The sequence below is a fragment of the Alloalcanivorax marinus genome, assembly GCF_016906305.1.
GTDB lineage: Bacteria > Pseudomonadota > Gammaproteobacteria > Pseudomonadales > Alcanivoracaceae > Alloalcanivorax > Alloalcanivorax marinus.
The window spans coordinates 57135-112987 of the sequence record NZ_JADDOL010000005.1; the positions used below are offsets into that span (position 1 = coordinate 57135).

54 protein-coding genes and 1 other RNA gene (2 of these 55 cut by a window edge) are annotated in these 55853 nt (G+C 67.2%); 24 read left to right on the forward strand and 31 right to left on the reverse strand.

The features are described from left to right. The 7 genes from carB to hrcA form a co-directional block, all read right to left on the reverse strand. Window positions 1-1280, reverse strand: partial view of a carbamoyl-phosphate synthase large subunit gene (gene carB, locus IM760_RS05990; protein ID WP_204427625.1) — the 5' end (the start) only. The gene continues 1939 nt to the left of window position 1, outside the view; the window shows 1280 of its 3219 coding nt (coding positions 1-1280); the start codon lies at window positions 1278-1280; its stop codon lies beyond the left edge, outside the window. Window positions 1281-1311: 31 nt separating this feature from the next. Next, window positions 1312-2448 carry a glutamine-hydrolyzing carbamoyl-phosphate synthase small subunit gene (gene carA / locus IM760_RS05995; protein ID WP_204427626.1) on the reverse strand — a complete coding sequence of 379 codons (1137 nt, stop codon included), beginning with the start codon at window positions 2446-2448 and terminating at the stop codon, window positions 1312-1314. Window positions 2449-2734: 286 nt separating this feature from the next. Next, window positions 2735-3559, reverse strand: a complete 825-nt coding sequence (gene dapB / locus IM760_RS06000) for a 4-hydroxy-tetrahydrodipicolinate reductase (protein ID WP_204427627.1) — start codon at window positions 3557-3559, stop codon at window positions 2735-2737. A gap of 9 nt (window positions 3560-3568) precedes the next feature. Continuing rightward, window positions 3569-4696 (reverse strand): molecular chaperone DnaJ, encoded by a 1128-nt coding sequence (gene dnaJ / locus IM760_RS06005; protein WP_204427628.1) that lies wholly within the window; start codon window positions 4694-4696, stop codon window positions 3569-3571. Between the two features lie 119 nt (window positions 4697-4815). Further along, entirely contained in the window at window positions 4816-6741 is a 1926-nt protein-coding gene (dnaK, locus tag IM760_RS06010) for a molecular chaperone DnaK (RefSeq protein WP_204427629.1), read from the reverse strand. Between the two features lie 157 nt (window positions 6742-6898). Next, window positions 6899-7474: a nucleotide exchange factor GrpE gene (gene grpE, locus IM760_RS06015; RefSeq protein ID WP_204427630.1), complete on the reverse strand. Its 576-nt coding sequence runs from the start codon at window positions 7472-7474 to the stop codon at window positions 6899-6901. Between the two features lie 100 nt (window positions 7475-7574). Further along, window positions 7575-8624: a heat-inducible transcriptional repressor HrcA gene (hrcA, locus tag IM760_RS06020; RefSeq protein WP_204427631.1), complete on the reverse strand. Its 1050-nt coding sequence runs from the start codon at window positions 8622-8624 to the stop codon at window positions 7575-7577. A 160-nt stretch (window positions 8625-8784) separates the two neighbouring features. Here hrcA and recN point away from each other — a divergent pair, with 160 nt between their 5' ends. Further along, window positions 8785-10455 carry a DNA repair protein RecN gene (recN, locus tag IM760_RS06025; RefSeq protein ID WP_204427632.1) on the forward strand — a complete coding sequence of 557 codons (1671 nt, stop codon included), beginning with the start codon at window positions 8785-8787 and terminating at the stop codon, window positions 10453-10455. Window positions 10456-10567: 112 nt separating this feature from the next. On the opposite strand, the gene fur is transcribed toward recN, so the two are convergent. Then, complete coding sequence (fur, locus tag IM760_RS06030) at window positions 10568-10978, reverse strand: ferric iron uptake transcriptional regulator (RefSeq protein WP_204427633.1); 411 nt, start codon at window positions 10976-10978, stop codon at window positions 10568-10570. Between the two features lie 109 nt (window positions 10979-11087). Here fur and IM760_RS06035 point away from each other — a divergent pair, with 109 nt between their 5' ends. Continuing rightward, window positions 11088-11585 (forward strand): outer membrane protein assembly factor BamE, encoded by a 498-nt coding sequence (locus tag IM760_RS06035; RefSeq protein ID WP_204427634.1) that lies wholly within the window; start codon window positions 11088-11090, stop codon window positions 11583-11585. Between the two features lie 34 nt (window positions 11586-11619). On the opposite strand, the gene IM760_RS06040 is transcribed toward IM760_RS06035, so the two are convergent. Next, entirely contained in the window at window positions 11620-11919 is a 300-nt protein-coding gene (locus tag IM760_RS06040; RefSeq protein WP_204427635.1) for an RnfH family protein, read from the reverse strand. Further along, on the reverse strand, window positions 11912-13312 hold the full coding sequence (locus IM760_RS06045) for a sodium-dependent transporter (protein ID WP_204427636.1): 1401 nt from the start codon (window positions 13310-13312) through the stop codon (window positions 11912-11914). Before IM760_RS06045 ends, IM760_RS06040 begins: the two co-directional genes overlap by 8 nt. A gap of 178 nt (window positions 13313-13490) precedes the next feature. On the opposite strand from IM760_RS06045, the gene smpB reads away from it, so the two are divergent. After that, a complete protein-coding gene (gene smpB, locus IM760_RS06050; protein ID WP_204427637.1) occupies window positions 13491-13967 on the forward strand; it encodes an SsrA-binding protein SmpB in 477 nt (158 codons plus the stop codon). 96 nt (window positions 13968-14063) lie between these two features. Here smpB and IM760_RS06055 read toward each other — a convergent pair whose 3' ends face one another. After that, on the reverse strand, window positions 14064-14357 hold the full coding sequence (locus IM760_RS06055) for a hypothetical protein (RefSeq protein WP_239549648.1): 294 nt from the start codon (window positions 14355-14357) through the stop codon (window positions 14064-14066). Window positions 14358-14593: 236 nt separating this feature from the next. Here IM760_RS06055 and ssrA point away from each other — a divergent pair. The 9 genes from ssrA to IM760_RS06100 all read left to right on the forward strand — a co-directional run bounded on the left by ssrA (window position 14594) and on the right by IM760_RS06100 (window position 23269). Continuing rightward, window positions 14594-14951: a transfer-messenger RNA gene (ssrA, locus tag IM760_RS06060) on the forward strand. Between the two features lie 510 nt (window positions 14952-15461). Further along, complete coding sequence (locus IM760_RS06065; RefSeq protein ID WP_204427638.1) at window positions 15462-16295, forward strand: sulfite exporter TauE/SafE family protein; 834 nt, start codon at window positions 15462-15464, stop codon at window positions 16293-16295. Window positions 16296-16304: 9 nt separating this feature from the next. Beyond that, window positions 16305-17897, forward strand: a complete 1593-nt coding sequence (locus IM760_RS06070; protein ID WP_204427639.1) for a gamma-glutamyltransferase family protein — start codon at window positions 16305-16307, stop codon at window positions 17895-17897. Between the two features lie 244 nt (window positions 17898-18141). Beyond that, window positions 18142-19140 (forward strand): TRAP transporter substrate-binding protein, encoded by a 999-nt coding sequence (locus IM760_RS06075; protein WP_204427640.1) that lies wholly within the window; start codon window positions 18142-18144, stop codon window positions 19138-19140. 22 nt (window positions 19141-19162) lie between these two features. Beyond that, complete coding sequence (locus IM760_RS06080) at window positions 19163-19669, forward strand: TRAP transporter small permease (protein ID WP_204427641.1); 507 nt, start codon at window positions 19163-19165, stop codon at window positions 19667-19669. Between the two features lie 4 nt (window positions 19670-19673). Beyond that, window positions 19674-20957, forward strand: coding sequence for a TRAP transporter large permease (locus IM760_RS06085; protein WP_204427642.1), 1284 nt, complete (start codon window positions 19674-19676; stop codon window positions 20955-20957). Between the two features lie 31 nt (window positions 20958-20988). Continuing rightward, window positions 20989-22152, forward strand: coding sequence for an amidase (locus IM760_RS06090; RefSeq protein WP_204427643.1), 1164 nt, complete (start codon window positions 20989-20991; stop codon window positions 22150-22152). Further along, entirely contained in the window at window positions 22149-22535 is a 387-nt protein-coding gene (hpxZ, locus tag IM760_RS06095) for an oxalurate catabolism protein HpxZ (RefSeq protein ID WP_204427644.1), read from the forward strand. The genes IM760_RS06090 and hpxZ overlap by 4 nt, the downstream gene beginning before the upstream one ends. Before the next feature lie 5 nt (window positions 22536-22540). Next, a complete protein-coding gene (locus IM760_RS06100) occupies window positions 22541-23269 on the forward strand; it encodes a GntR family transcriptional regulator (protein WP_204427645.1) in 729 nt (242 codons plus the stop codon). Here the strand turns inward: IM760_RS06100 and IM760_RS06105 are convergent. From IM760_RS06105 to wrbA, 18 genes are all read right to left on the reverse strand, one after another. Continuing rightward, window positions 23248-24237, reverse strand: a complete 990-nt coding sequence (locus IM760_RS06105) for an ABC transporter substrate-binding protein (RefSeq protein ID WP_204427646.1) — start codon at window positions 24235-24237, stop codon at window positions 23248-23250. The genes IM760_RS06100 and IM760_RS06105 overlap by 22 nt on opposite strands. 25 nt (window positions 24238-24262) lie before the next feature. Beyond that, a complete protein-coding gene (locus IM760_RS06110; RefSeq protein WP_204427647.1) occupies window positions 24263-25075 on the reverse strand; it encodes a creatininase family protein in 813 nt (270 codons plus the stop codon). After that, window positions 25072-26424 carry an FAD-binding oxidoreductase gene (locus tag IM760_RS06115; protein ID WP_204427648.1) on the reverse strand — a complete coding sequence of 451 codons (1353 nt, stop codon included), beginning with the start codon at window positions 26422-26424 and terminating at the stop codon, window positions 25072-25074. Before IM760_RS06115 ends, IM760_RS06110 begins: the two co-directional genes overlap by 4 nt. 27 nt (window positions 26425-26451) lie before the next feature. After that, window positions 26452-27255 (reverse strand): ABC transporter permease, encoded by an 804-nt coding sequence (locus IM760_RS06120; RefSeq protein WP_204427649.1) that lies wholly within the window; start codon window positions 27253-27255, stop codon window positions 26452-26454. Further along, complete coding sequence (locus IM760_RS06125; RefSeq protein ID WP_204427650.1) at window positions 27252-28127, reverse strand: ABC transporter ATP-binding protein; 876 nt, start codon at window positions 28125-28127, stop codon at window positions 27252-27254. The genes IM760_RS06120 and IM760_RS06125 overlap by 4 nt, the downstream gene beginning before the upstream one ends. Next, window positions 28124-29755, reverse strand: coding sequence for a CocE/NonD family hydrolase (locus IM760_RS06130; RefSeq protein ID WP_204427651.1), 1632 nt, complete (start codon window positions 29753-29755; stop codon window positions 28124-28126). The genes IM760_RS06125 and IM760_RS06130 overlap by 4 nt, the downstream gene beginning before the upstream one ends. Continuing rightward, a complete protein-coding gene (locus IM760_RS06135; RefSeq protein ID WP_204427652.1) occupies window positions 29752-30177 on the reverse strand; it encodes a cupin domain-containing protein in 426 nt (141 codons plus the stop codon). The genes IM760_RS06130 and IM760_RS06135 overlap by 4 nt, the downstream gene beginning before the upstream one ends. Next, window positions 30177-30974, reverse strand: a complete 798-nt coding sequence (locus IM760_RS06140) for a cysteine hydrolase family protein (RefSeq protein ID WP_204427653.1) — start codon at window positions 30972-30974, stop codon at window positions 30177-30179. Before IM760_RS06140 ends, IM760_RS06135 begins: the two co-directional genes overlap by 1 nt. An 83-nt stretch (window positions 30975-31057) precedes the next feature. Then, window positions 31058-32092, reverse strand: a complete 1035-nt coding sequence (locus IM760_RS06145) for a porin (RefSeq protein WP_275579262.1) — start codon at window positions 32090-32092, stop codon at window positions 31058-31060. Window positions 32093-32721: 629 nt separating this feature from the next. After that, window positions 32722-33708: an aromatic ring-hydroxylating oxygenase subunit alpha gene (locus IM760_RS06150; protein ID WP_204427655.1), complete on the reverse strand. Its 987-nt coding sequence runs from the start codon at window positions 33706-33708 to the stop codon at window positions 32722-32724. Continuing rightward, window positions 33705-34925 carry an MFS transporter gene (locus tag IM760_RS06155; RefSeq protein ID WP_204427656.1) on the reverse strand — a complete coding sequence of 407 codons (1221 nt, stop codon included), beginning with the start codon at window positions 34923-34925 and terminating at the stop codon, window positions 33705-33707. Before IM760_RS06155 ends, IM760_RS06150 begins: the two co-directional genes overlap by 4 nt. Continuing rightward, complete coding sequence (locus IM760_RS06160; protein WP_204427657.1) at window positions 34925-35914, reverse strand: isopenicillin N synthase family dioxygenase; 990 nt, start codon at window positions 35912-35914, stop codon at window positions 34925-34927. Before IM760_RS06160 ends, IM760_RS06155 begins: the two co-directional genes overlap by 1 nt. A 32-nt stretch (window positions 35915-35946) precedes the next feature. Continuing rightward, window positions 35947-37308, reverse strand: coding sequence for an amidohydrolase family protein (locus IM760_RS06165; protein ID WP_204427658.1), 1362 nt, complete (start codon window positions 37306-37308; stop codon window positions 35947-35949). Next, window positions 37305-38354, reverse strand: coding sequence for an aromatic ring-hydroxylating dioxygenase subunit alpha (locus IM760_RS06170; RefSeq protein ID WP_204427659.1), 1050 nt, complete (start codon window positions 38352-38354; stop codon window positions 37305-37307). Before IM760_RS06170 ends, IM760_RS06165 begins: the two co-directional genes overlap by 4 nt. Window positions 38355-38484: 130 nt before the next feature. Beyond that, window positions 38485-39423, reverse strand: a complete 939-nt coding sequence (locus IM760_RS06175; protein ID WP_204427660.1) for an isopenicillin N synthase family dioxygenase — start codon at window positions 39421-39423, stop codon at window positions 38485-38487. Then, window positions 39420-40442 carry an ABC transporter substrate-binding protein gene (locus IM760_RS06180; protein ID WP_204427661.1) on the reverse strand — a complete coding sequence of 341 codons (1023 nt, stop codon included), beginning with the start codon at window positions 40440-40442 and terminating at the stop codon, window positions 39420-39422. The genes IM760_RS06175 and IM760_RS06180 overlap by 4 nt, the downstream gene beginning before the upstream one ends. Window positions 40443-40668: 226 nt before the next feature. Then, window positions 40669-41667, reverse strand: coding sequence for an ABC transporter substrate-binding protein (locus IM760_RS06185; RefSeq protein ID WP_204427662.1), 999 nt, complete (start codon window positions 41665-41667; stop codon window positions 40669-40671). A gap of 261 nt (window positions 41668-41928) precedes the next feature. Further along, window positions 41929-42600 carry an NAD(P)H:quinone oxidoreductase gene (wrbA, locus tag IM760_RS06190; protein ID WP_204427663.1) on the reverse strand — a complete coding sequence of 224 codons (672 nt, stop codon included), beginning with the start codon at window positions 42598-42600 and terminating at the stop codon, window positions 41929-41931. 235 nt (window positions 42601-42835) lie between these two features. Between wrbA and IM760_RS06195 the strand changes: the two genes are divergently transcribed. Continuing rightward, window positions 42836-44113, forward strand: coding sequence for an amidohydrolase family protein (locus IM760_RS06195; RefSeq protein WP_204427664.1), 1278 nt, complete (start codon window positions 42836-42838; stop codon window positions 44111-44113). 6 nt (window positions 44114-44119) lie between these two features. On the opposite strand, the gene uraD is transcribed toward IM760_RS06195, so the two are convergent. Both uraD and puuE read right to left on the reverse strand, forming a co-directional pair. Continuing rightward, a complete protein-coding gene (uraD, locus tag IM760_RS06200; protein WP_204427665.1) occupies window positions 44120-44650 on the reverse strand; it encodes a 2-oxo-4-hydroxy-4-carboxy-5-ureidoimidazoline decarboxylase in 531 nt (176 codons plus the stop codon). Beyond that, a complete protein-coding gene (puuE, locus tag IM760_RS06205) occupies window positions 44643-45560 on the reverse strand; it encodes an allantoinase PuuE (protein ID WP_204427666.1) in 918 nt (305 codons plus the stop codon). Before puuE ends, uraD begins: the two co-directional genes overlap by 8 nt. Window positions 45561-45672: 112 nt before the next feature. On the opposite strand from puuE, the gene uraH reads away from it, so the two are divergent. From uraH to IM760_RS06260, 11 genes are all read left to right on the forward strand, one after another. Next, window positions 45673-46032, forward strand: a complete 360-nt coding sequence (gene uraH / locus IM760_RS06210) for a hydroxyisourate hydrolase (RefSeq protein ID WP_204427667.1) — start codon at window positions 45673-45675, stop codon at window positions 46030-46032. A gap of 2 nt (window positions 46033-46034) precedes the next feature. Beyond that, window positions 46035-47225 carry a urate hydroxylase PuuD gene (locus tag IM760_RS06215; protein ID WP_204427668.1) on the forward strand — a complete coding sequence of 397 codons (1191 nt, stop codon included), beginning with the start codon at window positions 46035-46037 and terminating at the stop codon, window positions 47223-47225. A 93-nt stretch (window positions 47226-47318) separates the two neighbouring features. Then, the gene (locus IM760_RS06220; protein ID WP_204427669.1) at window positions 47319-48059 is read left to right on the forward strand and encodes a GntR family transcriptional regulator; all 741 of its coding nucleotides are present in this window, start codon (window positions 47319-47321) and stop codon (window positions 48057-48059) included. 79 nt (window positions 48060-48138) lie between these two features. Beyond that, window positions 48139-49503 (forward strand): 8-oxoguanine deaminase, encoded by a 1365-nt coding sequence (locus IM760_RS06225; protein ID WP_204427670.1) that lies wholly within the window; start codon window positions 48139-48141, stop codon window positions 49501-49503. 29 nt (window positions 49504-49532) lie between these two features. Then, on the forward strand, window positions 49533-50513 hold the full coding sequence (locus IM760_RS06230) for an isopenicillin N synthase family dioxygenase (RefSeq protein ID WP_204427671.1): 981 nt from the start codon (window positions 49533-49535) through the stop codon (window positions 50511-50513). Between the two features lie 10 nt (window positions 50514-50523). Beyond that, the gene (locus IM760_RS06235) at window positions 50524-51297 is read left to right on the forward strand and encodes an alpha/beta fold hydrolase (protein ID WP_204427672.1); all 774 of its coding nucleotides are present in this window, start codon (window positions 50524-50526) and stop codon (window positions 51295-51297) included. Between the two features lie 65 nt (window positions 51298-51362). Beyond that, complete coding sequence (locus IM760_RS06240) at window positions 51363-52355, forward strand: ABC transporter substrate-binding protein (protein WP_204427673.1); 993 nt, start codon at window positions 51363-51365, stop codon at window positions 52353-52355. A 4-nt stretch (window positions 52356-52359) separates the two neighbouring features. Then, window positions 52360-53163: an ABC transporter ATP-binding protein gene (locus tag IM760_RS06245; RefSeq protein WP_204427674.1), complete on the forward strand. Its 804-nt coding sequence runs from the start codon at window positions 52360-52362 to the stop codon at window positions 53161-53163. Between the two features lies 1 nt (window position 53164). Next, window positions 53165-53941, forward strand: coding sequence for an ABC transporter permease (locus IM760_RS06250; protein ID WP_204427675.1), 777 nt, complete (start codon window positions 53165-53167; stop codon window positions 53939-53941). Between the two features lies 1 nt (window position 53942). Beyond that, a complete protein-coding gene (locus tag IM760_RS06255; protein ID WP_204427676.1) occupies window positions 53943-54422 on the forward strand; it encodes a nucleoside deaminase in 480 nt (159 codons plus the stop codon). 150 nt (window positions 54423-54572) lie between these two features. Then, window positions 54573-55853 carry the 5' portion of a SulP family inorganic anion transporter gene (locus IM760_RS06260; RefSeq protein WP_204427677.1) on the forward strand. It continues 411 nt past the right edge of the window, so only the first 1281 of its 1692 coding nucleotides appear in the window; its start codon is at window positions 54573-54575; its stop codon lies beyond the right edge, outside the window.

Genomic DNA, 55853 nt, shown 5'->3' on the forward strand with positions numbered 1-55853 from the left:
AGTTGGGCAATGCGCTCGGCGGCGTCCGGCGCGTCCAGATCGATGTGCGGGTCGAAACCGACGGAATCGGTTTCCAGGCCGCGCAGGGCCTTGTGCAGGGATTCCTGGAAGTTGCGGCCGATGGACATCACCTCGCCCACGGACTTCATCTGGGTGGTGAGCACCGGATCGGCGGCGGCGAACTTCTCGAAGTTGAAGCGCGGAATCTTGGTGACCACGTAATCGATGGACGGCTCGAAGGACGCCGGGGTGGCACCACCGGTGATCTCGTTCTGCAGCTCGTCCAGGGTGTAGCCCACCGCCAGCTTGGCGGCCACCTTGGCGATCGGGAAGCCGGTGGCCTTGGAGGCCAGCGCCGAGGACCGCGATACCCGCGGGTTCATCTCGATCACCACCATGCGGCCGGTGTCCGGGCACATGCCGAACTGCACGTTGGAGCCGCCGGTTTCCACGCCGATTTCGCGCAGCACCGCCAGGGAAGCATCGCGCATCACCTGGTATTCCTTGTCGGTGAGCGTTTGCGCCGGGGCCACGGTAATGGAGTCACCGGTGTGCACGCCCATCGGGTCGAAGTTCTCGATGGCGCAGACGATGATGCAGTTGTCGTTCTTGTCGCGAACGACCTCCATCTCGTATTCCTTCCAGCCCAGCAGCGATTCGTCGATCAGCAGCTCATGGGTCGGCGAGAGATCGAAACCGCGGGTGCAGATTTCCTCGAACTCTTCCTTGTTGTACGCCACACCGCCGCCGGAGCCGCCCATGGTGAACGACGGCCGGATGATCGAGGGAAAGCCCAGCTCGGCCTGGATTTCCCAGGCCTCGTCCATGGTGCGGGCCACCTTGGCGCGCGGGCACTCCAGGCCGATGTTGCGCATCGCCTTGTCGAAGCGGTCGCGGTTCTCGGCCTTGTCGATGGTGTCCGCGTTGGCGCCGATCATCTCGACGCCGAATTTTTCGAGCACGCCATGGCGTTCCAGATCCAGGGCGCAGTTGAGCGCGGTCTGGCCGCCCATGGTGGGCAGCAGCGCGTCCGGGCGCTCCTTCTCGATGATCTTGGCCACCGTCTCCCAGGTGATGGGCTCGATGTAGGTGGCGTCCGCCATGGCCGGGTCGGTCATGATGGTGGCCGGGTTGGAGTTCACCAGGATCACCCGGAAACCTTCCTCGCGCAGCGCCTTGCAGGCCTGGGCGCCGGAATAATCGAACTCGCAGGCCTGACCGATAACGATCGGGCCGGCGCCGATGATGAGGATGCTCTGTATGTCGGTTCTCTTGGGCATAGGTGCTAACCGTCAGGCGTGAATTCGGTGTTCAGCGATCGGCCCCGTGGGCCTCCATCAGCTCGATGAAATGATCGAACAGCGGCGCGCAGTCGTGCGGGCCCGGGCTCGCTTCCGGGTGACCCTGGAAGCTGAAGGCCGGCTGGTCGGTGCGGTGAATCCCCTGCAGGGTGCCGTCGAACAGGGACACATGGGTCACCTTGACGTTGTCCGGCAGGGTGTCGGCGTCCACCGCGAAACCGTGGTTCTGGCTGGTGATCATCACGGTGCCGTCGTCCAGGTTCTTGACCGGGTGGTTGGCGCCGTGGTGACCGTTCTTCATTTTCATGGTGCGCGCGCCGCTGGCCAGGCCGAGCAGCTGGTGCCCCAGGCAGATGCCGAAGGTGGGCAGGCCGCTGGCGACGATTTCGCGGATCGCGTCGATGGCGTAGTCGCAGGGCTCCGGGTCGCCGGGGCCGTTGGCCAGGAACACGCCGTCCGGCTGCAAGGCCAGCACCTCGGCGGCCGGGGTCTGCGCCGGCACCACGGTGAGGTCGCAGCCGCGATCGGCGAGCATGCGCAGAATATTGCGCTTGCAGCCGTAATCGTAGGCCACCACCTTGAAGCGCGGTTCACCGCCGGGGCGGTGCCCGGTGGCCCGTTCCCAGGTGCCCTCGGACCACTGGTAACGTTCCTTGACGCTCACTTCCCGGGCCAGGTCCATGCCTTTAAGACCGGGGAAGGCACGGGCGGCGGCCAGCGCTTTCTCCTCATCGATGTCCTCGCCGGCCAGGATGCAGCCGTTCTGCGCGCCCTTGTCGCGCAGAATGCGGGTCAGGCGGCGGGTATCGATGTCGGCGATGGCGACGATGCCGCGCTCCTTCAGGTAATCCGGCAGGGACTGCTGGGCCCGCCAGCTGCTTACCGTCAGGGTCAGATCGCGGATCACCAGGCCGGCGGCCCAGACGCGCGCGGACTCTTCGTCCTCCGGATTCACCCCGGTATTGCCGATATGCGGATAGGTCAGGGTCACGATCTGCTTGGCATAGGACGGATCGGTGAGAATTTCCTGATAGCCGGTCATGGCGGTGTTGAACACCACTTCACCCACGGTTTCACCCGTGGCGCCAATGGCGACACCCCGAAAGAGACTACCGTCTTCCAGAGCAAGTATGGCGGGTACCGTCAACGCAACCTCCTGGCGGATAGGGACTTGTGGAGATCGGTGGCGGGGGCCGGAACCCCTTGCGAGGTTCGCAAAAAAGCGAGATGGATTGCTCCACCTCGCTTTCAGGAAACGCGTTCTGAGGGAAAAACACCCGGTTTCACACGGCCACCCGCTCGCCCATCTTGGGCAGGCGGTATTTTAGGACGTAACCGCCCTGGTGTCACGTCGCAGGCTCGGATTCGCGGTAATCGCGGCTGAAGCCGCTCCTACACTTGCCGCAGGAGCGGCTTCAGCCGCGAGAAGCGCCTCAGCGCCCCCAGCCGGCGCTGTCGCCGGTCAGGCCGAGCACATCCTGCATATCGAACAGGCCACGCTGGTGACCGCCCAGCCACTGCGCCGCGCGCACCGCGCCGCGACCGAAGGACATGCGGCTGGACGCCTTGTGGGTGATTTCCACCCGCTCGCCCTCGGCGGCGAACATCACCGTGTGGTCGCCGACGATGTCGCCGGCGCGGATGGTCTCGAAGCCGATGGTGCGGCGGTCGCGCTCACCGGTGCGGCCCTCGCGGCCGTACACCGCGCATTCCTTGAGGTCCCGGCCCAGGGTCTGGGCCACCACCTCGCCCATGCGCAGGGCGGTGCCGGAGGGAGCGTCGATCTTGTGCCGGTGATGGGCCTCGATCACCTCGATGTCGACCTCGTCGCCAAGCACCGCGGCAGCGGTCTCCAGCAGCTTGAAACACAGGTTCACGCCAATGGAATAGTTGGGCGCGAAGCAGATGGCGATGTCCTCGCTGGCGGCGCGCAACGACGCGGTCTGCTCGTCATTCAGACCGGTGGTGCCGATCACCAGGCGGGTGCCGGCGGCCCGGCACACCTCGATGTGCCGGGCGGTGGCCTCCGGCACGGTGAAGTCGATGAACACCTCCGCGTCACGCACCACCTTCTCCAGGTCGTCGGCCAGGGCCACGCCCAGAGCCTGACGGCCCAGCAGCTCGCCAGCGTCCACGCCGATCAGGCTGGAGCCCGGCACGTCCACGGCGGCGGCCAGTTCGGTGTCCGGATTGGCCAGGGTGGCCTCCATCAGAATCCGGCCCATGCGCCCGGCGGCGCCGATGATCCCTACTTTCATGCTGTTTCCTCAGAGCCCTTCGAAGAACCGCTTGACGCCCTCGAACCAACTGGTGCGGCGCGGGTTGTGACGCTCACCGCCCTTTTCCAGGGAATCCTGGAACTGGCGCAGCAGGTCTTTCTGGTCCCCGGACAGCTTCACCGGGGTCTCCACCACCACCTTGCACAGCAGGTCGCCGGGCGGCCCGCCGCGTACCGGGGTGACGCCCTTGCCACGCAGCCGGAACAGTTTGCCGGTCTGGGTCTCCGGCGGCACCTTCAATTTGACCTGGCCGTTCAGGGTCGGCACGTCCAGTTCGCCGCCCAGGGCCGCGTCCACGAAGCTGAGCGGCACTTCCACGTGCAGGTTCTCGCCGTCGCGCTTGAAGATGTCGTGCTCACGGACCGCCACCTGCACATACAGGTCGCCGGGAGGGGCCCCGTTCATGCCCGCCTCGCCCTTGCCGGCCAGACGGATGCGGTCGCCGGTGTCGACGCCGGCGGGAATTTTCACCGACAGGGTGCGGGTGGTCTGTACCCGGCCCTGGCCGCCGCAATGGCCGCAGGGGTTTTCCACCACCTTGCCTTCGCCGTGGCAGGTGGGGCAGGCCTGCTGCACCGTGAAGAAACCCTGCTGCATGCGCACCTGGCCCATGCCGTTACAGGTCGGGCAGGTCACCGGCTGCTCGCCGGCCTGGGCGCCGCTGCCGTCACAGACCTCGCAGGTGTCCCAGCTGGGCACGCGGATCTTTTCCTCGCAGCCACGCACCGCCTGTTCCAGGGTCAGCTCCAGGGTATAGCGCAGATCGGCGCCCCGGGCCGGGCCGCGCCGGCCACCGCCGCCGAAGATATCGCCGAAAATGTCACCGAAGATATCGCCGAAGCCGCCACCGCCGAAGCCCCCGGCGCCACCGCCGCCGAAGCCGCCCTGGCCATTGACCCCGGCATGGCCGAACTGGTCGTAGGCGGCGCGCTTCTGCTCGTCGGAGAGCACCTCGTAGGCTTCCTTGGCCTCCTTGAACTTGGCCACCGCCTCCTGGTCATCCGGGTTGCGGTCCGGATGGTACTTCATGGCCAGGCGTCGGTAGGCCTTTTTCAGATCCTGCTGGCCGGCGTCCTTGCCCACCCCCAGCACTTCGTAATAATCACGTTTGGACATAGAAATTCAACTTGCCGTGAAGCAGAAACGCCGGCGCTTTATGCCGGCGATAAATATGCTCTGACGCGTGACCCCGAACGCTCAACGCTTAGCGTCGAGCGTTCGGTGTCGGGCCTCAATCACTTCTTCTTATCGTCGTCGACTTCCTCGAACTCGGCGTCGACGACATCATCACCGGAGGCCTTCTGCTGCTGGCCGGCGTCGGCGCCGCCCTGCTCGGCCTGCTGGGCTTCGGCATACATCTTCTGTGCCAGGGAACCGGAGGCCTCGGTGAGCGCCTTGGTCTTGGCCTCGATGTCGTCCTTGTCGCTGCCCTTGAGCGCCTGCTCCAGGTCGGAGATCGCCGTGTTGATGGCTTCCTTCTCCTCGTCGCTGGCCTTGTCACCCGCCTCTTCCAGGGTCTTGCGGGTGGCGTGCACCAGGTGGTCGCCCTGGTTGCGGGCCTGCACCAGCTCCTCGAACTTCTTGTCCTCGTCGGCGTGGGCCTCGGCGTCCTTGACCATCTGATCAATCTCGTCGTCGGACAGACCGGACGATGCCTTGATCTGGATCGATTGCTCCTTGCCGGTGGCCTTGTCCTTGGCGCCCACGTGCAGAATGCCGTTGGCGTCGATGTCGAAGGTCACCTCGATCTGCGGCACGCCGCGCGGCGCCGGCGGAATGTCTTCCAGGTTGAACTGACCCAGGGACTTGTTCTGCCCGGCCTGTTTGCGCTCGCCCTGCAGCACGTGCACGGTCACCGCGGTCTGGTTGTCCTCGGCGGTGGAGAACACCTGCGACGCGTTGGTCGGGATGGTGGTGTTCTTCTCGATGATCGGCGTCATCACGCCACCCATGGTTTCGATACCCAGGGTCAGCGGGGTCACGTCGAGCAGCAGCACGTCCTTGACGTCGCCGGCCAGTACCGCGCCCTGAATGGCGGCACCGATGGCCACGGCCTCGTCCGGGTTGACGTCCTTACGGGCTTCCTTGCCGAAGAAGTCGGCCACTTTCTTCTGCACCATGGGCATGCGGGTCTGACCACCCACCAGGATCACGTCGGTGATGTCGGAGGCTTTCACGCCGGCATCGCTGAGCGCGGTCTTGCACGGCTCCAGGGAGCGGGTCACCAGCTGCTCCACCAGGGATTCCAGCTTGGCGCGGGTCAGCTTCACCACCAGGTGCTTGGGACCGGTCTGGTCGGCGGTGATGTACGGCAGGTTGACCTCGGTCTGCTCCGCGGAGGACAGCTCGATCTTGGCTTTCTCGGCGGCTTCCTTGAGGCGCTGCATGGCCAGGGCGTCACCGCCCAGGTCAATGCCGGAGTCCTTTTTGAACTGGTCGGCCAGGTAGTTGATGATCGCCAGGTCGAAGTCCTCGCCACCCAGGAAGGTGTCGCCGTTGGTGGCCAGCACCTCGAACTGATGCTCACCGTCCACTTCGGCGATCTCGATGATGGAGATGTCGAAGGTACCGCCACCCAGGTCGTAGACCGCGATGGTGCGGTCGCCGCCTTTCTTGTCCAGACCATAGGCCAGGGCCGCGGCGGTGGGCTCGTTGATGATGCGCTTCACCTCGAGGCCGGCGATACGACCGGCGTCCTTGGTGGCCTGGCGCTGGGAGTCATTGAAGTAGGCCGGCACGGTGATCACCGCCTCGGTGACTTCCTCGCCCAGGTAGTCTTCCGCGGTCTTCTTCATTTTCTTGAGGACCTGCGCGGAAATCTGCGGCGGCGCCTGCTTCTCGCCCTTCACTTCCACCCAGGCGTCACCGTTGTCGGCCTTGGTGATCTTGTAGGGCACCATCTTGATGTCCTTCTGCACCACGTCGTCTTCGAAACGACGGCCGATCAGACGCTTGACCGCGTACAGGGTGTTGGTGGGGTTGGTCACCGCCTGACGCTTGGCGGCCTGACCGACGAGGATCTCGTTGTCCTCGGTGTAGGCGATGATGGACGGCGTGGTCCGCGCGCCCTCGGCGTTCTCGATTACCTTGGTTTTGTCCCCTTCCATGACAGCGACACAGCTGTTGGTGGTGCCAAGGTCGATACCAATGATCTTACCCATAGTGCTCCATTCTCCTTCACACGGTCCGGACCCCTTTCAGGCCGCCCGGACAGCTGAACCTTATTGACTTGCCAGCTATATGGCGGCTGGCTTGCGCTTTTCAAGAGTGCCGCGACCGGGGCTCCGGAGAGTTCGGCGGCGCGGCGCCACGGGGCGTTCAGCCGGCCTTGCTGACCACCACCCGGGCCGGGCGGATCAGACGGCCATTGAGCAGATAGCCCTTCTCCAGCACCTCGATGACACTGTTGGGCTCGGCGTCCGGCGCCGGCACCATGGTCATCGCTTCGTGGTGTTCCGGGTTGAACGGCTGGCCCAGGGGATCGATCTGTTCCAGGTTGTACCTGGCGAACACATCGAGCAGCACTTTCAGGGTCAGCTCCAGGCCCTCACGGGCCGGCTTCAGCGACGGGTCGTCGGCATCCAGGGTGGACAGGCCCCGTTCCAGGCTGTCGGCCACCGGCAACAGATCGCCGGCGAACTTTTCCAGCGCGAACTTGTGGGCGCTCTCCACGTCCCGCTCGGCGCGGCGACGCACGTTCTGCATTTCCGCCTGGGCGCGCAGATCGGCTTCGGCCAGGGCCTTTTCCAGTTTGCTCAGCCGCTCACGGGCCTGGGCCAGCTCATCGTCCTGCGCCTCGGCGCCCTCGTCGATCAGCTCCGGCTCCTGGCGCGGAGCCTGTTCGTTGACTTCGGCCTCGTCGTGGGCCTGCTGTGGTTTGTCCTGTTCGCTCATATCCACTCCAAAGTCCCCAATTCCGGGAAAGCGGGCAAAGATATGGGAACGTGACGGCGGGATTCAAGGGCCGTGGCGGGGAAGGACGGCGGCGCGGGCGTTACAGCTGGGTCAGGGCGGCGGACAGAATGCGGGCGGTGATGTCCACGGTGGGGATCACCCGTTCGTAGTCCATGCGGGTGGGGCCGACCACCGCCAGCACGCCCATGGGGCCGTTGTCGACCTTGTAGGGGGCGGACACCAGGGAATATTCCTCGAACGGCTGATAGCCGGACTCCCGGCCGATGAAGATCTGCACGCCGTCGGCTTTGACGCTGCGTTCGAGCAGATGAAGGATGTCGCGCTTGCGGTTGAAGGCCTCGAACAGGTCGCGCAGCTTCTCGATGCCGCCGGCCTCGGCGCGGTCGAGCAGGTTGGACTCGCCGGACACCACGTAATCGGAGTCCTTGTTTTCCGGCCGCAGCGCCTTGCCGGCGATGTCCACGGTGGTCTGCATCAGTTCGTCGAGCTGGGCGCGGTCCGCGTCCATGGTGCTGAGCAGCCCCTCGCAGATGCTGTCCAGGTCGCAGCCTGCGTAGGTGTGGTTGATGTAATTGGCGGCCTGGCGCAGTTCCACCTCGCCGTATTCGCGGCCGGTCTGGATGATGCGGTTCTGCACCTCCGAGCGGTTCACCACCAGCACCACCAGCACCCGCTGGCCGGACAGCGGCAGAAACTCCACCTGGCGCAGGGTGGTCACTTCCCGGCGCGGCACCGCCACCAGCCCGGCCATGCGGGTCAGTTCCGCCAGGGTCCTGGAAGCCTGGGAAACCAGCGCCTGGGGCGACTGGTCCGGCGCCAGCAGCTGGCGCAGTTCGTCGCGCAGGCGGGCGTTGTCCGGGTTTTCCATGGTGGTGGAGGCCAGCAGGGTGTCCACATAGAGACGATAGCCCCGCTCGGTGGGAATGCGCCCCGCGGAGGTGTGCGGGCTGGTCAGCAGCCCCATGTCCTCGAGCTCGGCCATGATGTTGCGGATGGTCGCCGGGCTGACCTGCAGGCCACCGCCGCCGGCCAGGCTTTTCGAGCCCACGGGCTGACCGTGGCGAATGTGCCGCTCCACCAGGGCCATCAACAACCGTTGCTTGCGTTCGTTCAGTTCCAGCCGGGTCATGTGCTTCGAATACCAGGAAAGACATCTCAGTATAGCGCGGCCCCCAGTCTACGCATCCGGCGGCGTTTGCGCACCCGACGCGGCCCACCGTGCGACGGGGGCTTACACTGGCGCCGGGAATCGCCTAACATCGCGGCAATACTGGCCAGAAGGACAGCCCATGCTGACCCATCTCAGTGTTCGCCATTTCGCCACCGTGGACCAGCTGGAGCTGGAGCCGGAGACCGGCCTGACCGTGATCAGCGGTGAAACCGGCGCCGGCAAATCGGTGATCATCGATGCCCTGTCGCTGACCCTCGGCGAACGGGCGGACAGCGCCGTGGTGCGTCCGGGCTGCGAGCGCGCCGAGGTGCTGGCCACCTTCCATCTGGGCGACAACCCGTCCGCCCGTGCCTGGCTCGCCGAGCGCGAGCTGGACGACGGCGACGAGTGCCTGCTGCGCCGCACGGTGCGCGCCGACGGGCGCTCGCGGGCCTACATCAACGGCACCCCCACGCCGCTCACCGAGGTGCGCGAGCTGGGCGAGCATCTGATCAGCATCCACAGCCAGCACGAGCACCAGGCTCTGCTGCGCAAGGACACCCACCGCGCCCTGCTGGACAGCCTGGCGGAGGCCGGCGACCTGGCCGCCGAGGTGCGCGACGCCTGGCGCCACTGGCAGCGCACCCGTCGCGACCACGACGACGCCCTGGCCAGCGCCCGCGAGCAGACCGAGCGCCAGGAGCTGCTGCGCTTCCAGCTGGAAGAACTGGACGCCCTGGCCCTGGCGGAGGGCGAACTGGCCGAGCTGGAGCAGGAGCAGCAGCGCCTGGGCAATGCCGACGCCCTGATCCGCCTGTGCCAGCAGGCGGTCACCGCCCTGTACGATGGCGAGGACGGCACCGTCAACGATCACCTGGGCCAGGTCAGCCACTGGGTGGAGGAAGCCCGCGCCAGCGACGACGCCCTGGCCGGCGTGTTCGACACGGTGGAGTCCGCCCGCCTGCAGGTGGAAGCGGCCGCCGAGGACCTGCGTCATTATCTGGAAAAACTGGACCTGGACCCGGAACGCCTCAACCAGGTGGAAGAGCGCCTGGGCCAGGCCTACAGCCTGGCCCGCAAGCACCGGCTGCGCCCGGAAGAACTGGTGGAACACCACCGCAAGCTGGCCGGCGAAGCCGACACCCTGGAACATTTCGACGAGCACCTGGAGGCCCTGGCCGCCGCCGAGCGGGCTGCCCACGACACCTACCTGGGCCACGCCCAGGCGCTGGGCCGGCGACGCCGGGACGCCGCCACCACCCTGACCCGGGAGGTGCAGAAGCAGCTCAAGGCCCTGGGCATGAAGGCCGCCCGCCTGGAAACGGTGGTCGAGGAAGGCAAGCCCGGGCCGGACGGTCTGGAAGAGGTGGAATTCCGCTTCTCGGCCAACCCCGGCCAGCCGCCCCGGCCGCTGGCCAAGGTGGCCTCCGGCGGCGAGCTGTCGCGGGTAAGTCTGGCCATCCAGGTGATCTGCGCGCGCAATCTGACCGTGCCCAGCCTGGTGTTCGACGAGGTGGACGTGGGCGTGGGCGGCGGCGTGGCGGAAATCGTCGGCCGCCTGCTGCGTGAGCTGGGCGGCCACGCCCAGGTCCTGTGCATCACCCACCAGCCCCAGGTGGCCGCCCAGGGCCACCAGCACTGGCAGGTGCACAAGCTGCAGGGCAAGGACACCACCCACACCCGCATTCAGCCCCTGGACGAGGGCGCCCGGGTGGAGGAAGTGGCGCGCATGCTGGGCGGCGTGGAGATCACCGCCTCCACCCGCGCCCATGCCCGGGAAATGCTGGACAAGGGCCAGCGCGTGGCCTGAAACGACCACGCCCGGCCCGCCGGCGGGCGGGTCGGGACGGGCGATTCAGGGCTGGGCTGGCGGCGCGCCACGGCGGACACCGCGGCACAGGCTGGCGGGGCTGAAAAGAGGCTTACTTCTTCCCGGCTTTGGGCCGGACGTACAGCACCAGGGAGTGGTCGACGATCTCGTAACCGTGCTCCTCGGCGATGCGGTGCTGGCGCTTCTCGATTTCCTCATCCAGGAATTCGATCACCTCACCGGACTCCATGCACACCATATGGTCGTGGTGCTCTTCATCGGCCAGCTCGAAGACCGCCGAGCCGCCCTCGAAGTTGTGGCGCAGCACGATGCCGGCCTGCTCGAACTGGGTGAGCACCCGGTAGACGGTGGCCAGGCCCACGTCCTCGCCGGCGTCCATCAGCGATTTGTAGATGTCCTCGGCACTGAGATGCCGTTCCTTGGAGGATTCCAGCTGCTGCAGGATTTTCATCCGCGGCAGGGTCACCTTCAAGCCCGCTTTCCTAAGATCCTGATTATCCAAAATAATTGCTCCGTATGCCGCCAGCGGGGATTCCCGATTCCGTGAGGAACCTTGTTCCCCTTAGACAAGTCTGTATTATCGCCCGGACATTATGCCAAGTCGAAACATCATGCCAAGGACCATTCTCGTTTCCCTGTTGTTCGCCGCCCTGCTGGCCGGCTGCAGTTCCCTGCGATTCCCCGGGGTGTACCGCATTGATATCCCTCAGGGGAATGTGGTCTCCCGGGACATGCTGGCCGAGCTGGAGCCCGGCATGACTCCCGAACAGGTACGTTTCGTACTGGGGCCGCCCACCCTCACCGATCCGTTCACCCCGGACACCTGGTTCTACCTGCTGCATTACCAGCCCGGCAAGGCGGACACCGTGGAACAGCGTGTGGTGGTGTATTTCGAAGGGGGCCGCTACAGCCACTACGAAGGTCAGGCGCTCGCCGACGTGCGTGAACGCACCTCCGGCCGCCGCGACCGCGAACTGGAGCTGCGCGCCGAGGACCGCCGTCGTGACGGCGGCACCGTCGACCAGGAACCGCTCAACGATCCCGAGCCGGACCCGGGCGCGCCGCCGAGCACCCCGGAAGCGACCACGGTGCCGCTGCCTCGCTCGTAAAGCGCCGCCGCCTGGTCTTGAAACGCCGCGGCGCTCAGCCGTCCCGGCGCCCCCGCCGGGCGCGGGCCCGCCGCGCCGCCTTGGGGTCCACCCGCAGCGGCCGGTAGATTTCCACCCGCTCGCCGTCCGTCAGCACCCGCTCCGCCGGGTGCGGTTCCGCCTTGCCAAAGATCCCCATGGGCGCCGTTTCCAGCTCCAGGCCCTCGAATTCCCCGGCGATGCCGGACTGTCGGGCGGCCTCCAGCATGGTGGTACCCGGCGCCACGTCCAGGGCGATCAGGCGCTGCCGGTCCGGCAGCGCGAACACCACTTCCACGCGCAGGGTGTCAGCCATGGGCGGCGGACCAGATCGCATAGGCAATCACCGCGATCATCGCCAGCGGCGAGAAGATCCGCACCAGCGCCCGCCACGCCATGTACAGCGCGAAGCTCTTCATGGCCAGCTCCTTGCGCGCCTGGGTTTCCTTCATCACCCAGCCGGCGAACAGGGCGATCAGCAGCCCGCCCAGGGGCAACAGAATGCTGGTGGACAGGAACTCGATATTCTCGAAGAAGGTGCCCATCAGGAAGGTGTGGTCCTTCCAGAGGTTGAACGACAGCACCGACCCGATCCCCAGCACCCAGGCGGCGCCGCCCACCAGAAGGGCCGCCGCGCCCCGGCCACGGCCGCGCTCCACCAGCCAGGCCACCATCGGCTCGCCCAGGGAGATCGACGAGGTCCAGGCGGCGCACACCACCAGCACGAAGAACAGGGAACCGAACAGCACGCCCCCGGGCATCTGCCCGAACGCCAGTGGCAGGGTCACGAACATCATCCCCGGGCCCTGGGCCGGCTCCAGATTGCCGGTGAACAGCAGCGGGAACATGGCCAGGCCGGCGCCCAGCGCCACCAGCGTGTCCAGGGCGGCGATGATCACCACGGAAGAACCGATCGATACCGGACGGGTACGCCCGGTCTTCTTGTCCTTGATCTCGCGGGGCATGTAGGCGCCGTAGGCCATGATCGCGCCCATCCCCAGGCTCAGGGTGAAGAACGCCTGCCCCAGGGCGATGACCACCGCCTCCCCGGACAGCTTGGAAAAATCGAACGCGAACAGGAAGCCGACCCCTTCCGCGAAGCCCGGCGTGGTGGCGGCGTAGCCGATCAGCACCACCAGCAGCACGAACAGCAGCGGCATCAGCACTTCCACCGCCCGCTCCAGGCCGCGCTTCACGCCCAGCGCCACCACGCCCATGGTCAGCACCATGAACAGGCTGTGGGAGCCCAGCATCAGCCAGGGGTTGGCCTGCATGGCCTCGAAATTGGCCTGGGACTGCAGCGCGGTCATGCCCTGGAACAGGCCTCTCACCGCCTCCCACACGTAGATCAGCGCCCAGCTGGCCACCACCGAATAGAACGACAGAATCAGAAAACCGGACAGAGCGCCCAGATAGCCGATGCCCTTCCAGCGGCGGCTCACCTTGCTCTGCTCCGCCAGCCGCCCCATGGAGTGGATCGGGCTGAGCCCGCCGCGCCGGCCCAGCGTGACCTCGGCGATCATGATCGGCACCCCGATCAGGGCGATGCACGCCAGGTACAGCAACACGAAGGCGCCGCCGCCGTACTCCCCGGTGATGTAGGGGAACCGCCAGATGTTGCCCAACCCCACCGCGGACCCGGTGGCCGCCAGAATAAACACCCACCGGCTGGTCCACATGCCGTGGACCGGCTTGTTCGTTTCGTTCATCGGATCACAACCCCTCGACGCAGTGCCGCCATTGTCTTGATTTTCCCGGGGCCTCTCAAGGGAAGTGGGCGACCACTCACCCGCCGCCCGGCCCTTGACCACGGTTAAGACAAGGTTTAACAAGTTCAGCGCCGCCGCGCTCGCCACGGGGCCGGCCACTCTCTATAATCGCCGCCCCATGGGCAAAGCGAAAAAACAGACGTCGAGCAGCAACGCCATTGCGCAGAACCGCAAGGCGCGCTTCGACTATCATCTGGAAGAGTTCTTCGAAGCCGGTTTGGCGCTGGAAGGCTGGGAAGTGAAATCCCTGCGCGCCGGCAAAGCCAACCTGACGGAGTCCTATATTCTGCTCAAGGACGGCGAGGCCTTTCTGTTCGGCGCCCGCTTCGAGCCCCTGCCCACCGCCAGCACCCACTTCGTGCCGGACCCGCAGCGCAGCCGCAAGCTGCTGCTGCACCGCAAGGAACTGGCCAAGGTGTTCAGCGGTGTGCAGAAGCAGGGTTTCACCTGCGTGCCGGTGAACCTGCACTGGAAGCGGGGCCTGGTGAAGCTGGACATCGCCCTGGCCAAGGGCAAGCAGAAACACGACAAGCGCGCCACCGAGCGCGAACGGGACTGGAACCGCCAGAAGCAGCGCATTCTGCGCCAGAACTGAGCCAAGGCCGCCGCGTTCCACAACGCCCGCCCGGACAAAGAAAAGGGCCGCCCGAGGGCGGCCCTTTCCGTTTCGGCCTTTGAGGCCCAGGGCCTGCTAGAACGCCTTGCCGGTGCGCCCGTGCCGCCGGCGCCAACCGCGCACGTCGTCACGCACCAGCCAGTACAACTGCAGCCAGGCGCGCAGCACCGCCGGCAGGAAGTACACCGCGAACAGCAGCACGGGAATCCGCGCCTCGCCGCTCACCGCCATCACCGCCGCGATGCCGCCGGCGTACAACGCCACGGTCAGCAGCAGACCCAGGGTACGAGCCAGCAACGGACGGGCCGTCACCGGCGCCAGAACGTTCTCGGCAACCTCTCCAGCTGATCGAAGGATCGCTTTCATCATCTTGCTCCTCATTAAACGATCGGGATCAGCGGCCGGCTTTATCATCGGAATTCGGGGCACGCTGTAAGGACCATGATGCGCCCGGCCCGTGACGATTCCATGGCAATCGGGTCCGATTGTTGGACAATCTATGTAAAAGCGCGTTAAGCCGCTCTTTTTCCGGCACTTTTTCTTCGCGGAACCACCCCCTTGCCTTTCCCCGGACCGCCCCCATCTCCTACAATAGCCCGATCACAGGGGGCGACATGGCTTCGACGCCGGTAAAGAAACCTGTGGTGCATGTCGAGTAGCGTCGCAATGCTCGTAAATCCCTTGTGGCATACTAAAGTAATCGCAAACGACGATACTTACGCACTAGCGGCTTAAACCCCGCTTATCGCCAAACGACCCAGCCTGTGGGGAAGTGCGGCGAGCATCGCTACACAGGCTCGCAGCAAAGTCCGTCCCGGACGGCGCTGTTAAAACCTTAAGGGACTCGGTGACTGCGCCCTGTCTGTCGGGCCGCAGCCACTTAAATCAATAGACCTGACTAAACATGTAGATCCACAGGCGGATTGCTGGCGGACGCGGGTTCGATTCCCGCCGCCTCCACCAGACACAAAAAAGGCCGGCCCAATGGGCCGGCCTTTTTTGTGTCTGGTGGAGGCGGCTGGTTGAGGAGCCAAGTCCGGGTTCGACAAGCGAAGCACCGCTTCGCGCAGGACGTCCCCGCCAAGCGGGGACGGTCCCGGCCAACGGCCGGGATGGCCGAATCGCCAAAAGCGATCCGGCCACCTTCCCCCCGCCGGTCCGCCACCTCCCACCTGTAGAAACGCTCGTTCGACCTCGATTCCAACGCCAGCGCCGAAAATCGCGGTGGAACCATGGCTCCTACACCACCAGCCCACACCTGCCCCCAAACCACCCACCCACCCTCAAATCCGCACCAAAAAAGTGCATCAATCTTATGAAGCTCCAACATTCACCACCTGAATACCCCTAAACCCTTCACTTTCCTGCCAATTCCCGTGTATACAAGAACGGCACATAACTTGCTCCAAGCCCTAAAACCGCCCACGACGCTGCTCGGGCGGCACTACAACACGCAGTCAGAGGAGTCACCTCTTGGAATTCCTGGATCAATACAGCGCCGCCTGGCTGGCGGGCCTGGTGGTCGCCCTGCTGGCCACCGGCGTCATCGCCGGCATCATGGCCGGTCTGCTGGGGGTCGGCGGCGGCATCGTCATCGTGCCGGTGCTCTATCATCTGTTCACCCTGCTGGGCGTGGACGAGTCCGTGAAGATGCACGTGGCGGTGGGCACCTCCCTGGCCACCATCATTCCCACCTCGATCATGTCGGCCCGGGCCCATGCGGCCAAGGGCAACCTGGACGCCTCGCTGCTCAAGACCCTGGGCCCGGCGCTGGTGATCGGCGTGCTGATCGGCACCTGGCTGAGCGGCTACCTGGGCGGCACCGCCCTGACCGCCATCTTCGCCGCCGTGGCGCTGCTGGTGGCCGCCAACATGGCGTTCCGCACCCAGGGCGGCGCCCTGGCGGAATCGCTGCCCCCGACCCCGTTCAAGCAGCTGATCGGCACCGTGATCGGCGGCTTCTCCACCCTGATGGGCATCGGCGGCGGCACCTTGACGGTGCCGATCCTGACCCTGTTCAACTACCCCATTCACAAGGCGGTGGGCACCGCCGCGGCCATCGGCCTGTTCATCAGCGTGCCCGGCGCCATCGGCTTTCTGCTGCACGGCATGGACGACCCGGGCCGGCCGCCGTTCACGGTGGGCTACGTGAACCTGATCGGCTTTATCCTGATCGTGCCGATGACCATGCTGATGGCCCCGGTGGGCGCGCGGCTCGCCCACGCCATCAACGCCACCCGCCTGCGTCAGGCGTTCGCGCTGTTCCTGTTCATCACGTCCCTGCGGATGTTCTACGGGCTGCTCTGAGGAAACGACATGCTGCACACCAAACGCGCCCTGGGCGGCGTCTTTGTCGCCCCCCATCACCTGGCCGCCCAGGCCGGCCGGGACGTGCTCCGCGAGGGCGGTAACGCCGCCGAGGCGATGATCGCCGCCGCCGCCGCCATCGCCGTGGTCTACCCGCACATGAACGCCATCGGCGGCGACGGCTTCTGGCTGCTGGCCGAACCCGGCCAGGCGCCGCGCGCCATCGAAGCCTGCGGGCCGGCGGCGGCCGCCGCCGACGCCGACTTCTACCGGAGCCGGGGCCACGACGTGATCCCTTCCCGGGGGCCCCTGGCCGCCCTCACCGTGGCCGGCACCATCAGCGGCTGGGAGCGGGCCCGGGAGATCGCCGGCCAATGGGGCGGCCGCCTGCCCCTGCCCCGGCTGCTGGAAGACGCCCATCGCCACGCCCGGGACGGCATCGCCGTGACCCCGAGCCAGGCCGCCCTGACCGCCGCCAAGCTGCCGGAGCTCGGCGACGTGCCCGGCTTCGCCGACACCTATCTGCTGGACGGCCAGGTGCCCGCCGAGGGCCGCGTTCTGCGCCAGGCCCGGCTGGCCGACACCCTGGAGCGCCTGGGCCGGGCCGGGCTGGACGACTTCTATCGCGGCGAGCTGGCCGCCGCCATGGCCGAGGACCTGGCCCGGGTGGGCAGCCCGGTGAGCCGGGACGATCTGGCCGCCTATCACGCCCGGGTGGTGGAGCCGCTCTCCACCCGGCTGCGCACCGCCACCCTCTACAACCAGCCGCCGCCCACCCAGGGCATGGCCTCGCTGATGATTCTGGGCCTGTTCGACCGCCTGGGCGTCACCGAGGCGGAAGGCTTCGAGCACCTGCACGGCCTGGTGGAAGCCACCAAGCAGGCGTTCCTGATCCGCGACCGGCACTGCACCGACCCGGCCTACATGGACGTGGACCCGGCGGATTTCCTCACCGACGCCGACCTGGCCGAGCGGGCCGCCCGCATCGACCCGACCACCGCCCTGCCCTGGCCTCAGCCGGCGCTGCCCGGCGACACCATCTGGATGGGCTGCATCGACCGGGAAGGCCGCAGCGCCAGCTTTATCCAGAGCATCTACTGGGAGTTCGGCAGCGGCGTGGTGCTGCCCTCCTCCGGCGTGCTGTGGCAGAACCGGGGCATCAGCTTCTCCCTGGACCCGGACGCGCCCCAGGCGCTGAAGCCGGGCCGCAAGCCGTTCCATACCCTGAACCCGGCCATGGCGCGCTTCGACGACGGCCGCACCATGGTGTACGGCACCATGGGCGGCGAAGGGCAACCGCAAACCCAGGCGGCGGTGTTCAGCCGCTACGGCCTGTTCAACCAGCCGCTGCAGCAGGCGGTCACGGCGCCGCGCTGGCTGCTGGGCCGGACCTGGGGCGAGGAAAGCACCAGCCTGAAGCTGGAGGCCCGCTTCGAGGCGGCGCTGGTGGAAAAGCTGCGCGACGCCGGTCACCAGGTGGAAATGCTGGACCAGGATTTCAGCGACACCATGGGCCATGCCGGCGCCGTGGTGCGGCACCCGGACGGCGTCATCGAAGGCGCCAGCGATCCGCGCAGCGACGGCGTGGTGGCGACCCTCTGACGCGCCCCCTCCACCTTAAAGAGCAACCCCCTCGGCGACGGACCGGCCCCCGGCCGTCGCCTTTTTTATCCCGGCCCGTCGACCACGCACCGTCCGTGTATACATTCGGGGCACCGTGCACCATGGAGAGACATTTATTGTCCTCAATAAATACCTAACCCCTTGTTTTATAATAAAAAGCGGTTTTGGCACAAAGTCTGCTCTATTCCTCCTGTCCTTACTCCCTTTCGGCAGGAGACCTTCCATGATCCGTATTACCCGTTCGCTCACTCTCGTGGCCCTGTGCCTGCTCGGCCTGGGCGCCCAGGCGGCCACCGTCGTCAAACTGCACCACGACCTGACCGAGGACAGCGCCCAGCAAGAGGGCGCGGTGCGCTTCAAGGAACTGGTGGAAGACCGCAGCGGCGGCGCCATCGAGGTGAAGATCTACCCCAACAACGCCCTCGGCGACGACGTGCAGGTGGCCCAGCAGATGCAGTTCGGCGCGGTGCAGGCGGCGCCCATTCCCACCGCCAAACTGAGCGGTTTCAATAAGCAGCTGCAGCTCATCGACCTGCCGTTCCTGTTTCCCTCCCGGGAGGTGGCCTATGAGTTCCTGGACGGCCCGGTGGGCGAGCGGGTGCTGAGCGGTCTGCGTGACGCCGGCTTCGAGCCCGCCATGTTCTGGGAAAGCGGCTTCAAGCAGATGACCTGCGACCGGGCGGTGCACGAACCCGCCGACCTGAAAGGCACCAAGTTCCGGGTCATGGAAAGTCCGCTGCTGATCGCCCAGTACAAAGCGGTGGGCGCCAACCCGGTGCCGATCGCCTTCTCGGAAACCTACACCGCCCTGCAGCAGGGCGTGGTGGACTGCCAGGAAAACCCGCTGGTGTCGATCTCGCAGATGAAGTTCTACGAGGTGCAGGACTACCTGATGCTTTCCAACCACGGCTACCTGGGCACCGCCTTCATCTTCAGCAAGGTGTGGTTCGACGGCCTGCCCAAGGACCAGCAGGACATCCTGATGGCCGCCGCCCGCGAGGCCGGTGAGTATCAGCGCGAGCGCTCCGCCGCCCGCGAACAGGGCTACCTGGACGGCATCAAGGCCGCCGGCGGTACCGAAGTGATCGAACTCACCGACGCGCAGAAGCAGGCCTTCCGCGACGCCATGGACCCGGTCTACGAAGAATTCGGCGGCATTCTCGGCGCGGACCTGATGCAGGCCACCCGCCAGGAACTCGAGCGTCTGAGCGCCGGCCAGTAACGGTCGGCGGGGAGCAATCATCATGTGGCAACGATTCAGCGACGGTCTCGCCAAACTGGAGGCGGCGGCGGTGGGCAGTCTGATCCTGTTCGCCGCGCTCATGCTGTGCGTGCAGATCAGCGCCCGCGCCCTGTTCAACTTCTCGTTCAGCTGGGCCGAGGAAAGCGTGCGCTACGCCATCATCTGGATGGTGTTCCTGTCCTGCGGCCTGGCGTTTCGCAAGGACGCGCACATCAGCATCGACGTGCTGCGCCAGATTCTCCCCGGCCCGGCCCGCAAGACCCTGGAAGTGCTGATCACCCTGGCCTGCGCGGTGCTTGCCGGGCTGCTGGTGTGGTACGGCGGTGCCATGGTCCAGACCCTGCACCGCTTCGGGCAGGTGTCACCGGCCATGGAGGCCCCCATGTATTGGTTCTACCTGGCGATCCCGTTCAGCGGCGTGCTGATGCTGATCCGCCTGGCGGAATCCCTGGTGCGCATACTGCACCCTCGGCCGGCCCAAGAGCCGGCCCCGGTTCTGGCGGGGTAACGATATGGGCGCGGGTTTCTTCGTGATGGTGTCCGGCCTGCTGACCGTGGGCCTGCCGATTTTCGTGGCACTGACCCTGGCGGTGTTCATCGGCCTGCATCTGGAAAACGGCACGCCGCTGATGCTGATCATTCAGCGCATGTTCTCCGGCCTGGACAGCTTTCCGCTGATGGCGATTCCGCTGTTCATCCTGGCCGGCAACCTGATGAGCACCGGCGGCCTGTCCCAGCGCATCCTGCGCGTGGCCATGCTGCTGGTGGGCCCGATGCGTGGCGGGCTGGCCATGACCACGGTCACCGGCTCCATGTTCTTCGGCGCCATCTCCGGCTCCAGCCCGGCCACCGTGGTCTCCATCGGCCGCATGATGCTGCCCACCATGACCGAGCAGGGCTACGACAAGAAGTTCACCCTGGGCCTGCTGATGGCCACCGGCGCCCTGGGCATCATCATTCCGCCCAGCATCTTCATGATCGTGTACGGCGCCGTGGCCGGGGTGTCCATCGGCGCCCTGTTCATGGCCGGCATCGGCGCCGGCCTGGTCTACGGCGCGGTGTTCTTCGGCTATTGCTGGTACCGGGCCCGCCGCGACGGGCTGGAGCCGCAGCCCTGGCCGGGCCTGGGCGAGCTGCTGGCGGCGGTGCGCGAGGCGATCTGGGGGCTGGCGATTCCGGTGCTGATCCTGGGCGGCATCTACGGCGGCGTGTTCACGCCCACCGAGGCGGCGGCGGTGGCGGTGGCCTACGCCGCCTTCGTCGGCCTGTTCGTGTACCGGGAGCTGGACCTGGCATCGCTGTGGAAGGTGTGCGTGGACAGCGCCGTGATCACCGCCCAGGTGATGATCATCATCTCGGCGGCGGCGGCGTTCTCCTGGTACCTGACCTCCACCGGCATCACCGAAACCATCGCCGGCGGCCTGCTGGCGCTCAGCGACAGCCCCTGGACCCTGCTGCTGCTGATCAATGTGGTGGTGCTGATCGCGGGCATGTTCCTGGACCCCAACTCCATCGTCATTATCCTGGTGCCGTTGATCGTCAATGTGGCCCGGGCGGTGGGCATCGACCTGGTGCATCTGGGCGTGATCCTGTGCGTGAACTGCGCCATCGGCATGTTCACGCCACCGTTCGGCATGAACCTGTTCGTCGCCAGCGGCCTCGGCAATGTGCGTTACTCCGAGGCGGTGCGCGGCGCCCTGCCACTGGTGTGGCTGGCGATGCTGGCGCTGCTGATCGTCAATGTGTTCCCTGAAATCAGCCTGTGGCTGCCCCGCACCGTGGTCTCGGGCATGTAGCCGGGCCACGTCATCGGAAATGGAGACGTTCGTGAAACTGGAAAACGGCTTTCTGGACTTCGACCCGGTCCATCTTCACCCCACCGGCCGCGGCACGCTGGACGGCCGGCGGTTCGCGGTGAAGGACGTGTACGACATCGCCGGCACCGTTACCGGCATCGGTCATCCTCTTTATCGTGAAACCCACTCGCCCGCCGACCATACCTCGCCGCTGGTGGAAACGCTGCTGGCCGCCGGCGCCGAGCTGGTGGGCAAAACCCACACCGACGAGCTCACCTACAGCCTGGCCGGCCAGAACGTGCACTATGGCACGCCGCCCAACCCGGCGGTGCCGGACGGCATCCCCGGCGGGTCCTCCAGCGGCTCCGCCTCGGTGGTGGCCGCCGGCCTGGTGGACTTCGCCCTGGGCAGCGACACCGGCGGCTCGGTGCGGGTGCCGGCCAGCTACTGCGGGGTGTACGGCCTGCGCCCCACCCATGGGCGGATGGACGACCGGCACACCGCGCACCTGGCGAAAAGCTTCGACACCCTGGGCTGGTTCGCCGGCGACGCCGCCACCATGGCGGCGGTGGGCCAGGTGCTGATGACGCCGGACACCGGCCCCGCCCCGGTGGAACTGCGCCTGCTGCGCGAGGGCCTGGACATGGCCGACGAGACCGTGGTGGACCAGCTGCGTGACCTCACCGCCGACGGCTTCGCCGGGCTGCGCCTGGACGAGGACGCCACGGTGGGCCCGCTGGACGCCTTTTTCCAGGCGTTCCGGCCGGCCCAGGCGTTCGAGGCCTGGCAGTATTTCGGCGAGTGGATCACCGCCCACCAGCCGCAATTCGGCCCGGGCATCCGCGAGCGCTTCGCCGCCGCCGCCGCCATCACCCCGGAGCAGGCCGCCGAGGCCCGCGCCGCCTGCGACGCCCTGCGCCGGCGGGTCCGGCAACTGGTGGGCGAAGGCAACGTGCTTTGTCTGCCCACCACGCCCACCTCGGCGATCCCCCTGGACGCCAGCGACGAGCAAGTGGACGAGGTGCGCTTTCGCACCCTGTGCATGACCGCCGTGGCCGGCACCGCCGGCCTCCCGCAGCTGAGCCTGCCGCTGCTGCGCGACGCGCGCGGCCCGGTGGGTCTGTCGCTGATCGGCCCGCCGGGCAGCGACCGGGCGCTTCTTGACCTGGCGGTGAAGTGGGAGCAGGCACGATGAGCGCCGAACTGGACCTCCCGGAGGTGGTGGCGGAAGTACGCGCCGCCTTCGAGGAATACGAAAACGCACTGGTCAATAACGACGTGGCGGTGCTGGATCGGTTATTCTGGGAAGATTCCAGGGTGGTGCGCTACGGCGCCGGCGAAAACCTGTACGGCTACGACCAGATTCAGGCGTTCCGTGCCGCCCGGCCAGGCAATAATCTGGCCCGCACCCTGCATAACACCCGTATCACCACCCATGGTCGCGACCTGGCCACGGTCTGGACCGAGTTCACCCGGCCGGGCAATTCCCGCACCGGGCGCCAGAGCCAGGTATGGGCGCGCCGCCCCGAGGGCTGGCGCGTCGTGGCCGCCCATGTATCGTTCATGGACGAGGGCTAAAAACAATGAGCGAGCAGTCATCTCCCGTGTCCGCCGTACCGTTACCGGTGGACACCGACCGCCCCCTGGCGGAGCAGATCCGTCGGGCACTGTCCGATGAGATTCTCGGCGGCGCCCTGCCGCCGGGCACCCGTCTGGACGAGATCGCCCTGGCGCGCCGCTTCGACGTGTCGCGCACGCCGGTGCGCGAGGCGCTGCGGGAGATGGCCTCCGCCGGGCTGGTGGAACACCAGCACCGGCGCGGCGTGTTCGTGATCGAGATCCCCGACCAGCGGCTGGCGGAAATGTTCGAGTACGCCGCGGAAATGGAAGCGGTGTGCGCGCGCATGGCGGCGGTGAAGATGACCCGGGCGGAGCGCGAGGAACTGCTGGCCGTGCACCTGGACAGCCATGTGCACGTGGTCAATGAGGACGTGGACGCCTACGACGCCGCCAACCTGCGCTTCCACGAACGGTTGTTCAGCGGCTGCCACAACAGCTATTTGTTCGAAGCCGCCATGGCCGCCCGCTCCCGGGTGCTGGCCTACCGCCGGGTGCAGTTCACCGTGGGTGATCGGCTTTCCACCTCGTTCGCCGAGCACAGCGGCATCGTCATGGCCATCGTGCGCGGCGAGAGCGAGCACGCCGCGGAACAGATCCGCGACCACGTGCTCAGCGCCCACCGTACCTCCCAGAACTACCTGGGGCGCCGGGCGCCCCGGGAAGAGGACGATCAGTCGTCCCAGGTTTCCTGAATGAAACGCAGGTCGTAGGCTTTCCGGTAATCCAGCCCCTCGGGCAGGGTGCCGGCCTCCACCATGTCCTGGTAGAACGTCTTCCAGCGCTCATCACTCATCATGCCGTAGCGGCCGCCTTCCGCGTCGGAGGCCAGCAGAAGATTCTGCGCCTGCATTTCCTTGATGCTGTAGGCGATCAGAGCGTCCGCCATTTCCGGGTTGTGGGCCTGGATCAGCGTATTGGCGGGCCCGGGGTTCTCGAAGTAGGCCGCCCAGCCCTTGGCGGTGGCGTCCACCATGGCCTGCACCACCTCCGGGTGTTCGTCGATCATCGCCCGGGTGGTGTCCAGGGTGCCCGCGTAGGCGCCCCAGCCGGCGTCCGCCAGCAGCAGGCTTTTGGCGGCCACCTTCTCCTTGCCAAGGAAATAACCGTCGTTGGTGATGTAGCCCTGCTGGGCGATGCGTTTGTCGGCGATAAAGGGACCGATGGTGTAATCGTAGGGACGCAGCTGATCGTCGGTGAAACCGTATTGCGCTTTCAGCCACGGCCAGTAGGCCACCCGGCCGGCGGTGGGGATGCGGATGCCGGCGCCCTTGAGGTCGGCGATCTCGTCGTAACCCTGCCCTTCATGGACCATCAGCGATTGCGGGTCCTTCTGGAAGAAGGCCGCCACCGTCACCAGCGGCAGGCCCTGCTTCACCGCGTTCAGCGACTGCAGGCTGTAGCCCATGCTGAAATCGGTGGCGCCGCCCAGCAGCAGCTGCACGTTGTTGACCTGAGGGCCGCCCATCTTGATGGTCACGTCCAGCCCTTCCTGCTCATAAAGCCCCAGGGCCTTGGCGGCGTAGATGCCGCCGTGTTCCGCCTGGGCGTACCAGGTGGTGCTCACCGTCACCGGCGTCAGCTCGGCGGCCTGCCCGACGGCGACCACGCCGCCCATCAGTACCCCGGCCAGCGCCCCGCGCGCATGCTTCCAACGTTTCATCGCGACCTCCACGGTCAGAAAAGGATCAACCGGCCGCCTGGCCGGGCATCCGGAAGTGATGGATTTCCTCGAAGGCGCGCACCCAGCCTTCGATCAGGGAGGCGAGCATCTTGTCGCCCTCTTCCCGGCAGGAGCCGGCCGGATCCCCCACCACCCCGCTTTTGCTCAGATCATGGGTCAGCCAGGCATAGCGGAAGCGCCCTTCCGGCGTCAGCAGCCCCTGGTGCGGCGGCGGGTATTCGCCCACCGCCCGGTCCGGGTGCACATGCTCCTCGGCCAGCGCCATCATCAGGCTGGTCTCGGAACGGCCGGCGTGGATGCCTTCCTCCAGCTCCCTGGTGGACAAAAAGTCGCTGGCGCAGTGGGGCACCGCCCAGGAGAACACCGGGAACAGACAAAAATCCTGGTATTCGGCGCGCAGGTCCCGGGCGATGATTTCCACCACCTGGGGCTGGCCGCCGTGGCCGTTGAGCAGCACCAGTTTGCGGAAGCCCATGCGGTAAACGCTTTCGCCGATGTCCCAGAGAATCCGCATCAGCGTTTCCGCCTTGAGGATCACGGTGCCGGAGAAATTGATGTGCTCATTGGATTTGCCGCACCACACCGGCGGCAACGCGAACGCCGGTATCGACGGCGGCAGCGCCGCCAGGGCGCGGCCGGTCAATTCCGTGGCGATGGCGGTATCGGTGCACACCGGCAGGTGCGGGCCGTGCTGCTCGATGGCGCCGATGGGCAGCACGATCACCGTGTTTTCCTTGTCCGGCAGCGCTTCGATGGCCGGGGCGGTGAAGTACGGCAGAAAACGGGACGGCGGCACCGCGCCGTGGAGCTGGGTCATGCCGCCGCCTCCTCGTCCCAGGTGCGCATCTTGCCGGGGTTGAGCAACCCCTGGGGGTCCAGGCGGCGCTTCATGGCCAGCTGTCCCGGGTCCACGGTGAGCTTGCCACCGTCCTCGAGAATGTAGGTGTGCGGGTTGCTGACGAACACGCCGTTGTCGCGGTGGAACTGGATGATGTCGTTCAGCCGTTCCTCGCTGGTATAACGGATCACCTGCAGGCCGCTGCAGGTCACCGCGCCGTCCGCGCGCAGAAACTCCAGATGCAGCATTACCTCTTCGCCGAAGTGGTGGTGCATCTGCTCCACCTTTTCCACGTTCTCCCAGGGGCGGAAGCCGCTTTGCAGATAGGTGATGTCCTTGTGCTTGCGGAAGATGTGCAGGGTGGTGTGGTTCCAGCTGTGTTCGATCATGCTTTTGGTGGTGCCGAACACCTCGGCGTGGGACTGCTCCTCGACCAACTGGCCGCCGAATTTTTCGCGCAGCTCATGGAGCGCGTCCATGCCCGGCCGATTGACGATGGCCACCACCGCGGTGTGGCCGGCGGGAATCCGGTCTTCCAGGCCACACATTTGCGGCAGCGGATCCGCCAGCAGCGTCAGCAGCTTTTTCATGGTGCCGCAGGTGCTGCCCAGGGCCTGGCAGAACCTCACCGCCTGCATGAAATCCGGGAAGCTGAGCAGGTTCTCGCGCCAGTCCAGGGCCGGGGCCAGGGCGAACTCCAGCTCGGTGATCAGGCCGTTGACGCCGTAGGCATGGTAAAGATCGCGGGCTTCGGCGCCGCGCAGTTCCTCGGCCTCGGGCTGCTCCGCCATGCTCAGGGCACGCACCCCGAGCACATTGCCCGGGTCGCCGATGGAGCCGTAGGTGATCGAGCCGACGCCGCCGAAGCCGCCGCAGAAGAAGCCACCGGCGGTGGCCAGCCGGTAGGTGGACGGCATCAGCCGCAACTCCCAGCCGTGCTCGCGGGCGGCCTTGTCGATGTCCACCAGCCGGGCGCCGGCCTGCACCCGAGCCACGCCGTCCTTGATCCAGAGAATCCGGTTGAGGCCGCTCATGTCCATCAGCACGCCCCCGTGCAGCGGCGTACTCTGCCCGTAGTTGCCGGTGCCGCTGCCACGCAGGGTGAGCGGAATGCGGTGCCGGCTGCAGGCCGCCGCCACCCGCTTCACGTCCTCTTCGCTGGCGGGCTTGACCACCAGCTCCGCCTGTTTGCCACGGAGCTGCTCCACCAGCACCGGGCTGAACCAGGAAAAATCCTTGGAATAGCGCTGCAGGGCGCGGTCCTCGGTGCTCATTTCAAGCCCGTCCAGATCCGCGCACAGCTGTTGCAAAGTCTCGTTGTCGGTCATCGTGCTCTCCATTGTTTTGCTCTCCACCTACTGCTCGACCTTGAGGGCGCTTTCGTGCCAGTTGCGCAGCACCCGGTCGGACAGCCACACCATCAGCGCGAACAGGGTGATGCCGGTCAGCGTGATCAGCCCCAGGGCGGCGAACATACGGGGAATGTCCAGGTTGTAGCCGGACTGCAGAATCAAATAGGCCAGGCCGGCCTGGGTGCCGCCGGTGCCGGCCACGAACTCGGCCACCACCGCGCCGATCAGCGCCAGGCCGGTGCTGATGCGCATGCCGCCGAAGAAGTACGGCAGGGCACTGGGGATGCGCAGGCGGATCAACTGCTGCAGCCGGCCGGTGCGGTACATGCGGAACATGCTGAGCAGATTCGGGTCGACGCTGCGCAGCCCCAGGGTGGTGTTGGAAATGATCGGGAAGATGGCGATGATCACCGCGCACACGGTGAGCGCCCAGGTGGTGTCGTCCACCCAGATGATGATCAGGGGCGCGATGGCCACGATCGGCGTCACCTGCATCAGCACCGCATAGGGGAACAGGCTCACCTCGATCCAGCGGCTCTGCACGAACAGCAACGAGGCGGCGGTGCCCAGCACCACCGAGATGGCGAACGCCATCAACGTGACCTTGAGGGTCATCAGCAGGCTGTGGAACAGCACGCCCCAGTCCTCCACGAACGCCTTACCGATGTCCACCGGTCCGGGCAGGATGTACACCGGCGTGCCGGTGGCGCGCACCACCGCTTCCCAGAGCAGCAGGAACACCACGCCCACGAACAGCGGCGCGGCGATCTGCACGAAACGTTCGTTTTCCAGCAACGGGGATTTCATGAGTTCGCCTCCTCGCCCTGGCGGCTGGCCACTTCCAGCGCCTCGGACACGCGCCGGCAGTAACCGGCGAATTCAGTGGATACCCGGAATTCCTGACCGCGCGGATAGGGCGCCTCGATGGGCACGTCCTCGATCACCCGGCCCGGCCGCGCCGCCATCACCACCACCCGGTTGGACAGATAGACCGCTTCGTACACCGAGTGGGTCACGAACACCACGGTCCAGCCATTGGCTTTCCACAGCCGCAGCAGGTCGTCGTTGAGCTTGTTGCGGGTCATTTCGTCGAGGGCGCCGAACGGCTCGTCCATCAGCAGCAGGTTGGGTTCGGTGACCATGGCGCGGGCAATGGAGACCCGCATCTGCATGCCGCCGGACAGCTCCCGGGGGTAGGCGTTGCCGAATTTGTTCAGGCCCACCATGTCCAGGGCCTGGTCGATGCGCTGCTCGGTGTCCGGCCCTTTCTCGCGGTTCAGGTCCAGGGGCAGGCGCACGTTCTTGCGCACCCGCGCCCACGGCATCAGGGTGGCGTTCTGGAACACGAAGGCCAGCTTGCGGCCTTTCTGGCCGACCACGTCGTAGCCCTGCTCCCACCATTTCACTTCGCCGCGGGTGACGTCGCCGAGGCCGGCCATCAGCCGCAGCAGGGTGGATTTGCCGCAGCCGCTGGGCCCCAGCAGGCTCACGAACTCCCCTTCCTTGACGGTCAGTTCCACGTCCTTGAGGGCCACGGTGCCGTTGTTGTAGACCTTGTCCACGCCGTGCACGTCGACGATGGGACGGCCTGCCCGGCCGTTGCCTTGCGGCGTGCCGGCGGTGTCCGGGTCCTGCCCGGCCACGACCACCTCGGGGCGGATTGCTTTCACGTGTGTCACGGGTTTTCCTCCTTCATGGCCAGGGATTGAGCGGGCAGCTCAACCCAGGACCCCTGGGTGTTCACGCTGAGGGTCAGAATGCGAAGGTCGGCGGCGCGGATCGCGCCGGGGGCGCGGCCGCTGCCGTCGTTGAGGGCGTAAGCGGGGTAGCAGGCGCCACTGACACTGAGGCGCAGGCGCTCGCCGGCGCGCAGCAGCGCGCAGGTGCCGCGCAGGTCCACGGTCACCGGGCCGTTGCCACGGGCGCGGGTGTAGCCCTGGGTCAGGTTGCGGGCGCGGCCGTCGGCGTCCACCACCGACAGCACCGCGCACAGATCGAAGCTGTCCGCGTCGGCGGCGGCGTTGAGCGTCACGCTCACCGGGCCGGCCAGCTGGTGATCCTCTCCCAGCGGCGCGCCGGTGTAGGTGAGCACGTCCGGGCGGGCGTCCACCACGGTGCGGTCGTGGATCCCCGGCGAGGGCGCCAGATGGCCGCCCACCGCCGGCACCGGCCGCCACGGATCGTGGATAAAGGTGTCCACCACCGGTTCACCGGTTGCGCCCAGGCGGCCACCGCCGATGTCGAAGCCGGCGCTGCCGTCACTGGCCAGTGGCAGGCGCGTGCCCGGTGCCGGCGGGTAGTCGGCGTAGGCGCGCCAGCGATTGGCGCGCAGGTCGTAGAGCTGCACCGTCGGGTCGCGGTCCACGCCGGTGTCGTGGCCTTTGAGAAAATGATCGAACCAGCGCAGTTGCAGGGTATCGATGGTGGATTGGGCGGCGTCGCCCAGCCACGCCTGGCCCACCGCCGGGGTCCACGGCAAATGGGTCCAGGGCCCGATCACCAGCCGCTGGTGGGCGGCGCCGGCGCGCAGGTGCTCGAAGGTGGCGAAGGTGCCGGTGAGAAAGCTGTCGAACCAGCCGCCCACGTGCAGGGCCGGCAGGTCCACCACCGGCAGGCAGCCGGCCACCGAGCGTTCTTCCCAGTAGTCACTGTCCAGGGAGCGGTCCAGCCAGTCGCCGTAGAAGGTGCCGCCGAGCAGGTCGCGCACCGCCGGCGAGGCCGGGTCGATCAGTTCATCGGCGCCGGGGCCGTGGCCCAGGCGGTAGCGTTGCGCGAAGCGCTCGTGGTTGCCGTCGCGGCGGTCGCTTTCGGCACCCAGCTGGGCCGCCCAGGAGAGGCTGTTCTGCAGCCGGAAGGCGCCGCCTTCGTAGGCCCAGTCCCGGTCCAGACGGAAGCCGGTCATGGCCGGCGCGATGGCTTGCAGGGCCGGGTGGCCGCTGGCGGCGGCGAACAACTGAGTGACGCCCTGGTAGGAAAAGCCGTACATGCCCACCCGGCCGTTGCAGGCGGGCAGCGCGGCCAGCCATTCCAGAGTGTCCTCGCCGTCCCGTTGTTCATTGATAAAGGGCTCGAAGCGCCCTTCCGAGGTGCCGCGCCCACGCACGTCCTGGATCACCACCAGGTAACCCTGGGCCGCGTACCAGGACGGATGGGCGTAGGTGACCGTGGAGGCGATGCGCCGACCGTAGGGCTGGCGCATCAGCAGCGCCGGGAACGGACCCTCGCCCTCGGGCACATAGAGGTCCGCGTCCAGCCGCACGCCGTCGCGGGTGCGCATGGACACCACTTCCGGCATCGGCGTTTTCATGCGCCCACCCCCTGCAGCACACGCAGGTCTTCCGCATCGAGCCGGTCCGGAACACCGTTGCGGATCAGCTCGGCGAAGTGTTCGTCCGGCACCATCACGGTGAGGGTGTAGAGGCGCCCGGCGCCGGTGTTCTCCACCACGTGCTCGGCGCCGGCGGGCACCACCATGGCGTCGCCCTTGCGCAGTTCCACCCAGCTGTCGTCGCAGCGGGCGCGGCCTTCGCCTTCCAGCACGAAGAACAACTCGTCGGCGGTCTTGTGGGTGTTGGGCGGCGTCAGGCCACCCTCGTCGAAGATTTCCACGCAGGCGATGAAATCCAGTTTTTCCTTGATGGAATCGAACATCACCACCAGACGGTTGCTTTCCCCCGCCTTGATGCGGAAGGCTTCGAACTGATCGGGGCGTTTAAAGAAGGGCAGCATCAACGGGCCTCCAGGGCGGCGATCAGATCGGTGGACAAGGCGGTGAACCCGAAGATCTGCCGCGCGTTGTAAAGCGTCGCGTCCCAACAGAACGCCGGCGAGGTGGTGGCGGTGCAGTCTTCCAGCAGCACGGTGTCGTAGCCGAGGAAGTTGGCGTCCGCCAGGGTGTGCAACACGCACTGGTCGGCGTTGACGCCGGCGAACAGGCAGGTGCTGACACCCAGGTTGCGGAGAATGGAATCCAGGGGCGTGTCCCAGAAGCCGCTCATGCGGAATTTGTCCACGCGCACATCGGCGTCGGCCACCGTCAGTTCATCGATGACGGCGGCGCCCCAGCTGTCTTTTTCCAGCACCGGCGCGCCGGAGGCGGGCACCGGATCGCCCAGCCCCACGTCCTCGCCGCTGCCGTTGTAAACATGGCGCAGGGCCGGGGAAATGTTCATCAGGTCCCGGCGGTTGCCCCAGTTCACCCACACCACCGGCACGTCGGCGGCGCGCAGCGCGGGCAACAGGGTTTGCAGCGGCGCCAGAGGGCGGCGCGCCGGCGTGGTGTCCACGCCGATATGATCGAGCCAGCCGCCGGGGGTGCAGAAGTCGTTCTGCATATCCACCACGATCACGGCCAGACGATTGAGATCAAGACGCAGCGCTTTCGGCTGCGCCGGAAAAGAGACGACACGGGGAGCCGGTGTCGGGCGGCTGAGATCGGCGAGCTCGCCGTTGACGCCCCACTGACTGCCGGGGCGGGTGCCCATCGGGTGCAGGGCGCTGTTCAGGTCGGAGAAACGGTCCGTCATGGTTCGGCTCGGCCTCTTCCGGAATCAGGGCGGCCTCCGGACGACGGCGCAGAGGGGCACCGCCGCCGGGGCCGATGGGTCAATCAGAACTTCAGGCGGGTGCCCACGCCGTAGCTGTCGCCGTCACCGAGGGTATCGATGTCGTCGTTCATGTAGTTGGCGTAGATGTCGAGCTGGTCGTTGATGATCCAGTCGTAACCCACGGTCCAGGTTTCGCGCTCGGCGTCGACTTCGCCGTCGAACTCGGACTTGGCGTAGGCGGCCAGGATGGAACCCGGGCCCACCGGAACGCCGACGCCGCCCTGGTAGGTGTCCACGTCCACATCACCGACGGTGGTCTCGGTATCCAGGCTGTGGTACATGCCGTACACCTTGACCACCTGGAAGTCGTAGCTGGCGCCCACCAGGTAGGCGTCCTGGTCGGTGACGGAGAACACGCCGCCGCCGATGGCCGCCAGACCACCGCCTTCACCGAAGCCCGGGCTGTCGCCGCTGTTCAGCGCGCCCTGCTTCACGGAGTGGGCCGCGGCGGTCAGCATCAGGCCGCCGGCGCGGTACACCAGGTTGCCGCCGAATTTGTTTTCGGAATCCTCACCGGATTCCTCGCCGAAGGCGTACACCACATTGGCGGTGAGGCCACCCATTTTCGGCGACACGTAGGAAATACCGTTGCTCCAGCCGGAGTCACCCACGGTGGCGCCGTAGTTGCCGCCCTGGAAGGAATGCAGGATCGCCGGGGAGAACACGAAGGAACCGCCGAACGGGTTGGAGAAGATCACCGGCAGGAACATGGGCGCGCCAACACGACCGGCGGCGATCTGACCCAGGTCACCGTTGAAGCCGACCTGGGCGGCACGAGCGAAGAACTCGTCGCCGTTGTAGCGGCCGTCGTCACCGGTGTCGGGACGCAGGAACATCTCCGCCTTGGCGAAAGCGGTGGTGCTTTCGTTGATGTCGGCGGTGGCGGTGAAGCCCACGAAGGACGTGGTCATGCCACCGGCATCCAGAACCTTGGAATCGTCGGCGGCGCCCGGTGCTTCCCGGCTGCCCGCGAACACGTCGAGCAGACCGTAGAAATCCACATTGACGTCCGCGCTGGCCATACCGCTCGCGCCCATCAGCGTGGCGGCCCCCAAAGTCGTCGCAACCTTTCTGTTCAGTTTCACAGGTTTTCCTCTCTGAAAAGTGGGGAGCAGTCCGCCGGCGGCGCCTTCAGTCGCGTCCGCCTTCGGGTGCCCGTGCCACCGGTACAGCCGGTGTCCCCCGGATTCGCTCCGTCTTCCCGACCGGTCACGAAACCCTCTTTAAATACGTCGCCAACGCATCCCGCGACGGCGGCTGTTCGAACCGGGTGATCAGGCAAACACCCGGTTCGTGATCCTGTGCACCGGACCGGCAACGGCCGGTCTTGCATACACGGTACGGTGATACTTTCAAGATGCGTGCCAGAGACGTGGCCGGGCGTGTGAAAGGCGGGAAACAGGTGAAAGGGCCGTCAAGGAATGCGTGGCCCGCGCGTCGACGCGGTGTTTGGCTGCCCGTTTTTGGGGCGGTCGGGCCCGAGTCGCCCTATCCGGGCGCGACGGTAATACAAGAATGACGAAGATCGACGGCGGAAAACAGGGAGAAGACCGGCTTCGATCTTGTGTTACCGCCCGGCAAACCGGCGCGGGCCGGTGGCTGACCCATAAAAAAAGCGGCGCGCCTTCGTCCAGGCATCGCCGCCATTTTGTATACAAAAGTTCGCTCAGGCGTCGGTGAGGGCGTGCTCATCGAGCAGGCGCTGCATCATGCGGCGCATCACCAGGCCCGGTTTATCCGACGCCATGTGCTTTTCTCCGCGCGGATCCAGCGGCATGTCCGGATCCGTGCTTTCCAGCACCCTTTTGTCTTCCAGCGTGACCTTGCGATCAAACGCCAGCAGCGCCTCGCGGTCGAAGCCGCCGCCGTGGTCCTGCTGCAGGCAGAATTGCACCACCTGGGAACGCCCCTGGTCGATGGGCACCTGGCAGTTGACGATCACATGGGCGGGGCCGCCGTCGGCGTAATTGATGCGCAGCCGGCACACGAAGGGGACGTACCAGGAGCAATCCAGGAACCGTTCATTGCGGTCCTGCTGGGCATGGTGGGCCTGGGTGACGCCCAGGCGACCGGTGTAATGGAAGCCGCCGTCGAATTCGGTGATTTCCGCGTCCTCCGCCACCAGATGCTCCGGGCTGCCGAAGGTCCCCAGATGCACATAGCTGGGGTGCGCCATATCGAGCTCGTTCTCCATCACGCGCAGCCCTGCCACCTTCCACTCCTCGTAGAATTCCTGAATCAGCTCGAAGTCCGGCTCGGCGGCCTCCGGGATGGCGGGAATATCGAACAGCGGCGTGTCCAGCGCCACCCAGGCATAACCGTAACGGCTGGTGCAGTGGTAGGCCGCCACCCGGCGGCGCGGGCCCGGATCACGGTCCGGCATCTGCGGAATGTGCACGCACTGGCCGGCCCGGTCGTAGCGCCAGCCGTGGTAGGGACAGGCCACCTTGCCGTCACACACCTCGCCCAGGGACAGTTGCGCGGTGCGGTGGCAGCAGCGGTCCTCCAGGGCCGCCGGCGCGCCGTCATCGTCGAGAAACAGCACCAGCGGCTGGCCCAGCAGCACGAAGCCGCGCGGGCCCTCGCGCAACCGGTCCAGCGGCATCACCGGATACCAGAAGCGGCGAAACACGGGATGATCCATCACGTTCATGGGGTGTCCTCCTCGGCGGGGTGAAGCGGTGGCGGGCGGAAAGTCAGTCCGAGCAGGAACGACACGCCCACCGCCGACAACAGAAACAGCATGGCCGCGGGAAACCCGAAGCCGTCGCGCAAGGCGCCAAACAGCAGCGGCCCCAGTGCGCCCATCAGCATGGCCAGCCCCTGCACCAGCGCCGACAGGCGGCCGGCCTCGGTGGGCGTGGCGGCGTAATCCAGCGGCAGGGTCAGCGCCAGCGGAAAGGAACCGCCCAGACCGATTCCCGCTATCACCGCCCAGGGCACGCCACCGGAGGCCGGTGCCCACCACAGGCCCACGATGCCCACCATCAACAGCAGCAGGCTGATCGCCATGGCCGGGCGCCGGTCCCGTGAAAAGCCGGCCAGCGGCGGCACCAGCAACGCGGCGGCGATCTGCGCGCCGGTGAACACGGTGAGCAGCGCCGCGCCCTGGGCCTGGCTGTGCCCCTGGGCCACATAGAACGGCACCAGCCAGGCCAGCAACGACATATAGGCAATGGAGCCGGTGCCCAGAAACGCCGCCATGCGCCAGGCACGGGCATCGGCCCAGGGCAGCGCCCGGGCGTTGTCGCCCCGGGGCCGCGCCAGGGTCACCGGCCACAACAGCGCCGCCACCAGCGCCGGCAACGCCCAGATGCCCAGGGCCAGCCGCCAGTCGCCGCCGGCGCCGTCCATCAGCGCCGGCGTGGCGGCGGCGCCCAGGGCCGCGCCCAGGTTCATGGCGGTGGTGAACAGGCCCATCATCAGCGCCGCCCGGCCCGGGAAATATTGTTTGATCACCACCGGAATCAGCACCTGCCCGCAGGCGATGCCCAGCCCACCCACCAGGGTGGCGGTGAACATCACCGCGGGATTGAGCCCGACCCAGCGCCCCAGGCAGCCCGCCGCCACCAGCAGCAAGGCCACGCGCAGCCCCTGGCCACTGCCGAGACGGCCTATCAACCAGCCGCCCACCAGCGCCACCGCGCCCATGCAGAAGGTGGGCACGGCGGCCAGCAGGCCGGCGGCGGTGCTGCTCAGGCCCAGGTCCATGCGCACCGCTTCCAGACTCACCCCCAGGGAAGTGAGCAGCGGCCGCAGATTGAGGCCGGCCACGGCGATCATCACCGCGATCCAGCCCAGGCCCACCGCCACCGGCCGAGCCGGCGCGGGCCGCACCGCCGGTGACGCGGGCAGTTCAGTGGCGGCCATCAGTAGGTGGCGTTCAGTTTGGCCATCAGATGCTCACCGGCCAGGATCGGCGGATAGCGCGATGGATGGTCGGCGTCCGCGCAGCTTTCGATGCAGCGGATTTCCGCGTCCGGGTTGGGATGACAGAAAAAGGCGATGGAATAGCGGCCCGGCGAATCGCCGCTGACGAACGGCGAGACCCGGTGCGGCGTGGAGCAGAACACGTCGTTGGTCCAGCGCTGCATCAGGTCACCGGTGTTGACCACCACGGTGCCGGGGATCGGCGGCGCGGTGATCCACTCGCCGCTGCGGGTACGGACTTCCAGGCCGGCCACGCCGTGCTGGAACAGCAAGGTGATGCTGCCGTAATCGGTGTGCGCGCCGGCGCGCTTCTCGCCGGCCTGGGGCGTGTAGCCCCTGGGCAGCGGCGGGTAATGCAGCAGCCGCAGGGTATGGTGCAGCTGGTCATGGGTGTCGATAAAGAAACCGTCGGGCAGATCCAGGGCCACCGCGAACGCTTCCAGCACCCGGTTGGCCGCGGCCACGCAGCCGTCCATCAAATCCAGCACCGTATCGCGGAAGTCCTCGGGCCTCGCCGGCCAGCGGTTTTCCCGGTAGGGCCGCTCTTCCTCGGCGAGGCTGTCCGCCGCCGGTTCCGGCCCGGCGTTGAACGCCTCCTTCAGATCGCCGGGCTTGCTGGCGTCGAGCCGTTCCCGGCGCACCGCCACATAGCCCCGGTTGCTGCTGGCGCTTTGCCAGGCAACGCCCATCTTCTCTTCGTAGGGCAAGGCAAAGAAGCGCCGCGATGCCTGAAAGGAGCGATCCAGAAGGGGTTCCGGCACACCGTGGTTGGCCAGATAGAAAAAGCCCCAGTCGGCGCTGGCCTGGCGCATGGCGGCGGCCACCGCCTTGCGGTCCTCGGCGCCGCCGTGGAGAAAGGGGCCGAAATCGATCACCGGAATGGCGCCGGCATCGGTGCGCCGGGCGGTGGTTTCTTGCAAGGTTTCCATCGGGCAGCTCCCTGGGGCACGGGGCCCCGTCCTCAATAAAGTTCCGCCACCGCTTCGGCGGCGCGGGCGCGCAGGCCGGCCAGGTCGAGGCCGGGAATGGCGCCATCGCGCACCCGCACCCGTCCGTCCACCAGCAGGTGGCGTACGGACGCGCTGCCGCCGCCGGCCACCGGCGCGATGGCCGGGTCGTGCATGCCGAAGTAACGCGGCTGGTCCAGGTCGTAGACCGCCAGATCGGCGGCCTTGCCCGGCGCCAGTTCACCCACCTGGTCCAGGCCGAGCACGCGGGCACCGCCGGACGTGCCCCAATGGATCACGTCTTCCACGGTGACCGCGTCGGCGCCGCCCAGGGCGCGATGGATCATCCAGGTGGTGTGCGCCTCCTGGATCATGTCGGCGGCCTCGTTGGAGGCGGCGCCGTCCACCGCCAGGGAAACGGGAATACCGCGGGCGGCCATCTCCGGCACCCGGGCGATGCCACTGCCCAGCCGGCAGTTGCTTTGCGGGCAATGGGCGATGCCGGTGCCGGTTTCCGCCAGAATCGGCAGTTCCGAATCGGCCACGTGCACCATGTGCGCGAACCACACGTCCTCGCCCAGCCATTCGTTCTCGCCGCAGAATTCCACCGGCGTCATGCGGTGCACGTCGCGGCAGTACTCCACGTAGTTGAAGGTTTCCGACAGGTGGCTGTGCAGGCGCAGCCCCAGGGCACGACCGGCGCGGGCCAGTTCGCGCAGGGTCGAGGGGTCCACGGAGAAGGTCGGCGTGGTGGGTGCCATCACCACCTGGCGCAGGGCCCGGGGGCCACTCTGGTGGTAGCGCGCCGCCAGCCGTTCCACGTCGGCCACGTACTGGTCCAGCGTCTCCGGCCGCAGATCATTGGGGTAGCCGGGGTGCCGGCCCTGTTCGGTGGCGCCGCCCCGGCAAAGGGTGAAGCGCACGCCGAGGCGCCCGGCCACCTCGAACAGCACGTCGCCCATCTCGCTGTCGAGGCCGCCGTAGTAGATGTAATGGTGGTCGGCGCAGGTGGTGGTGCCGGACAGCAACAGTTCCGCCAGCCCCACCTCCGCCGCCACTTCCAGATGGCGGTCGCGGATGCGCGTCAGGCGCGGATAGGGCACCGCCCCCAACCAGCCGAACAGCGGCTCGTTGATGCCTTCCGGCACCGCCTTGAGGACGCTTTGAAACAAATGGTGGTGGGTGTTCACCCAGCCGGGATAGACCACGCAGCCACGGGCATCCAGCACCTCCTCGCCGGCCGCCGGGGTCAACCCGGCGGCCATGTCCGTGATCAGGCCGTCACGCACGCGGATGTCCACCGCGCCGGCGCGGGCGGCGTCGCCCGCCCGGCCGGTCATCACCGCGTCCGCGCCCTGGATCAGCAGGTCGGTCACGACGCCTTCTCCTGCTTCACCGGAATGCGCGCGTGGTCGCTGCGTGCTTCACTTTCGCCGAAGCGTTCCAGCAGCGCCTTCATCATCTTGCGCATCACCATGCCGGGCTGATCCGAGGGCATGTGTTTTTCCTCGCCGCTGGCGGTGTCCAGGGGCACGTCGTAATCGGTGCTTTCCAGCACCCGCTTGTCTTCCTCGGTGACCTGCCGGTCGAAGGCGATGATCTCCGCCTCCGGTGCCTCCTGCTCGCTGTCGCTGCGGAACGCCCACTGGCAGATCATCGAATGCTCATCGTCGATGGGCGTGGCATAGGTGACGATGGAGTGCACCAGACCGTTGGGATAGCGAATGTTCAGCCGCCGCCCGAACGGCATGTACCAGTTGCTGGTCATGTGGCGCACGGTGGTGTCGCTGTCCATCTGCAGCAGCTTTTTCTGGGATTCCGGGTTGTTCACCGGCGCCTTGGTTTCGAAGTGAAACCCGTACTCGCCTTCCTTGATGTTCAGGTCGGCGGGGATCGGCTTGTCGAACTGGCCGAAGCTTTCCCGGTGCACGAAGCTGAAGTGGGCGTTGTCGAAGGAGTTCTCCATCAGACGCAGGCCGGCGGTGCGCCACACCTCGTGGAACTGATGGAACATGCGATAGCCCGGCTCCTTGGCTTCCGGCATGTCGGGAATGTCGGTAAGCGGTTCACCCAGGCAGACCCAGACGTAGCCGTAGCGCTCGTCGGCCTTGAAGGCCGGCACCTTGGCGCGGCCGGCGGGGCGGTCCGGGGTTTGCGGGATTTTCTTGCAGGCGCCGGTGCCGTCGTAGTTCCAACCGTGGTAGGGGCAAACGATGTTGTCACCCTCCACCCAGCCCAGGGACAGTTTGGCGCTGCGGTGGGCGCAGCGGTCCTCGGCGGCCTGCGGCTTGCCCTGGCTATCCAGCCACAGCACCAGATCCTGATTGAGCAGACGGAACGGCTTCGGGCCGTCGTTGAGTTGCGCCATCGGAATCACGGGATACCAGAAGCGGCGCAGGACGGGTTGTTGGGTTACTAGCATGGCTCATCTCCTATGGACGAGGCAGCCCCCGCCGAGAGCCTGTTCGCGCTCTTTAAGGCCGGCTTTTCCTCACTGTTGGCGGAAGGTTGAACGCGGCGCGGGCCTCCGCCATTCGGACCCGCGCCGGACATCAATAGGACGCGGCGCGTCGGCTCACCAGATAGTCGCCGGTCAGGATCGGCGCGTAGCGACAAGCGTTGTCATCACTCACGCACTGATCGAGCACACGGATTTCCGCCTCGTTGTCCGGGTCGTTGAAAAAGGCCACCGAATAGCGGGCACGGCCGCCGCCGGCGTGCTCGGGCAGACGCACGCGGTGCAAAGTGGAGCGGTACACATCGTTGGTCCAGCGGGCCATGATGTCGCCGGTATTGATCACCACACCGCCGGGCACCGGATCCACCGGTACCCATTTACCGTCGGCGTCGCGCACTTCCAGGCCGCCGATGTCGTCCTGGAACAGCAAGGTCACGCTGCCGTAATCGGTGTGCCCGCCGGCCCGCGCCTGGCCACGCTCGGCCTGGAACGCTGGCGGCAGCGGCGGATAATGCAGCAGCCGCAGAATCTGGCTGTGGGTGCGATGACGATCGCGGAAGTAGCCGGGTTCGGTACCCAGCCCCAGTTCGAACGCCTCCAGCACCCGCATGGACAAATCCGACACCGCCGCGAAGAAACCTTCCGTGGTGGCGCGGAACGCCTCCTGGCCCGGCGGCCAGCGATTCACCTGTCCGTAAAGAGCCGGCTCCCGGATCTGAAAACTTTCCTTCAGGTCCGGCGCGCGCTTCACATCCAGGCGCTCCTTGCCCACCGCCACATAGCCGGTGTTGGCATCGGTGTCGTCATAGGCGAAGGCGGCTTGCGCCTTGACCGTGTCCGGCAGCGCGAAGAAGTCCCGCTGGGCCTGGAACAGCGCCTTGAGCTGATCGTCCGGCAGGCCGTGGCCCACCAGACACATAAAGCCCACATCGCGGGCGGCGCGGTCGATGGCCGTGACCACCGCCGCCCGCTCGCCCTGTTCGCCGTCGAGAAAAGGGGCGAAATCGATCACCGGCACCCGGGTCGCACTCATGGCAGCACCGGCTCCTCGGGCAGGAATTCCAGGGTGTAGGCCTTTTTGTAGTCCAGGTCCTTGGGCACCATGCCGGCCTTGGCCATGAAATCGAAGGTGGCTTTCCAGCGCGCGTCGGTCATCACGCCGAGCCCCTTGGTTTTGGCGTCACCGCCGGCCACCAGGCCGTAGTCCTTCATTTTCTCGATGCCGAAGGCGATCTGCTCATCGGTCATCTGCGGGTTGTCCTGCTTGATCAACTTATTGGCCGGCGCCGGATCCTGGAAATAGCTTTTCCAGCCTTCCATGGACGCCTGCACGAAGCGGCGCAGCACCTCAGGTTTCTCCTCCACCCATTCCCGGGTGGTTTCCAGGGTCTGCGCGTAGGGCGGGTAACCGTACTCCGCGAACAGGAACACCGACGGCGTCACGCCGCCCTTCTCCATGGCGAACGGTTCGGAAGTGACATAGCCCTGCTGCACCACCGACTTGTCGGCCAGAAACGGCTGCACGCTGAAGGTGTAGGGCCGGATCATGTCGTCGGTAAAGCCGTAGTTGGCTTCCAGCCAGGGCCAGAAGGTTTGCTTGGCTCCGGAGAACACGTACACCGGCTGGCCCTTGATCTCTTCCAGGGATTTCACGTGGGGATGCGCCAGCAACGCCTGGGGGTCGCTCTGGAACGGCGCGGCGATGGTCACCACCGGCAGATCCTGCACCAGGGATTTGATGTTGCGGATCGGGTAGCCCATGGTGATGTTTTGCTTGCCGGCCAGCAGCAGCTGAACGTTATTGACCTGCGGCCCGCCCATCTCGATGTCCACGTCCAGGCCGTACTTCTTGTAAATGCCGGTGGCCTTGGCCTGATAGAAACCGCCGTGCTCCGCCTGGGCGAACCAGTTGGTGCCGAACACCACCTTGTCGGGCTCCGCCGCCCCGGCCAGCGCCGCCGACAACAGACCCGCCCCCAGCGTCACACCGGACAGCAGCCGCCGGCCCCGTTTCCACCACCCTTCGAAATGCGTTCCCCGTGCCTTTGTCATGGTGCGCTCCGTATAAAATGTATACAGCTTGGTATCCAGACTCAGATACCCGGGAAGAGGCAAAGGCTGTGCCAGCTTTGTGGGTATTGCCGGAAGCCTTGCGGCACGCGGCCTGGGGGCGAAAAGGAAGGAACAGCGGCGGAGCAAGGACGCACCGGGGTGGCGCGCCCGTGCCGTCTTTGTGCACAAGATCGCGCCCTTGGCGACCTTGTGCACGGCGGCTGGCTCAGGGCAGTACCGGCTCCTCGGGCAAAAATTCCAGGGTATAGGCTTCCTTATAGTCCACGTCGTCGGACACCAGGCCCGCCTTCACCATGAACTCAAAGGTCTTCTCCCAGCGCGCATCGTTCATGTAGCCGATGCCCTTCTCGCCGGCGTCGCCACCGGTGACGATGCCGTACTCCTTGAGCTTGGCCAGACCGTAGGCGAGCTGCTCATCGGTCATCTCCGGATTGTCCTTCTGGATCAGCGCATTGCCCGGCGCCGGATCGTTCAGATAGCTCTTCCAGCCTTCCAGCGTGGCCTGCACGAACTTACGCACCATCTCCGGCTTCTCCTTCACCAGCTCCCGGCGGGTCTCCAGAGTCGCCGCGTACGGCGGGTAACCGTAATCCGCGAACAGGAAGAAATTGGGCGTCACACCTCCCTTCTCGGCGGCGAACGGCTCGGAACTCACATAGGCCTGCTGCACCAGTTCCTTATCCGCCAGGAACGGCCCCAGACTGAACGTATACGGCTTGGCCTGGGAATCCTTGAACCCGTACTCCGCCTGCAGCCACGGCCAGTACGTGGACCGCGCCGACGTGGAAATCAGCACCGTGCGATCCCCCACGTCCTTCAGATCCTTCACCTGCGGATGGGCGATCAAACCCTGCGGATCCTTCTGAAAACACGCCGCCACGCTCACCACCGGCAACCCCTCGCCCACCGCTTTGATATTGCGCAGCGGATAGCCCATGGTGAAATCGTACTGACCGGCCACCAGCAACTGCAGACCATTCACCTGCGGCCCGCCCATCTTGATGGTCACATCCAACCCGTACTTCTCATAAATCCCGGTGGCCTTGGCCTGATAAAACCCGCCATGCTCGGCCTGGGCATACCAACTGGTCCCCACCGTCACCTTCTCCGCGGCCCCCGCCGCGCCGACGCCGGCCAGCCCCAGCACCGCCACCACCGCCGCCCCCAGGCGCCGGCACACACCACTCTTCAACATCACGCGCATCAGTGTTCTCCGTCAGATTGCTTGCGTTCGCTTCGAACTCTCCTTTCGTATACAAGCAACCTTCATGCCCACCCACCGACACCGCCCCCTCACCAAACCGGTGCACCCACCCTGAAGCCGCCCGGAGCCGTGTGGCCGGTGTCGCCCTCCCCGGACCGTCGTTGGCCAGGGATGGCCAACGCGAGCCTACAAGGACGTATTCACGGCGTGTCCGGGATGGGGCCCACTCCCGCTCCTGCGGCCCCGATGGAGAAAAAACCTTCACTCCCCATACGCCGCCAACTCCACCGACCCGGGCTCCGGCACTACCTGCCCCACCAACCGCCCCACCCGCGCCCCCAACGCAAACGCAATCGCCCGCTCGTTATCATCCACCCCGCGCGTCCCATCGAACCCGGTCACCGCCGACGCCCCATACGGCGACCCGCCCTTGGTGGTCCGCACCAGCTCCGGCACGCTGTGCGGCACCCCCACCAGAATCATGCCGTGTTGAAAAAACGGCAGAAGCAACGTGATCAAGGTCACCTCATTACCGGAATGCATGCCCCCGGTGGAGGTAAAGGCCGCACCCAACTTGCCGATCAACGCCCCCTGCCGCCACAACGGCGCCACCTCATCGATAAAGGCCCGCAACGGCGTGCTCATCAACCCGTAGCGGGTCGGCGAGCCCCAGACGATGCCGCGCGCCCAGATCAGATCCTCCTGGCTGGCCCGGGGCAGCGCCCGGTACTCCGCCTGCGCCGCCAGGAAATCCGCCCGCTGGGCATCGACGCTGTACTCCGGCGGCTCGATGTCGACGCGCCGCAACCGCACCTCCGCCCCCTCCGCTTCGGCACCGCGCACCACCGCGCGGGCCAGTTCCAGGGTGCTGCCATAGCGGGAATCACAGATCACACAGACACGTCGTGGTTCGGAAGGTCGCGATTCGGACATGAGCGTCTCCGGTTTGCGGTAAGGGATTGCCCCGAATTGGAGCCTGGCGCTGTATACAGGCAAGGCCCGTGCCACGCCGGAGGGCGGAAAGCGCCGCGCCCGGCCCGGCGACACGCACCGCCGCGGCGCATCGAAACACCATTCCGCACCACGCCGGCCCTTGGCCGGCAAGGCTTGCCGCACGCCCATAGAGCGACTAAAAAGGTGTATACATTCCCCCAAAAAAGAGGTCGCGATGGCGCAGCCCCTTCTGATCCGTGCCAGCCTGCTCAATCCGGTGGACGCCGACCACTGGGTGTTCTACCGGGACGGCGGCGTGCTGGTGCACGAAGGTCGCATCCTCGGCGTGGGCGCCATGAGCGAGTTCCGCCAGCAGCCGGTGGGCGCCATGCTGGAACTGGACAGCCTGCTGGTGCCGGGCTTCGTGGACGTGCACATCCACTGGGTGCAGCACCACGTGCGCGGCCGCTTTCAACGGGATCTGATGGAGTGGCTACGCAACCATATCTGGCCCGAGGAAATGGGCTTCGACAACGAACTGTTCGCACGCCGCCACGCGCAGAATTTTTTCCACGACACGGTGCGCGCCGGCACCACCCTGGGCATGGCCTACTCCAGCCCCCATGTGCGCGCCCTGGAAATCGCCGCCAGCGAAGCCATCGGCGACTGGGTGCTGGGCAACTCGATCATGGAAAAGGCAGCGCCGGAGCCGCTCTGCCGGGCCAGCCCGGACAACGCCGACCAGGTGGCGCCGCTGCTGAAAAAACTGGGCCGGGAACACTACGCGGTGACGCCGCGTTTCGCGCTCAATTGCAGCGCCGCTCTGATGCGCGACCTGGGCGATCTGGCCCGGCGGGAAAACGCCCTGATCCAGACCCATCTCTCGGAATCGGTGAACGAAGTTCGCGAAATTCGCGAGGCCTTTCCCGAAGCCCAGGACTATACCGACGTCTACGACCGGGCCGGCCTGCTGGGCCCGCGCTCGGTGCTCGGCCACTGCATTCATCTCAGTACCCGGGAACACCAGACCCTGGCCCGGCGCGGCGCCTGGATCGCCCATTGCCCATCGTCCAACGAGGCGCTGGACAGCGGGCGCATGGACCTGCAGGCGATACGCCGCCACGGCATTCGCTACGCGCTGGCCTCGGACGTGGGCGCCGGGCCCAGCCACAGCATGCTGCACGTAATGCAGCGTTTCCTGGCCCAGCACCGCGACGCCGGTGTCGACGTGAACGCCCGGGAGGCGCTTTACCATGCCACCCTGGCCGGCGCCGAGTGCCTGGGCCGGGGCGATCGGGCCGGCAGTTTCGCGCCCGGCAAGCGCGCCGACTTCGTGGAGCTGCCGCTGCCCGACGGAAGCGGCGGCCCGGACCACTGGTTTGAATCCCTGCTGGCCGGTGAAGCCCGGGATCTGGAAGAGCGCCCGCTGCGCACCTGGATCGAGGGGCACCCCATGGAAACCGACTTCGACGACGAGGACGACGACCACTGGCCGCCGCCGGACTGGGATTGATGTCGATCAGCCGCCGGCGCGGGCGGCCAGGCGCAGCCGCGCGATGCGGTTGACCTGGGCCACCGCGGTGGCGCGCTCGGTGTCCGCGTCGTTGTTCAGACGCGCCTCGAAGGCCTGAAGAATCTCCCGCCGGTGCAGGCCGCGCACCGCCACGATAAAGGGAAAACCGAAACGCGCCCGGTAGGCCGCGTTGAGTGTCTGGAAGCGCTCGAACTCCTCCTCCGTGCATTGGTCCAGCCCGGCACCGGCCTGCTCGGCGCCGGAGTCGGCGGTGAGCGCCTCGCCCACCGCCAGCTTGCCGGCCAGGTCCGGGTGGGCGCGCAGCACCGTCAATTGCGCGCCGGCATCGGCGGCGTCGAACACCGCCGCCAGCCGCGCCGCCAGCCCCTCAACGGTATCGTCCCGCGCGCTCAGTCCGGCGCGGTGGGCCTGGCGGGCGATCCAGGGGGAGTGCTCGTAGACGTCGCCGTAACAGGCCACGAAGGCGTCCTCGTCCAGGGTGCTGGGGCGCGGCGACAGCCGCTCGGTTTCAGCCATGCTGCGTCATCCAGTGTCGGGCGATATCGAGGCGCCGGGCCACCCAGACGTCCGGGTGGGCGCGCACGTGGCGCAGAAACCTTTCCAGGGCGGCGGCGCGTCCCGGGCGCCCCGCCAGACGGCAATGCAGCCCCACCGACATCATGCGCGGCCCCTCCGCGCCCTCCCGGTAGAGATAATCGAAGGTATCGCGCAGATAGCGGAAGAACGGCTCGCCGTCGCCGAACCCCGCCGGCGAGGCGAACCGCATGTCGTTCACATCCAGGGTATAGGGCACCACCAGATGGCGCTGGTCCGCCACCCGGGTCCAGAACGGCAGATCATCGTTGTAGTCGTCGGCGTCATAAAGAAAACCGCCGTGCTCCACCACCAGCCGCCGGGTATTGGGGCTGGTGCGGCCGGTGTACCAGCCCAGGGGCCGGTGGCCGGCGGCGCGGGTCAGCGCCTCCACGGCACGGCCGATGTGTTCCGCTTCCACCGCCTCCGGCACGTATTGGTAGTCGATCCACCGATAGCCGTGGCTGCAGATTTCGTGGCCTTCATCGACCAGGGCGCGAATCACCTCGGGATGGCGTTCGGCGGCCATGCCCACGGCGAACACGGTGAGCGGCAGCCGATAGCGCCGGAACAGGCGCAGCAGGCGCCAGACGCCGGCCCGGCTGCCGTACTCGTACAGGGACTCCATGCTCATATGGCGCACGTCGGGGCGCGCCTCGACCCCCGTCATCTCAGAGAGAAAGGATTCCGACGCGGGGTCGCCGTGCAGCACGCAATTCTCACCGCCCTCTTCGTAATTGAGCACGAATTGCACCGCCAGCCGGGCGCCGCCGGGCCAGCGCGGGTCCGGCGGCGTCGGACCGTAGCCGATCAAATCACGGGGGTAGCCGGACGCCGGCTCCTGTTCCGCCATGTGCCTGTCTCCTTTCACTGGCCGGATCTCGCTGGCCGGATCGAATTGCACCTGTATACATCTTTGTGGTTTTATTGTCGACATTGCAAAACACAATATCGAGGAGCGACCCATGGGGCGTCTCACCACGCACGTGCTCGACACCGCCAGCGGGCGGCCCGCCACCGGCCTGGCCCTGGAACTGTGGCGCCTGGACGATGAACGCCTGTCCCTGATCGGAGAATGCAAAACCGATGCCGACGGCCGCTGCCCGTCGCCGTTGCTGGAAGGGGAGGCGTTCACGCCCGGGCGTTATCAGCTGCTGTTCCGGGCCGGTGATTATTTCCGCGACCGGAACCCGGGCGACGCCCCGCCGGAGCCGGCGTTCCTGGACGAAGTGATCGTGCGTTTCGGGGTCGCCGACGCCGACCGCCACTATCATGTGCCCTTGCTGCTGTCGCCCTACGGCTACAGCACCTACCGGGGGTCCTGACCATGGAAGGGCATCTCCATGAGTGGGCGAACCTGCTGATCCGCTGGCTGCACATCACCGTGGGCGTGGCCTGGATCGGCGCCTCGTTCTACTTCAACTGGCTGGAGAATCAGCTGGAGCGCGACGGCGACAAACCCGAAGGCGTGGAAGGCACCCTGTGGGCGATCCACGGCGGCGGCTTCTATCACCTGCAAAAATTCCAGGTGGCGCCGGCGCGGCTGCCGGAGCGTCTGCACTGGTTCAAATGGGAGGCCTACTACACCTGGATCAGCGGCTTCCTGCTGCTGGCGGTGGTCTATTACCTGAACGCCCGCACCAACCTGATCGACCCCTCGGTGGCGGACCTGTCGCCGCTCGCCGCCAGTCTGATCGGTCTGGCCACCCTGGCGCTGAGCTGGCTGGTCTACGACGGCCTGTGCCGCTCGCCGCTGGGGCGCAGGCCGGTGGCGCTGGCCGCCGTGCTGTTCGCGCTGCTGGTGCTGCTGGCCTGGGGGCTGAATCAGCTGTTCAGCGGTCGTGGCGCCTATATCCACGTGGGCGCCGCCATCGGCACCTGCATGGTGGCCAATGTGTTCTTCGTGATCATCCCCGGTCAGCGCGCCATGGTGGCGGCCATGCAGGCCGGCCGCGCGCCGGACGGCGCCCGGGGCCGGGCCGGCGCCCTGCGCTCGCGGCACAACAACTACCTGACCCTGCCGGTGCTGTTCATCATGATCAGCAACCATTTTCCCGGCACCTACGGCAGCCACTGGAGCTGGCTGATTCTGGTGGCCCTGGCGGCGGTGGGCATCGTTATTCGCCATTACTTCAACGTGCGCCACCTGCCCGGCCGCCATTGGCCGCTGCCGGTGCTGGCGCTGGCCGGCCTGGTGACGATCGTGGCGGCCACCGCGCCGGTGGCTTTGCAGAAGGACGGCGGCGACGGCGCCGGCCCCACGGTGCCGCTGGCCCAGGTGCGCCCGGTGATCGAGCAACGTTGCGCGGTGTGCCACGCGGCCCGGCCCTCCTTCGGTGGTTTCGCGACGCCGCCCAAGGGCATTCGCCTGGACGACGACGACGCCATCCGCCAGCACCGCCGGCAGATCGGTCAGGTGGCGGTGCGCACGCACATCATGCCGCCCGGCAACATTACCGGCATCACCGAGCAGGAGCGCGCGCTGCTGGAACGCTGGCTGAACCAGACGGCGCCCTGAGGGTGACCGCGCGCGGTCACCTTGCGTGGCCAGGACAAGATGTATACATTTCGGGCTCGACGCATTTCGGGTTCGACCCAGAGGTTTCCTTCCATGGCCACGGCTCCCGACTCCGGCAAGTTCCCCTCCGCCGCCACCCTGGCCCCCGCCCGGGGCGCGCGCAAAGCCAGTGACCAGACCATCTACGATTCAATCTACGAGGCGGTGCTTACCCAGCGGCTGCCGCCGGGCTCGCGGCTGCCGGAGGTGGCGCTCAGCGAGATGTTCGGCGTGAGCCGCTCCATCGTGCGCAAGGCGCTGACCCGCCTGACCTCCGACCATGTGATCGAACAGCGCCCCAACCAGATGGCCATGGTGGCGCGCCCGGACGTGGAGGAAACCCGGCAGATTTTCGCCGCCCGGCGGCTGGTGGAAAGCGAGGTAATGCGGCTCACCGCCGGCACCCTGAGCAAGGCGCGGGTGCAGGAACTGCGCAAGCTGGTGAAGGATGAGAAGGCCGCCCACGACAGCGGCCGCGATCAGGACCGCGTGCATTGCTCCATGGAAGTGCATCGTTTCCTGGCCCGGCACTGCCCCAATCAGGTGCTGGGGCGGATGATGCGTGACCTGGTTTTGCGCACCTCCATCGTCATCGCCCTGTACAAATCCCCGGGCATCACCGCCTGTTTTCTGGGCGACGACCACGGCCGCCTGGCCACCCTGATCGCCAAGGGCGACGGCGAGGCGGCGGCGGCCCTGGCCCACGACCATCTGGTGGCGCTGGAAAACCTGCTCGACCTCAACGACGACAGCCGCCCCATCGATCTCGCCAGTATTCTGCGCCCGCCTTCCTGATTCCGGCACGGCTCCTGCTTGTCGTCAGTGATCCCGATTTCTGTATACAGTCCGATCTCTGCACCTCAAGGAGCCACGCATGCCCCGCACCCTGCTGCTGAAGAACGCCACCCTGGTCGCCACCCTGGACGACGACCAGGGTGAGATCGCCGACGGCGCCGTGCTGATTACCGACAACCGCATCAGCGCCGTGGGCGCCACCGCGGACCTGCCGCACAGCGCCGATGAGGTGATCGACCTGCGCGGTCATGTGGTGATTCCCGGGTTGGTGAACACCCACCATCATATGTTCCAGTCGCTCACCCGGGCGCTGCCGGCGGCGCAGAACGCGGAGCTGTTCGACTGGCTCAGCGCCCTGTTTCCGGTGTGGGGCAACATCACCCCGGAGATGATGACCGCCTCGGCCACCACCTCCATGGCGGAGCTGGTGCTGTCCGGCTGCACCACGGCGGCGGACCACGCCTATCTGTACGTGAACGGCTCGCGGCTGGAAGACAATCTGGAGGCGGCCCACGCGGTGGGGCTGCGCTACCACGGCGTGCGCGGGGCGATCACCCTGGGCCGGAGCCAGGGCGGTCTGCCGCCGGATCAGGTGGTGGAGCAGGACGAGGACGCGGTGCTCAAGGAGATGCAGCGGGTGGTGGAGACCCACCATCAGCGCGCCGACGACGCCATGATCCAGGTGGCCCTGGGCCCCTCGTCCCCGTTCACCGTGACCCCCGACCTGATGCGGCAAAGCGCCCTGCTGGCCCGCGACCTGGGCGTGCTGATGCACACCCACACCGCCGAGAACAGCAAGGATCTGGCCTTCAGCCAGGAACGCTACGGCATGACCCCGGCGCAGTTCGCCGAGCACACCGGCTGGGTCGGCGAGGACGTCTGGCACGCCCACTGCGTGCACCTGGACGACCACGGCATCGACCTGTTCGGCCGCACCGGCACCGGCGTGGCCCACTGCCCCTGCTCGAACATGCGCCTGGCCTCCGGCATCGCGCCGATCCGCAAGATGCTGGACCATGGCGTCAAGGTCGGCCTGGGCGTGGACGGCACCGCCTCCAACGACGGCAACGACCTGCTCGGCGAAGCCCGCCAGGCGATGCTGGTGGCGCGGGTGCGCCATGAGGACCCCACCGCCATGAGCGCCCGCGAGGCGCTGTGGCTGGCCACCCGGGGCGGCGCCCGGGTGCTCGGCCGGGATCACGCCATCGGCCGGCTGGCACCGGGCTACTGCGCCGACCTGATCGCCTTCGACCTGAACGACATCGCCTACGCCGGCGGCCAGATCGATCCGCTGGCGTCCCTGCTGTTCTCGGCGCCGCGCCGGGTCAGCTACAGCTTTATCAACGGCCGCAAGGTGGTGGACCGGGGCCGGCTGGCCACCGTGGACCTGCCCCGCCTGGTGGAAAACCACAACCGCCTGGCACGGCAACTGATCGGCGCCTGACGGTGCCGGCCCACGCCGGGAGAATGCCCATGAGCACCGATTTCGACGCCCTCCGGGTCGACCAGGACGCCCTGCCGATCATCGACATCTCCGGCCTGCGCTCGCCGCGCGCCGCCGAGCGCCGGGCCGTGGGCCTGGCCCTGCGCGCCGCCTGCACCGACAAGGGCTTTTTCTATATCCGCGAGCACCGCATCGATCCGGCGCTGCAGGCGCGGGTGTTCGAGGCGTCGCGCGCCTTCTTCGCCCTGCCCATGGAGCACAAGCGCCAGGTGGACATGGCCCATTCGCCGGCCAACCGGGGCTACGACCCGCTGCGCGGCCAGACCCTGGAAGCCGGCGCGCCGCCGGACCTGAAGGAGAGCTATTACATCGGCGAGGAGCGCGGCCCGGACGATCCCAAGGTGCGCGCCGGCAAGTTCAATCACGGGCCCAACCAATGGCCCGCCCAGGTGCCGGACTTCCGCCCGGCCATCGAGGCCTACTACCAGGCCATGACCGCCCTCAGCGAGCGCATCATGGCCGGCCTGGCCCTGTCCCTGGATCTGCAGGAGGACTTCTTCGCGGACTTCTGCGTGGAGCCCCAGGCCATCGTCCGCCTGCTGCACTACCCGCCGCAGCCGGCCAATCCGGCCCCCAACGAAAAGGGCTGCGGCGCGCACACCGACTTCGGCGGCATCACCCTGCTGCTGCAGGACGACAACGCCGGCCTGCAGGTCTGGGACGAGGCCGGCGGCGGCTGGCTCCACGCCGACCCGATTCCCGGCACCTACGTGGTCAACCTGGGCGACATGATCGCCCGCTGGACCAACGACCGCTATCGCTCCACCGTGCACCGGGTGGTGAATATTTCCGGGCACGAGCGGTACTCGGTGCCGTTCTTCTATTCCGGCAACCCGGACCATGAGGTGCGCTGCCTGCCCGGCTGCCTGGCACCGGGTGAACAGCCCAAGTACCCGCCGGTGACGGTGGAGCAGCACCTTATGGAAATGTATCGGCGGACCTATGCGTGAGGCGCCGACGTTGTCAGAGCCGGTACGCGATCTGATTCTGATTCACGGCGCCTGGGCCGCCGCCTGGGTGTGGGACGATCTGCTGGCGCCGCTGCGCGCGGCCGGCTTCCGGCCCCGGGCGGTGGAACTGCCGGGCAACGGGCACGGTCCGCTGGGCGGCCTGGACGCCGGTCTCGACGATTACGAGAACACGGTGCTGGCGCTGCTCGATACCCTGCCCGGCCCGGTGGGGCTGGTGGCCCATTCCGGCGGCGGCGTCACCGCCACCCGGGTGGCGGAACGGGCGCCGGAGCGGATCGCCGGCGTGGCCTTCGTCGCCGGCATGATGCTGCCCTCCGGCACCGGCTTCGCGGACATCACCGCCGCCCTCAAGGCCGACCACCCGGAGGCCGCCGGCATCGTGCCGCACCTGCTCTGGAACCAGGCACGCGGCGCCAGCCGGGTGCCACCGGAGGCCGCCCGGCGCATCTTCTTCCAGGATCTGCCCGAGGCCGCCGCGCGGCGCGCCGCCGGGCGCCTCACTCCGCAACCGGAAAAAGCCCGCGCGGCGGTGCCGGTGTGGAGCGCCGGACGGTTCGGGCGGGTGCCACGCCTGTATGTGGAAGCTCTGCGCGACCGCTCGGTGGTGCCCGCCGCCCAGCGGCGCATGCAGGCGCTGGTGCCCGGCGCCCGGGTGGTGTCCCTGGACACCGGCCACGCGCCCCAGGTGGCCGCGCCGGCGGCGCTGGCGGAAGTGCTGGGCGAGTTTTTCCGCGACCCCGCCGCCGGCCCTCAAGGCGCCTGAAAAGCCCGAATGGGCACAAGCTTTGCATACACTTCCGTATACAGAACATAACGAGGAGTGACGCCATGAAGGTTCGTGCCCTGCGATCCATTCTGTTTGCCTTGGGGGTAAGCACGCTGACGGCCGGCGCCCAGGCCGCCGACAAAATCCGCTGGCTCAACGACTGGCTGCCCGCCGGCGACAAGGCGGTGATCTATCTCGGCGTGCAGGAAGGCCTGTTCAAGGACGCCGGCATCGAGGTGGAGATCATGACCGGTCGCGGCTCCAGCGACGTGGTCACCAAACTCGGCACCGGCGCCGGCGACATGGGTTCCGGCGGCCTGTCGGCGCTGATGCAGGCCAAGGCCGGCGCCGAGGTGCCGGTGACCGCGGTGATGTCGATCTACACCCGGCAGCCGGACGCGGTGTTCGTGGCGGAAGGCGCCGGCATCGACGACCTCAAGGATCTGCAGGACAAAACCCTGGCCACCGCCACCTTCTCGGCCTCCAACGTGACCTGGCCGCTGGTGCTGGAGGCCAATGGCATGACCCCGGACGCGGTCAAGGTGCTGAAGGTGGACCCGGGCGCCATGGGCCCCATGTTCGCCACCGGCCGGGTGGACGGCACCATCAACTGGATCACCAAGCTGCCGGCCTTCCAGGCCCTGGCGAAGGACGCCGGCAAGACCGTCAAGGTGCTGCCCTGGTCGGAATACGGCTTCAACGGCTACGGCCTCTCCATGTTCGCCTCCGATCGTCTGATCGAGGAAAACCCGGCCCTGGTGAAGAAGTTCGTGGCGGTCTACAAGCAGGCCCTGGAGATGGCCGTGGCCGACCCGGCCAAGGCCGGCGCCGCCCTCAAGGCGATGGTGCCGGACATCGACGCGGACATCGCCGCCGAGGAATTCGCCGTCTCAGCGCAGCTGATCGATACCGACATCGCCAAGCAGGACGGCCTGGGCGCCTTCGAGCCGGAGCTGCTCAAGGAAACCTGGGCCTGGGTGGCCAAGGCCCAGAACCTGCCGGCGGATGCGCTCGATCCGGAAGACGCCGTGACCCGCGCATTCATCCCGGAGTGAGCCGATGAGCACCCGCCTCGAGCCCGGCGGCGAACGCCCGGCGATCCGCTTCGACCGGGTCGGCCAGGTGTTCACCTCTTCCGACGGCAGCCGCGTCACCGCCCTGGACGAGGTCAGTTTCACCCTGCGCCGCCACGAGTTCGTGGCGGTGATCGGCCCCTCCGGGTGCGGCAAGTCCACCCTGCTGCGGATCATCGCCGGACTGGTGAAACCCACCCACGGCCAGGCGGAAATCTATGGCCTGCCGGTGGCCGGCCCCCGGGAAGAAGTGGGCATCGTGTTCCAGCAGCCCACGCTGCTGCCCTGGCTCCGGGTGCGTGACAACGTGACCTTTCCCATGAAGCACAAACACGGCCGGGTCAGCGCCACGGAAAAGGCCCGCGCCGAGGAACTGCTGGAGATGGTCGGGCTGCGCGACTTTGCCCATAAACGCCCGGATGAGCTGTCCGGCGGCATGCAGCAGCGGGTGGGCATCGCCCGGGCGCTGCTGCACGATCCGGACATTCTGCTGATGGACGAACCGTTCTCGGCGCTGGACGCGTTGACCCGCGACGAGATGAGTTTCGAGCTGCTGCGCATCTGGGCGGAGCGGCCCAAGACGGTGCTGTTCATTACCCATTCGATCCCCGAGGCCCTGCTGCTCGCCGACCGCATCCTGGTGATGTCGGCGCGCCCCGGCCGGGTGCGGGAAATCATCGACGTGGGCCTGGCCCGGCCACGTTCGATGAAAACGCTGTCGGAGCCACGCTTCCATGACCTCGCCAACCAGATCCGCGCCCAGGTGTTCCGGCCCGAGGCGTTGGCCTGAGATGCGCCGGACGCTGCTGAGCGCCCTGGACCGGGGCGCGCCGCTGATCGCCGCCCTGCTCCTGTTGCTGATCTGGGAAGCAGCCTGCCGGCTGCTGACGGTGCCGTCCTATCTGCTGCCCACCCCCAGCGCCATCGTGCAGAGCGCCTTTCAGGTGCCTCTGAGCAGCTGGCTCGACCACACCTGGGCCACCCTGCGGGTGAGTCTGCAGGGCTACGCCCTGGCGGTGCTGATCGGTATCCCCCTGGCGGTGGCCCTGGCCAACAGCCGGCTGCTGTCCCGCGCGCTCTATCCGCAACTGGTGATCATCCAGTCCACGCCGATCGTGGCGGTGGCGCCGATCATCGTGGTGGTGCTGGGCGCCGGCGACGCGCCACGGGTGGTGATCACCTTTCTGATCACCTTCTTTCCGATCGTGGTGTCCACGGTCACCGGCCTGCTGGCCACGCCGCCGGCGATGATGGAGCTGTCCCGCTCCCTGGGCGCCGGCCGCCTGCGGGCGGTGCGCGATATCCAGCTGCCGTTCGCGGTGCCCTACATCTTCTCGGCGCTGCGCATCTCGGTGACCCTGGCGATCATCGGCGCGGTGGTGGCGGAGTTCGTGGCGGCGGAAAACGGCCTGGGTTTCTTCATCGCCTTTTCCACGTCCTTCTTCAAGGTGCCCCAGGCGTTCGCCGCGCTGGTGGTGCTGGTCAGCCTGAGCCTGGCGTTGTTCCAGCTGGTGGCACTGACGCAGCGCCTGCTGTTTCCCTGGAGCCTGCCGAAAACGGAGCCATGAGATGAACCACGAACACCACCTGCGCCGCGCCTTCGAGGTGGCCCGACAGGCCATGGAAGACGGCGGCCACCCGTTCGGCGCCCTGCTGGTGGGACCGGACGGCCAGGTGCTGATGGAGCAGAAAAACGCCTTCTTGCCGGACCACGACATGACCGGCCACGCCGAGCGGGTGCTGATGACCCGCGCCTCCACCACCTGGGGGCCGGAGTTCCTCGCCGACTGCACGATGTACACCTCGGCGGAACCCTGCGCCATGTGCGCCGGCGCGGTCTACTGGACCGGCGTCGGCCGGGTGGTCTACGGCCTGTCCGAAAAGCGTCTGAAGGCGCTGACCGGCGATCACCCGGAAAACCCCACCCTGGATCTGCCCTGCCGTCAGGTGTTCGACGCCGGCCAGCGACCGGTGGACGTGATCGGCCCGCTGCTGGAAGACGAGGCGGCGGCCCTGCACCAACGTTTCTGGGCGGCCACCGGGCACTGAGGGTCCTCCGATCCGGGACGGCCACCGTCCCGCCCCTGGCGACAATAACGCTTTGGCATTAACATATAACCACTTTCTTTACCCTTTCCCGCGCCGCGGCCCCGCCCTCGGGCAAGCGACGCCATCGTGGTTGATTCGCCGGAGTAACCGATGACCGTCTGGACGCGCCTGCTGCCGTTTTTGAGCTGGCCCCGTCCCACGCGCCGAGCCCTGCGCCAGGATCTGTTCGCCGGCGTCACCGTGGGCCTGGTCCTGATTCCCCAGGCGCTGGCCTACGCCACCCTGGCCGGCATGCCGCCGGTCACCGGGCTGTACGCCGCCCTGCTGCCCAGCGTGGTGGGCATCCTCTGGGGCTCCTCGCCGCTGCTGGCGGTGGGGCCGGTGGCCCTGACCAGCCTGCTCACCTTCGCGGCGCTGAGTCCCATGGCCACGCCGGAAAGCGGCGAATGGGTGACCCTGGCGATCTGGCTGGCGATCTATGCTGGCCTGATCCAGTTTCTGCTCGGCGCCCTGCGCCTGGGACTGATCGCCAACTTCGTCTCCAACGCGGTGATCACCGGCTTCCTCAACGCCGCCGCCCTGATCATTCTGGTGTCGCAGTTGCCGGCCCTGCTGGGGCTGGACGGCGGCGGTTGGGGGGCGGCCCTGGATTCACTGACCCACCACCTTGCCCACCCGGACCTGACCTGGCTGTGGACCCTGGCGTTCGGCCCCGGTGCCATGTTGCTGCTGTTCGCCCAGCGGCGGTTGTGGCCGAAGCTGCCCGGGGTGCTGGTGGTGTGCGTGCTCGGCATCGCGGTGAGCGCCACCCTGGGCTACGCCGCCCTGGGCGGTTCCGTGGCCGGCCAGGTGCCCGCCGGTCTGCCTCTGCTGCACTGGCCCGATGCCCTGACCCTGGAACAGCACCGGGCGCTGCTGCCGGCGGCGCTGATCATCGCCCTGATCAGCTTCACCGAAGCCATGTCCAGCGCCCGTTCCCTGCCGTCGCCGGACGGTCGCCTGTGGGATCAGAACCAGGAGCTGGTGGGCCAGGGCCTGGCCAAGGTGGCCAGCGGCCTGAGCGGCGCCTTCCCGGTCAGCGGTTCATTCTCGCGCACCGCCCTGAACCGCTACGTGGGCGCCACCAGCGGCTGGTCGGCGCTGTTCGCGGCGCTCTGCACGGTGCTGTGCCTGCTGTTTCTGACCGGCTACCTGCAGCATCTGCCCCGCGCCATCCTGGCCGCCATCATCATGGTGCCGGTGTTCAATCTGATCACCCCGTCCGCCTTCGTGCGGCTGTGGCGCGCCTCCCTGGACGACGGCATCGTGGGCATCGCCACCTTCGTGGTGACCCTGGTCTCGGTGCCCTATCTGCACTGGGGCGTGTTCACCGGCTTCGTGCTGGCGATGCTGTTCTTCCTCTACCGTCGTGCCCACCCGCGTCTGATCGAG

Excerpts from the sequence above, each read along its gene's own strand:
- dapB (WP_204427627.1), bottom strand. The coding sequence starts at position 3,559 with ATGAAAGTAGGGATCATCGGCGCCGCCGGGCGCATGGGCCGGATTCTG.
- dnaJ (WP_204427628.1), bottom strand. The coding sequence starts at position 4,696 with ATGTCCAAACGTGATTATTACGAAGTGCTGGGGGTGGGCAAGGACGCC.
- dnaK (WP_204427629.1), bottom strand. The coding sequence starts at position 6,741 with ATGGGTAAGATCATTGGTATCGACCTTGGCACCACCAACAGCTGTGTC.
- grpE (WP_204427630.1), bottom strand. The coding sequence starts at position 7,474 with ATGAGCGAACAGGACAAACCACAGCAGGCCCACGACGAGGCCGAAGTC.
- hrcA (WP_204427631.1), bottom strand. The coding sequence starts at position 8,624 with ATGACCCGGCTGGAACTGAACGAACGCAAGCAACGGTTGTTGATGGCC.
- recN (WP_204427632.1), top strand. The coding sequence starts at position 8,785 with ATGCTGACCCATCTCAGTGTTCGCCATTTCGCCACCGTGGACCAGCTG.
- IM760_RS06035 (WP_204427634.1), top strand. The coding sequence starts at position 11,088 with ATGCCAAGGACCATTCTCGTTTCCCTGTTGTTCGCCGCCCTGCTGGCC.
- IM760_RS06040 (WP_204427635.1), bottom strand. The coding sequence starts at position 11,919 with ATGGCTGACACCCTGCGCGTGGAAGTGGTGTTCGCGCTGCCGGACCGG.
- IM760_RS06045 (WP_204427636.1), bottom strand. The coding sequence starts at position 13,312 with ATGAACGAAACGAACAAGCCGGTCCACGGCATGTGGACCAGCCGGTGG.
- smpB (WP_204427637.1), top strand. The coding sequence starts at position 13,491 with ATGGGCAAAGCGAAAAAACAGACGTCGAGCAGCAACGCCATTGCGCAG.
- IM760_RS06055 (WP_239549648.1), bottom strand. The coding sequence starts at position 14,357 with ATGATGAAAGCGATCCTTCGATCAGCTGGAGAGGTTGCCGAGAACGTT.
- IM760_RS06070 (WP_204427639.1), top strand. The coding sequence starts at position 16,305 with ATGCTGCACACCAAACGCGCCCTGGGCGGCGTCTTTGTCGCCCCCCAT.
- IM760_RS06075 (WP_204427640.1), top strand. The coding sequence starts at position 18,142 with ATGATCCGTATTACCCGTTCGCTCACTCTCGTGGCCCTGTGCCTGCTC.
- IM760_RS06080 (WP_204427641.1), top strand. The coding sequence starts at position 19,163 with ATGTGGCAACGATTCAGCGACGGTCTCGCCAAACTGGAGGCGGCGGCG.
- IM760_RS06085 (WP_204427642.1), top strand. The coding sequence starts at position 19,674 with ATGGGCGCGGGTTTCTTCGTGATGGTGTCCGGCCTGCTGACCGTGGGC.
- hpxZ (WP_204427644.1), top strand. The coding sequence starts at position 22,149 with ATGAGCGCCGAACTGGACCTCCCGGAGGTGGTGGCGGAAGTACGCGCC.
- IM760_RS06100 (WP_204427645.1), top strand. The coding sequence starts at position 22,541 with ATGAGCGAGCAGTCATCTCCCGTGTCCGCCGTACCGTTACCGGTGGAC.
- IM760_RS06105 (WP_204427646.1), bottom strand. The coding sequence starts at position 24,237 with ATGAAACGTTGGAAGCATGCGCGCGGGGCGCTGGCCGGGGTACTGATG.
- IM760_RS06110 (WP_204427647.1), bottom strand. The coding sequence starts at position 25,075 with ATGACCCAGCTCCACGGCGCGGTGCCGCCGTCCCGTTTTCTGCCGTAC.
- IM760_RS06115 (WP_204427648.1), bottom strand. The coding sequence starts at position 26,424 with ATGACCGACAACGAGACTTTGCAACAGCTGTGCGCGGATCTGGACGGG.
- IM760_RS06120 (WP_204427649.1), bottom strand. The coding sequence starts at position 27,255 with ATGAAATCCCCGTTGCTGGAAAACGAACGTTTCGTGCAGATCGCCGCG.
- IM760_RS06130 (WP_204427651.1), bottom strand. The coding sequence starts at position 29,755 with ATGAAAACGCCGATGCCGGAAGTGGTGTCCATGCGCACCCGCGACGGC.
- IM760_RS06135 (WP_204427652.1), bottom strand. The coding sequence starts at position 30,177 with ATGCTGCCCTTCTTTAAACGCCCCGATCAGTTCGAAGCCTTCCGCATC.
- IM760_RS06140 (WP_204427653.1), bottom strand. The coding sequence starts at position 30,974 with ATGACGGACCGTTTCTCCGACCTGAACAGCGCCCTGCACCCGATGGGC.
- IM760_RS06145 (WP_275579262.1), bottom strand. The coding sequence starts at position 32,092 with ATGGGCGCGAGCGGTATGGCCAGCGCGGACGTCAATGTGGATTTCTAC.
- IM760_RS06150 (WP_204427655.1), bottom strand. The coding sequence starts at position 33,708 with ATGAACGTGATGGATCATCCCGTGTTTCGCCGCTTCTGGTATCCGGTG.
- IM760_RS06155 (WP_204427656.1), bottom strand. The coding sequence starts at position 34,925 with ATGGCCGCCACTGAACTGCCCGCGTCACCGGCGGTGCGGCCCGCGCCG.
- IM760_RS06160 (WP_204427657.1), bottom strand. The coding sequence starts at position 35,914 with ATGGAAACCTTGCAAGAAACCACCGCCCGGCGCACCGATGCCGGCGCC.
- IM760_RS06170 (WP_204427659.1), bottom strand. The coding sequence starts at position 38,354 with ATGCTAGTAACCCAACAACCCGTCCTGCGCCGCTTCTGGTATCCCGTG.
- IM760_RS06175 (WP_204427660.1), bottom strand. The coding sequence starts at position 39,423 with ATGAGTGCGACCCGGGTGCCGGTGATCGATTTCGCCCCTTTTCTCGAC.
- IM760_RS06180 (WP_204427661.1), bottom strand. The coding sequence starts at position 40,442 with ATGACAAAGGCACGGGGAACGCATTTCGAAGGGTGGTGGAAACGGGGC.
- IM760_RS06185 (WP_204427662.1), bottom strand. The coding sequence starts at position 41,667 with ATGCGCGTGATGTTGAAGAGTGGTGTGTGCCGGCGCCTGGGGGCGGCG.
- wrbA (WP_204427663.1), bottom strand. The coding sequence starts at position 42,600 with ATGTCCGAATCGCGACCTTCCGAACCACGACGTGTCTGTGTGATCTGT.
- IM760_RS06195 (WP_204427664.1), top strand. The coding sequence starts at position 42,836 with ATGGCGCAGCCCCTTCTGATCCGTGCCAGCCTGCTCAATCCGGTGGAC.
- uraD (WP_204427665.1), bottom strand. The coding sequence starts at position 44,650 with ATGGCTGAAACCGAGCGGCTGTCGCCGCGCCCCAGCACCCTGGACGAG.
- puuE (WP_204427666.1), bottom strand. The coding sequence starts at position 45,560 with ATGGCGGAACAGGAGCCGGCGTCCGGCTACCCCCGTGATTTGATCGGC.
- uraH (WP_204427667.1), top strand. The coding sequence starts at position 45,673 with ATGGGGCGTCTCACCACGCACGTGCTCGACACCGCCAGCGGGCGGCCC.
- IM760_RS06215 (WP_204427668.1), top strand. The coding sequence starts at position 46,035 with ATGGAAGGGCATCTCCATGAGTGGGCGAACCTGCTGATCCGCTGGCTG.
- IM760_RS06220 (WP_204427669.1), top strand. The coding sequence starts at position 47,319 with ATGGCCACGGCTCCCGACTCCGGCAAGTTCCCCTCCGCCGCCACCCTG.
- IM760_RS06225 (WP_204427670.1), top strand. The coding sequence starts at position 48,139 with ATGCCCCGCACCCTGCTGCTGAAGAACGCCACCCTGGTCGCCACCCTG.
- IM760_RS06230 (WP_204427671.1), top strand. The coding sequence starts at position 49,533 with ATGAGCACCGATTTCGACGCCCTCCGGGTCGACCAGGACGCCCTGCCG.
- IM760_RS06240 (WP_204427673.1), top strand. The coding sequence starts at position 51,363 with ATGAAGGTTCGTGCCCTGCGATCCATTCTGTTTGCCTTGGGGGTAAGC.
- IM760_RS06245 (WP_204427674.1), top strand. The coding sequence starts at position 52,360 with ATGAGCACCCGCCTCGAGCCCGGCGGCGAACGCCCGGCGATCCGCTTC.
- IM760_RS06250 (WP_204427675.1), top strand. The coding sequence starts at position 53,165 with ATGCGCCGGACGCTGCTGAGCGCCCTGGACCGGGGCGCGCCGCTGATC.
- IM760_RS06255 (WP_204427676.1), top strand. The coding sequence starts at position 53,943 with ATGAACCACGAACACCACCTGCGCCGCGCCTTCGAGGTGGCCCGACAG.